Origin of the sequence: Candidatus Pantoea communis (assembly GCF_011752685.1) — a bacterium.
Taxonomy (GTDB): Bacteria; Pseudomonadota; Gammaproteobacteria; order Enterobacterales; family Enterobacteriaceae; genus Pantoea; species Pantoea communis.
In genome coordinates this window covers 56,485-110,756 of record NZ_VWXC01000012.1, presented here as the reverse complement: position 1 = coordinate 110,756, position 54,272 = coordinate 56,485, and the positions used below count along the sequence as shown (strand labels likewise).

64 protein-coding genes and 2 pseudogenes (2 of these 66 only partly in view) are annotated in these 54,272 nt (G+C 51.6%); 34 read left to right on the top strand and 32 right to left on the bottom strand.

Annotated features, from left to right (window positions below; all coding sequences use genetic code 11):
• Positions 1-834, bottom strand: partial view of an amidase gene (locus F3J37_RS16795; RefSeq protein ID WP_166934603.1) — the 5' portion only. Its footprint begins 615 nt before the window's first position; only the first 834 of its 1,449 coding nucleotides appear in the window; it begins with the start codon at positions 832-834; the stop codon falls past the left edge of the window.
• A gap of 438 nt (positions 835-1,272) precedes the next feature.
• Between F3J37_RS16795 and F3J37_RS16790 the strand changes: the two genes are divergently transcribed.
• Positions 1,273-2,109, top strand: a complete 837-nt coding sequence (locus F3J37_RS16790; RefSeq protein WP_166934601.1) for an undecaprenyl-diphosphate phosphatase — start codon at positions 1,273-1,275, stop codon at positions 2,107-2,109.
• 85 nt (positions 2,110-2,194) lie between these two features.
• Here the strand turns inward: F3J37_RS16790 and leuE are convergent, their stop codons facing one another.
• On the bottom strand, positions 2,195-2,833 hold the full coding sequence (leuE, locus tag F3J37_RS16785; protein ID WP_166934599.1) for a leucine efflux protein LeuE: 639 nt from the start codon (positions 2,831-2,833) through the stop codon (positions 2,195-2,197).
• 221 nt (positions 2,834-3,054) lie between these two features.
• On the opposite strand from leuE, the gene F3J37_RS16780 reads away from it, so the two are divergent.
• On the top strand, positions 3,055-4,125 hold the full coding sequence (locus tag F3J37_RS16780) for an ABC transporter substrate-binding protein (protein ID WP_166934597.1): 1,071 nt from the start codon (positions 3,055-3,057) through the stop codon (positions 4,123-4,125).
• Positions 4,094-4,807, top strand: coding sequence for a molybdate ABC transporter substrate-binding protein (modA, locus tag F3J37_RS16775; protein ID WP_166934595.1), 714 nt, complete (start codon positions 4,094-4,096; stop codon positions 4,805-4,807). Before F3J37_RS16780 ends, modA begins: the two co-directional genes overlap by 32 nt.
• Positions 4,808-4,824: 17 nt before the next feature.
• On the opposite strand, the gene F3J37_RS16770 is transcribed toward modA, so the two are convergent.
• A complete protein-coding gene (locus F3J37_RS16770) occupies positions 4,825-6,162 on the bottom strand; it encodes a DUF4105 domain-containing protein (RefSeq protein WP_166934593.1) in 1,338 nt (445 codons plus the stop codon).
• A gap of 314 nt (positions 6,163-6,476) precedes the next feature.
• Entirely contained in the window at positions 6,477-7,364 is an 888-nt protein-coding gene (locus F3J37_RS16765) for a LysR substrate-binding domain-containing protein (protein WP_166934591.1), read from the bottom strand.
• Positions 7,365-7,455: 91 nt separating this feature from the next.
• Between F3J37_RS16765 and F3J37_RS16760 the strand changes: the two genes are divergently transcribed.
• Entirely contained in the window at positions 7,456-8,430 is a 975-nt protein-coding gene (locus tag F3J37_RS16760) for an AEC family transporter (protein WP_166934589.1), read from the top strand.
• A gap of 192 nt (positions 8,431-8,622) precedes the next feature.
• Here the strand turns inward: F3J37_RS16760 and F3J37_RS16755 are convergent, their stop codons facing one another.
• Positions 8,623-9,306, bottom strand: coding sequence for an O-methyltransferase (locus F3J37_RS16755; RefSeq protein WP_166934588.1), 684 nt, complete (start codon positions 9,304-9,306; stop codon positions 8,623-8,625).
• Positions 9,307-9,374: 68 nt separating this feature from the next.
• Positions 9,375-10,253: a LysR family transcriptional regulator gene (locus F3J37_RS16750; RefSeq protein WP_166934586.1), complete on the bottom strand. Its 879-nt coding sequence runs from the start codon at positions 10,251-10,253 to the stop codon at positions 9,375-9,377.
• A 120-nt stretch (positions 10,254-10,373) separates the two neighbouring features.
• Here F3J37_RS16750 and F3J37_RS16745 point away from each other — a divergent pair, with 120 nt between their 5' ends.
• Positions 10,374-11,225, top strand: a complete 852-nt coding sequence (locus F3J37_RS16745; RefSeq protein ID WP_166934584.1) for a Vmh family MBL fold metallo-hydrolase — start codon at positions 10,374-10,376, stop codon at positions 11,223-11,225.
• Positions 11,226-11,272: 47 nt separating this feature from the next.
• Here the strand turns inward: F3J37_RS16745 and F3J37_RS16740 are convergent, their stop codons facing one another.
• Positions 11,273-12,592 carry an NAD(P)/FAD-dependent oxidoreductase gene (locus F3J37_RS16740; protein ID WP_166934582.1) on the bottom strand — a complete coding sequence of 440 codons (1,320 nt, stop codon included), beginning with the start codon at positions 12,590-12,592 and terminating at the stop codon, positions 11,273-11,275.
• Between the two features lie 356 nt (positions 12,593-12,948).
• Positions 12,949-13,470: a MarR family winged helix-turn-helix transcriptional regulator gene (locus F3J37_RS16735; RefSeq protein WP_166934580.1), complete on the bottom strand. Its 522-nt coding sequence runs from the start codon at positions 13,468-13,470 to the stop codon at positions 12,949-12,951.
• Positions 13,471-13,538: 68 nt separating this feature from the next.
• Between F3J37_RS16735 and F3J37_RS16730 the strand changes: the two genes are divergently transcribed.
• Positions 13,539-14,411: an EamA family transporter gene (locus F3J37_RS16730; RefSeq protein WP_166934578.1), complete on the top strand. Its 873-nt coding sequence runs from the start codon at positions 13,539-13,541 to the stop codon at positions 14,409-14,411.
• A gap of 100 nt (positions 14,412-14,511) precedes the next feature.
• Positions 14,512-15,132 carry a TetR/AcrR family transcriptional regulator gene (locus F3J37_RS16725; RefSeq protein ID WP_166934576.1) on the top strand — a complete coding sequence of 207 codons (621 nt, stop codon included), beginning with the start codon at positions 14,512-14,514 and terminating at the stop codon, positions 15,130-15,132.
• Here the strand turns inward: F3J37_RS16725 and F3J37_RS16720 are convergent.
• Positions 15,120-15,341, bottom strand: coding sequence for a hypothetical protein (locus F3J37_RS16720; RefSeq protein WP_166934574.1), 222 nt, complete (start codon positions 15,339-15,341; stop codon positions 15,120-15,122). The genes F3J37_RS16725 and F3J37_RS16720 overlap by 13 nt on opposite strands.
• 172 nt (positions 15,342-15,513) lie before the next feature.
• Here F3J37_RS16720 and F3J37_RS16715 point away from each other — a divergent pair, with 172 nt between their 5' ends.
• Positions 15,514-16,185 carry a DUF3313 domain-containing protein gene (locus tag F3J37_RS16715; RefSeq protein WP_166934572.1) on the top strand — a complete coding sequence of 224 codons (672 nt, stop codon included), beginning with the start codon at positions 15,514-15,516 and terminating at the stop codon, positions 16,183-16,185.
• 63 nt (positions 16,186-16,248) lie between these two features.
• Here the strand turns inward: F3J37_RS16715 and yajD are convergent, their stop codons facing one another.
• Entirely contained in the window at positions 16,249-16,596 is a 348-nt protein-coding gene (gene yajD, locus F3J37_RS16710) for an HNH nuclease YajD (RefSeq protein ID WP_034824111.1), read from the bottom strand.
• 381 nt (positions 16,597-16,977) lie between these two features.
• Here yajD and F3J37_RS16705 point away from each other — a divergent pair, with 381 nt between their 5' ends.
• The 4 genes from F3J37_RS16705 (at position 16,978) to F3J37_RS16690 (ending at position 18,782) form a co-directional block, all read left to right on the top strand.
• Positions 16,978-17,403 (top strand): GNAT family N-acetyltransferase, encoded by a 426-nt coding sequence (locus F3J37_RS16705; protein WP_166934570.1) that lies wholly within the window; start codon positions 16,978-16,980, stop codon positions 17,401-17,403.
• A gap of 64 nt (positions 17,404-17,467) precedes the next feature.
• Entirely contained in the window at positions 17,468-17,737 is a 270-nt protein-coding gene (locus F3J37_RS16700; RefSeq protein WP_166934568.1) for a hypothetical protein, read from the top strand.
• Between the two features lie 60 nt (positions 17,738-17,797).
• Entirely contained in the window at positions 17,798-18,148 is a 351-nt protein-coding gene (locus tag F3J37_RS16695; protein WP_166934566.1) for a DUF1304 family protein, read from the top strand.
• Between the two features lie 94 nt (positions 18,149-18,242).
• Entirely contained in the window at positions 18,243-18,782 is a 540-nt protein-coding gene (locus F3J37_RS16690; RefSeq protein WP_166934565.1) for a DUF2058 domain-containing protein, read from the top strand.
• A gap of 15 nt (positions 18,783-18,797) precedes the next feature.
• On the opposite strand, the gene F3J37_RS16685 is transcribed toward F3J37_RS16690, so the two are convergent.
• A complete protein-coding gene (locus tag F3J37_RS16685; RefSeq protein ID WP_166934563.1) occupies positions 18,798-19,496 on the bottom strand; it encodes an RluA family pseudouridine synthase in 699 nt (232 codons plus the stop codon).
• 202 nt (positions 19,497-19,698) lie between these two features.
• Between F3J37_RS16685 and F3J37_RS16680 the strand changes: the two genes are divergently transcribed.
• Together F3J37_RS16680 and F3J37_RS16675 are read left to right on the top strand one after the other, a co-directional pair.
• Positions 19,699-20,181: a cold-shock protein gene (locus F3J37_RS16680; RefSeq protein WP_166934561.1), complete on the top strand. Its 483-nt coding sequence runs from the start codon at positions 19,699-19,701 to the stop codon at positions 20,179-20,181.
• A gap of 13 nt (positions 20,182-20,194) precedes the next feature.
• Positions 20,195-20,440, top strand: a complete 246-nt coding sequence (locus tag F3J37_RS16675) for a DUF2543 family protein (RefSeq protein ID WP_058960931.1) — start codon at positions 20,195-20,197, stop codon at positions 20,438-20,440.
• Between the two features lie 81 nt (positions 20,441-20,521).
• On the opposite strand, the gene F3J37_RS16670 is transcribed toward F3J37_RS16675, so the two are convergent.
• The 3 genes from F3J37_RS16670 to F3J37_RS16660 all read right to left on the bottom strand — a co-directional run bounded on the left by F3J37_RS16670 (position 20,522) and on the right by F3J37_RS16660 (position 23,853).
• A complete protein-coding gene (locus F3J37_RS16670) occupies positions 20,522-21,244 on the bottom strand; it encodes a GntR family transcriptional regulator (RefSeq protein ID WP_255464784.1) in 723 nt (240 codons plus the stop codon).
• Between the two features lie 203 nt (positions 21,245-21,447).
• Complete coding sequence (locus tag F3J37_RS16665; RefSeq protein ID WP_166934557.1) at positions 21,448-22,944, bottom strand: aldehyde dehydrogenase; 1,497 nt, start codon at positions 22,942-22,944, stop codon at positions 21,448-21,450.
• Between the two features lie 9 nt (positions 22,945-22,953).
• On the bottom strand, positions 22,954-23,853 hold the full coding sequence (locus F3J37_RS16660; RefSeq protein WP_097119095.1) for a dihydrodipicolinate synthase family protein: 900 nt from the start codon (positions 23,851-23,853) through the stop codon (positions 22,954-22,956).
• Between the two features lie 383 nt (positions 23,854-24,236).
• On the opposite strand from F3J37_RS16660, the gene yddG reads away from it, so the two are divergent.
• Positions 24,237-25,151, top strand: coding sequence for an aromatic amino acid DMT transporter YddG (gene yddG / locus F3J37_RS16655; protein WP_166934555.1), 915 nt, complete (start codon positions 24,237-24,239; stop codon positions 25,149-25,151).
• Positions 25,152-25,445: 294 nt separating this feature from the next.
• Complete coding sequence (locus tag F3J37_RS16650) at positions 25,446-26,822, top strand: MFS transporter (protein WP_166934553.1); 1,377 nt, start codon at positions 25,446-25,448, stop codon at positions 26,820-26,822.
• A 23-nt stretch (positions 26,823-26,845) separates the two neighbouring features.
• On the opposite strand, the gene F3J37_RS16645 is transcribed toward F3J37_RS16650, so the two are convergent.
• Both F3J37_RS16645 and F3J37_RS16640 read right to left on the bottom strand, forming a co-directional pair.
• A complete protein-coding gene (locus F3J37_RS16645; RefSeq protein WP_166934551.1) occupies positions 26,846-27,874 on the bottom strand; it encodes a GlxA family transcriptional regulator in 1,029 nt (342 codons plus the stop codon).
• A gap of 1 nt (position 27,875) precedes the next feature.
• Positions 27,876-28,223: a MarR family winged helix-turn-helix transcriptional regulator gene (locus F3J37_RS16640; RefSeq protein WP_255478943.1), complete on the bottom strand. Its 348-nt coding sequence runs from the start codon at positions 28,221-28,223 to the stop codon at positions 27,876-27,878.
• Positions 28,224-28,426: 203 nt separating this feature from the next.
• Here F3J37_RS16640 and F3J37_RS16635 point away from each other — a divergent pair, with 203 nt between their 5' ends.
• Positions 28,427-28,999, top strand: coding sequence for a non-oxidative hydroxyarylic acid decarboxylases subunit B (locus tag F3J37_RS16635; RefSeq protein WP_166934549.1), 573 nt, complete (start codon positions 28,427-28,429; stop codon positions 28,997-28,999).
• 10 nt (positions 29,000-29,009) lie between these two features.
• On the top strand, positions 29,010-30,470 hold the full coding sequence (locus F3J37_RS16630; RefSeq protein ID WP_166934547.1) for a UbiD family decarboxylase: 1,461 nt from the start codon (positions 29,010-29,012) through the stop codon (positions 30,468-30,470).
• Positions 30,471-30,649: 179 nt separating this feature from the next.
• Here F3J37_RS16630 and F3J37_RS16625 read toward each other — a convergent pair whose 3' ends face one another.
• Entirely contained in the window at positions 30,650-31,603 is a 954-nt protein-coding gene (locus F3J37_RS16625) for a GlxA family transcriptional regulator (protein WP_166934545.1), read from the bottom strand.
• Positions 31,604-31,717: 114 nt separating this feature from the next.
• On the opposite strand from F3J37_RS16625, the gene F3J37_RS16620 reads away from it, so the two are divergent.
• The 4 genes and pseudogenes from F3J37_RS16620 (at position 31,718) to F3J37_RS16605 (ending at position 33,861) form a co-directional block, all read left to right on the top strand.
• Entirely contained in the window at positions 31,718-32,359 is a 642-nt protein-coding gene (locus F3J37_RS16620) for an HD domain-containing protein (protein ID WP_160867518.1), read from the top strand.
• A gap of 107 nt (positions 32,360-32,466) precedes the next feature.
• Positions 32,467-32,784, top strand: coding sequence for an antibiotic biosynthesis monooxygenase family protein (locus F3J37_RS16615; RefSeq protein ID WP_166934543.1), 318 nt, complete (start codon positions 32,467-32,469; stop codon positions 32,782-32,784).
• Positions 32,777-33,154 (top strand): annotated as a pseudogene (locus tag F3J37_RS16610) (amino acid-binding protein); the annotation flags it as partial. The gene F3J37_RS16615 and the pseudogene F3J37_RS16610, both read left to right, overlap by 8 nt.
• A pseudogene (locus F3J37_RS16605) lies at positions 33,148-33,861 on the top strand (ArsR/SmtB family transcription factor). The pseudogenes F3J37_RS16610 and F3J37_RS16605, both read left to right, overlap by 7 nt.
• A gap of 225 nt (positions 33,862-34,086) precedes the next feature.
• Here F3J37_RS16605 and F3J37_RS16600 read toward each other — a convergent pair.
• Complete coding sequence (locus tag F3J37_RS16600) at positions 34,087-34,629, bottom strand: DUF924 family protein (RefSeq protein WP_166934541.1); 543 nt, start codon at positions 34,627-34,629, stop codon at positions 34,087-34,089.
• 116 nt (positions 34,630-34,745) lie between these two features.
• Here F3J37_RS16600 and F3J37_RS16595 point away from each other — a divergent pair, with 116 nt between their 5' ends.
• Positions 34,746-35,207: a YlaC family protein gene (locus F3J37_RS16595; protein ID WP_160834236.1), complete on the top strand. Its 462-nt coding sequence runs from the start codon at positions 34,746-34,748 to the stop codon at positions 35,205-35,207.
• 39 nt (positions 35,208-35,246) lie between these two features.
• On the opposite strand, the gene F3J37_RS16590 is transcribed toward F3J37_RS16595, so the two are convergent.
• The 3 genes from F3J37_RS16590 to F3J37_RS16580 all read right to left on the bottom strand — a co-directional run bounded on the left by F3J37_RS16590 (position 35,247) and on the right by F3J37_RS16580 (position 39,132).
• Positions 35,247-36,443 (bottom strand): cupin domain-containing protein, encoded by a 1,197-nt coding sequence (locus F3J37_RS16590; RefSeq protein ID WP_166934709.1) that lies wholly within the window; start codon positions 36,441-36,443, stop codon positions 35,247-35,249.
• Between the two features lie 460 nt (positions 36,444-36,903).
• Entirely contained in the window at positions 36,904-38,100 is a 1,197-nt protein-coding gene (locus tag F3J37_RS16585) for an FAD-dependent oxidoreductase (RefSeq protein ID WP_166934539.1), read from the bottom strand.
• A gap of 123 nt (positions 38,101-38,223) precedes the next feature.
• A complete protein-coding gene (locus F3J37_RS16580) occupies positions 38,224-39,132 on the bottom strand; it encodes an NAD-dependent epimerase/dehydratase family protein (protein WP_369410676.1) in 909 nt (302 codons plus the stop codon).
• Between the two features lie 223 nt (positions 39,133-39,355).
• On the opposite strand from F3J37_RS16580, the gene F3J37_RS28025 reads away from it, so the two are divergent.
• Both F3J37_RS28025 and F3J37_RS28020 read left to right on the top strand, forming a co-directional pair.
• A complete protein-coding gene (locus F3J37_RS28025) occupies positions 39,356-39,895 on the top strand; it encodes a cupin domain-containing protein (protein ID WP_205298975.1) in 540 nt (179 codons plus the stop codon).
• Positions 39,896-39,982: 87 nt separating this feature from the next.
• On the top strand, positions 39,983-40,279 hold the full coding sequence (locus F3J37_RS28020; protein ID WP_205298974.1) for a helix-turn-helix transcriptional regulator: 297 nt from the start codon (positions 39,983-39,985) through the stop codon (positions 40,277-40,279).
• Positions 40,280-40,381: 102 nt separating this feature from the next.
• On the opposite strand, the gene F3J37_RS16570 is transcribed toward F3J37_RS28020, so the two are convergent.
• Positions 40,382-40,888 (bottom strand): GNAT family N-acetyltransferase, encoded by a 507-nt coding sequence (locus F3J37_RS16570; RefSeq protein ID WP_166934537.1) that lies wholly within the window; start codon positions 40,886-40,888, stop codon positions 40,382-40,384.
• Between the two features lie 55 nt (positions 40,889-40,943).
• On the opposite strand from F3J37_RS16570, the gene F3J37_RS16565 reads away from it, so the two are divergent.
• Complete coding sequence (locus F3J37_RS16565) at positions 40,944-41,525, top strand: XRE family transcriptional regulator (RefSeq protein ID WP_166934532.1); 582 nt, start codon at positions 40,944-40,946, stop codon at positions 41,523-41,525.
• A 3-nt stretch (positions 41,526-41,528) separates the two neighbouring features.
• On the opposite strand, the gene F3J37_RS16560 is transcribed toward F3J37_RS16565, so the two are convergent.
• On the bottom strand, positions 41,529-42,467 hold the full coding sequence (locus F3J37_RS16560) for an AraC family transcriptional regulator (RefSeq protein WP_369410675.1): 939 nt from the start codon (positions 42,465-42,467) through the stop codon (positions 41,529-41,531).
• 108 nt (positions 42,468-42,575) lie between these two features.
• Between F3J37_RS16560 and F3J37_RS16555 the strand changes: the two genes are divergently transcribed.
• A complete protein-coding gene (locus tag F3J37_RS16555; RefSeq protein WP_166934529.1) occupies positions 42,576-43,412 on the top strand; it encodes an oxidoreductase in 837 nt (278 codons plus the stop codon).
• Positions 43,413-43,522: 110 nt separating this feature from the next.
• Here F3J37_RS16555 and F3J37_RS16550 read toward each other — a convergent pair.
• From F3J37_RS16550 to F3J37_RS16540, 3 genes are all read right to left on the bottom strand, one after another.
• Positions 43,523-44,886 (bottom strand): IS3 family transposase gene (locus F3J37_RS16550; protein WP_166934527.1). Its coding sequence is split into 2 segments (ribosomal slippage): positions 43,523-44,409 and positions 44,409-44,886, totalling 1,365 coding nucleotides; the frame shifts between segments, so codons are not numbered across the junction.
• A 67-nt stretch (positions 44,887-44,953) separates the two neighbouring features.
• A complete protein-coding gene (locus tag F3J37_RS16545; protein ID WP_166934526.1) occupies positions 44,954-45,280 on the bottom strand; it encodes a helix-turn-helix domain-containing protein in 327 nt (108 codons plus the stop codon).
• Positions 45,273-45,656: a type II toxin-antitoxin system RelE/ParE family toxin gene (locus F3J37_RS16540; protein ID WP_166934524.1), complete on the bottom strand. Its 384-nt coding sequence runs from the start codon at positions 45,654-45,656 to the stop codon at positions 45,273-45,275. The genes F3J37_RS16545 and F3J37_RS16540 overlap by 8 nt, the downstream gene beginning before the upstream one ends.
• Before the next feature lie 282 nt (positions 45,657-45,938).
• Between F3J37_RS16540 and ycgZ the strand changes: the two genes are divergently transcribed.
• Both ycgZ and F3J37_RS16530 read left to right on the top strand, forming a co-directional pair.
• Positions 45,939-46,184 (top strand): regulatory protein YcgZ, encoded by a 246-nt coding sequence (gene ycgZ, locus F3J37_RS16535; RefSeq protein ID WP_058960954.1) that lies wholly within the window; start codon positions 45,939-45,941, stop codon positions 46,182-46,184.
• Positions 46,185-46,308: 124 nt separating this feature from the next.
• On the top strand, positions 46,309-46,599 hold the full coding sequence (locus F3J37_RS16530; RefSeq protein WP_166934522.1) for a hypothetical protein: 291 nt from the start codon (positions 46,309-46,311) through the stop codon (positions 46,597-46,599).
• Between the two features lie 96 nt (positions 46,600-46,695).
• On the opposite strand, the gene F3J37_RS16525 is transcribed toward F3J37_RS16530, so the two are convergent.
• From F3J37_RS16525 to F3J37_RS16515, 3 genes are all read right to left on the bottom strand, one after another.
• A complete protein-coding gene (locus F3J37_RS16525) occupies positions 46,696-46,983 on the bottom strand; it encodes a chorismate mutase (protein ID WP_166934707.1) in 288 nt (95 codons plus the stop codon).
• A gap of 24 nt (positions 46,984-47,007) precedes the next feature.
• Positions 47,008-47,622, bottom strand: a complete 615-nt coding sequence (locus tag F3J37_RS16520) for a LysE family translocator (protein ID WP_166934520.1) — start codon at positions 47,620-47,622, stop codon at positions 47,008-47,010.
• A gap of 77 nt (positions 47,623-47,699) precedes the next feature.
• Positions 47,700-48,446 carry a helix-turn-helix transcriptional regulator gene (locus tag F3J37_RS16515; RefSeq protein WP_240154117.1) on the bottom strand — a complete coding sequence of 249 codons (747 nt, stop codon included), beginning with the start codon at positions 48,444-48,446 and terminating at the stop codon, positions 47,700-47,702.
• A 352-nt stretch (positions 48,447-48,798) separates the two neighbouring features.
• Between F3J37_RS16515 and F3J37_RS16510 the strand changes: the two genes are divergently transcribed.
• Complete coding sequence (locus F3J37_RS16510; RefSeq protein WP_166934517.1) at positions 48,799-49,335, top strand: cysteine hydrolase family protein; 537 nt, start codon at positions 48,799-48,801, stop codon at positions 49,333-49,335.
• A gap of 172 nt (positions 49,336-49,507) precedes the next feature.
• On the opposite strand, the gene F3J37_RS16505 is transcribed toward F3J37_RS16510, so the two are convergent.
• Both F3J37_RS16505 and F3J37_RS16500 read right to left on the bottom strand, forming a co-directional pair.
• Positions 49,508-49,858 carry a DUF3147 family protein gene (locus F3J37_RS16505; protein ID WP_034824206.1) on the bottom strand — a complete coding sequence of 117 codons (351 nt, stop codon included), beginning with the start codon at positions 49,856-49,858 and terminating at the stop codon, positions 49,508-49,510.
• A 9-nt stretch (positions 49,859-49,867) separates the two neighbouring features.
• Positions 49,868-50,143: a metal/formaldehyde-sensitive transcriptional repressor gene (locus F3J37_RS16500; RefSeq protein WP_166934515.1), complete on the bottom strand. Its 276-nt coding sequence runs from the start codon at positions 50,141-50,143 to the stop codon at positions 49,868-49,870.
• 115 nt (positions 50,144-50,258) lie between these two features.
• Between F3J37_RS16500 and F3J37_RS16495 the strand changes: the two genes are divergently transcribed.
• Positions 50,259-51,272, top strand: coding sequence for a nickel/cobalt efflux protein RcnA (locus F3J37_RS16495; protein ID WP_166934513.1), 1,014 nt, complete (start codon positions 50,259-50,261; stop codon positions 51,270-51,272).
• Between the two features lie 12 nt (positions 51,273-51,284).
• Entirely contained in the window at positions 51,285-51,461 is a 177-nt protein-coding gene (locus F3J37_RS16490; protein WP_034829866.1) for a DUF1289 domain-containing protein, read from the top strand.
• Here the strand turns inward: F3J37_RS16490 and F3J37_RS16485 are convergent, their stop codons facing one another.
• Positions 51,462-52,334 carry a LysR substrate-binding domain-containing protein gene (locus F3J37_RS16485; RefSeq protein ID WP_166934511.1) on the bottom strand — a complete coding sequence of 291 codons (873 nt, stop codon included), beginning with the start codon at positions 52,332-52,334 and terminating at the stop codon, positions 51,462-51,464. It abuts the gene before it with no gap.
• A gap of 178 nt (positions 52,335-52,512) precedes the next feature.
• Here F3J37_RS16485 and F3J37_RS16480 point away from each other — a divergent pair, with 178 nt between their 5' ends.
• Together F3J37_RS16480 and F3J37_RS16475 are read left to right on the top strand one after the other, a co-directional pair.
• Positions 52,513-54,054 carry an MFS transporter gene (locus F3J37_RS16480; RefSeq protein WP_166934509.1) on the top strand — a complete coding sequence of 514 codons (1,542 nt, stop codon included), beginning with the start codon at positions 52,513-52,515 and terminating at the stop codon, positions 54,052-54,054.
• Positions 54,055-54,111: 57 nt separating this feature from the next.
• Positions 54,112-54,272, top strand: partial view of a YbhB/YbcL family Raf kinase inhibitor-like protein gene (locus F3J37_RS16475; protein ID WP_166934507.1) — the beginning only. The gene runs 382 nt beyond the window's last position; the window shows 161 of its 543 coding nt (coding positions 1-161); the start codon lies at positions 54,112-54,114; the stop codon falls past the right edge of the window.

The window sequence follows — 54,272 nt, the reverse complement described above, 5'->3', positions numbered from 1 at the left end:
GCCAAAATCGGCACTAAACGCAATGCGCAGCCCGTTTAAGGGTTTTTCCAGAGAGGAAATCCAGTTAACGTCGCTGCAGGGAATGGAGTGACGATCGCGCATATCCGGGCCTGCCATCACTGACATCATCAGTGCGCTGTCTCGCACCGTGCGTGTCATGGGGCCAATATGCTCCAGTGATTCCCAGCTAGAGACGCCGGGAAGGCGTTCATCGCGGCAGCCGGGCCATAACGGCACCCGCCCCATCGAGGCCTTGAATCCATAAACGCCGCAGTGCGCCGCTGGAATACGTACCGATCCGCCGCCGTCACTGCCCAATGCCATCGGGCAAAGGCGAGCGGCGAGCGCCGCGCCGGATCCGGCACTGGAACCGCCGGGCGTTTTGCTCAAATCCCAGGGATTGCGCGGTGAAGGAAACAGCGGATTGTGCCCAACGCCGCTATAACCAAACTCGGGCGCAGTGGTTTTCCCCAGCAGCACAGCATCAGCAGCCAGCAGGCGCTCGACGGTGATGTCGTCATCTTCAGGAATGAAATCGGCATAGGCTGCCGAACCGGAGGTGGTTTTCACACCCGCCGTGCAAATGAGATCCTTTACCGCCAATGGCACACCCGCAAAAGCCCCCAGCGCTTCACCGCGTGCACGCTTCGCATCCACCACTGATGCCTGCTGTAACGCCAATTCGGGTGATGCCGTACAAAAAGCCCGAATCAGTGGTTCGCGTTTTTCCATACGATCCAACGCGGCTTGCGTCAATTCGCGGGCAGACACCTCGCCATTGCGGATCAGCGCTGCCAATGCAGTAGCATCCTCATCCAGTAAAGCCTCAAACATGATTCATCTCCCGATTTGGTCACTTACCGGGATTAATGCAGTTTGCGTGCCAGAAGGTGCTAACAATCAGCGGCGAGGAGATAACGCCTGATGGGATACGGACTTGGATACAAGATCGAATACTTATGTTTCGTTTTAATGCATTCGGTTTAACAGGAAGCACAAAAATAGCGCAGCGATGCGCCATTTTGGTCATCACCGATGCAGGCTGCTTTCAGCGATGCTAAATGTCACTGGCTGGATAAACATCATCGGGAAAATACAGCGCCACGTCATGCAGTTGTAACCTGCGTATTATTCGATTTTTAATTCAGTAAACATTTCATAAACGACATCACGAATAGGATAATACTTATCACAGATAAAATGAGAAATGTGTCAGGGTGAGCGAGGTTAAACAAAGTCTCATTTTCCATTCTTTTATCTGAGGGCGAACGGGTGAATTATTTCGACGTATCCATTCTGGCCGTAATTCAGGGGCTGGCGGAATTGCTGCCGGTTTCCAGCTCTGCACACGTCATTATGACGGAGAAACTCCTGGGGCTGGACCCTGCGGCCCCCGATATGACACTGTTGCTGGTGATGCTACATACCGGCACGATGTTCGCGGTGATTGTTTACTTCTGGAATAACTGGCGGGAGACCTATTTCAGTTCGGGCCGTGCATTTAAGAAGAATGTATTTTTAATTATTCTCGCCACCGCAGTGACCGGCGTAGTGGGTTTGGCGCTGATGAAGCTGATTAAATATTTCTTCGCCGCGAACGCCGACACGTTTGAAATAGAATCCTTATTCAGTAACAGTAAAATAATCGCCAGTGGTCTCGCTGCAGCAGGCTTATTAATTATCCTCTCATCACGCCTGAAAGAAAAAGATCGCGGAGAACTTTCGCCCTTAAGCGCTGCAGGTATTGGTTTCGTTCAGGGTTTATGCCTGCCATTTCGCGGTTTTTCTCGTTCAGGCGCCACGATTTCTACCGGTCTTTCCCTGGGTGTGGCCCGTAAACGCGCGGAAGAATTTAGCTTTGCGTTAGCCGTGGTGCTGACACCGGCGGTGATCGTTAAAGAGGGTCTGCGCGCATTCAGTTCAGGTTCTGCTTGCACGGTTGCGGTGAGCAGCGGCGTGTTGCTGCCCAGCCTGGTGGGCATGCTACTGAGTTTTGTCGCTGGTCTTCTGGCGCTGCGCTGGCTCTCCCGCTGGCTGGAACATGATCGCTGGCATCTGTTCGGTGGCTATTGCCTGTGTGCTGCGGCACTGATTGGCTGGTTGGGTTGAGACATCATGGCTGTCTAAATGCTACCCGAAAACGGAAACAGCAGGTTTTCCTGCTGTTTCCTGGATATTAGCGCTGGGGATAAAATTAACTTTGTGCACTCACTAAGCGCACAGCAAAACCAAAGAACAACATGCCGGTGAGCATATTCCCCACTTTTACCAGACGAGTGCGGTTTTTCAGAAAGCGAACCATCACGTTGCCCGCCATCAGCAAAATCAGATAATAGCTCAGGCTAATCAGTTGAATCATCGAGCCCAGCACTGCAAAGGCAGGCGCAGTGTGAGTGACTGCTGGATCAATAAACTGGATGAAAAAGGAGACGTAGAACAGAATGGCTTTCGGGTTGGTCACGCCCAAGAGCAGTGCGCGCAGGAAATAATTTTCTATTTTAACGGCTTCAGCGGGCTGGTTACCTTCGCGCTTGCGCAATGCACCCAGAATGATTTTTACGCCTAAGTAGAGCAGGAACATCGCGCCCAGATACTTCACCACCATAAAAATGTGCGGACTGGTGCGAATCAGCGTCGCGACACCGGCCCAGGCAAGGAAGATCAGGATCAGATCGCCCATCATCACCCCTGCAATCGCTTTAGAAGCCGCTTTTGCGCCACGGCCCATCCCGGTACGCAACACGTACAAACTGTTTGGACCGGGCAGCAGAATAATTACCAGCGCACCCGCCAGAAACGTCCAGACATTAATAATTCCTACATCGTGCAACATAACAACCATTACTCCAGCGCCATGCAGGTTGATTCGCCCGATGACGTTTGTTTTTAAAATTGACAGGTGAATATGTGCAGCGGATCGCGCTGCAATTCGGCCGATATAGTAGCAGATGACGCTGTGCCATGTCGTCCGACGACTGCGTATCACTGAAAGAGTCATAGGCGCCTGCCAATTAGCGCTATATAATCCATTGCATTACGCTGCAGGGATAACTCATGAACACAACGCTTAACCGCCTGATTCTGGCGGGCTTACTCACCTTCACCTCTTTGAACACCTTCGCCAGCCGTGTGGTGACCGACCAAATTGGTCGTCAGGTGACGATCCCCGATCAGGTCGATCGCGTGGTGGTGCTACAGCACCAAACGCTGAACCTGCTGGTGCAACTCAACGCGACCGATAAGATCGTCGGCATCCTCGCGAACTGGAAGCAACAGTTGGGTGATGGCTACGCGCAGCTGGTGCCTGAACTGACACAGAAAGCCATGCTGGGCGATCTGACCCATGTGGATTTAGAAAAATTGGTGGCGCTGCATCCGCAGGTGGTTTTTGTCACTAACTACGCGCCAAAAGAGATGATTGACCAGATTTCGGCGCTGGGCATTCCGGTATTGGCTATTTCCTTACGCCATGACGATGCAGGGGAACAAGGCAAGATTAACCCCAGCATGCAGAATGAGAATCAAGCTTACGATCTCGGCATCAAAGAAGGGATTACCTTGATTGGTGAGGTGGTGAATAAGCAGCAACAGGCCAAAGAGCTGATTGCCGCGGCGTTTGCCGGACGTAAACTGGTGAGCGATCGTCTGCAAGGTTTAACTGAGCAACAGCGTGTTCGTGCTTACATGGCCAATCCGGACCTCACCACTTATGGTTCTGGCAAATACACCGGTTTGATGATGTTGCACGCGGGCGCCTACAACGTTGCGGCATCGACCGTTCAGGGTTTCAAGCAAGTCAGCATGGAGCAAGTTGTGGCGTGGAATCCTCAGGTGATTTTTGTCCAGGATCGCTATCCTCAAGTGGTGGATGAGATCCAACAAGATCCACGCTGGCGCACGATTGACGCGGTGAAGCATCATCGGGTCTGGCTGATGCCGGAATATGCCAAAGCCTGGGGATATCCAATGCCAGAAGCTATCGGCTTAGGTGAGCTCTGGATGGCGAAGAAACTCTATCCGGAAAAATTCCGCGATATTGATATGCAACAGCAGGCTGATCGCTGGTATCAGCATTTTTATCGGACCGCCTATCATGACAACGCTGCACATTCTGGCAGCCGGTAGTCTGCGCGGTGTCTGGCCGGATCTGATGACAGCCTTTCATCATCAGTCTGGCCTGACGACCGACACCCACTTTGGCCCTGCAGGCTTACTTCGGCAGAGGATTGAACAAGGTGCACGCTGCGATCTGTTTGCCTCCGCCAATCTTAAGCACCCGGCCACGCTGTTACAGCGCGGTCTGGCAATGCACACCGGCAAATTTGCCGCTAACAGCTTATGCTTGACCGCCAGACGTGACGTTGTCACTGAGGACGATACCTGGCTTTCACTTTTACAACGTGACGACCTGCGGCTGGCAACATCGACGCCGTTAAGCGACCCTTCCGGCGATTACACCTGGCAGCTGTTTGACAATATCGGACAGGTTTATCCAGGCTGCGGTGAAAGGTTGAAACAGCGCGCGCATCAGCTGGTGGGTGGCATCGATAGCCTGGCTGTCCCCACGGGCGAACTGGCAGCACAATGGTTAATCGACCAACAGCACGCAGATCTCTTCATTGGCTACGCCAGCTATGCTCCACGTGTAATCAATCATCCGCATTTGCAGGTATTGAGCATCCCGGAACCGTTCAACATTCAGGCGGAATATGGATGGGCGACTTTCACCCACTCTGCTAATCCCCTTGCCGCCTTTCTCAGTACAACAGCGGCCAGAGCCATTCTGCAACAGTATGGTTTTGCCTGAATGCTGTTCAAAAACGGTCAACGTAACAAACTGCGCACGACCATCCGTGCGCCGAGCAGTTCGACTCTTAAACGATGAATGATTTTGCGATAGCGGCTGGTTCGCTGTTGAGTTTCCAGCACACGGCGCAGCAAAATGCAGTAATCCATCACCAGTCCTGGCGTCCAGGTCATACCTTCAGCCCGGCTGCGTACCAGACTCAACAACCAAAAATCGGGATTGAGGAGAACCCAAAGACCTTTTAAACCCTTTTCACCTAACAAGCCTTCAGTGGCAACGTCCAGCGCCTGCATTACGCTGGTCGAACAGTTACGTGATGTGAGGTTATAGCGGGTATCGGTTGCATTCGCGCGCCAGTAATTGCGCAGGGCTGCCTGATTGTAATGAGTGAGAACCAGACGTTTATCGGGGCGGCACCATCTTTTGATTTCACTTTCCAGTGATGGCAGCAAACAACCCTCAACGTCGAACTCCTCTTTTGCACACAGCGTTTGCAGGAAACCGCGCAAGCTGCGCGAGACGTCATCAACCGGGTAAAGACTGATATAGAGTTCTTCACCCATCTCTAGAGATGTATGCCCGGTTGACACTTCACCGCGATGGTCAATCGCCGCTACCCAACGGTCAAACCATGGACGACGTCCGGCGACATCGCCCGAACCCAGCGGCGTCCAGATGTAGACATTGAGCGGCACACTGGCATGCCCGGCCTGCAGCGGCGGATGTTCATAATTCAATCCATGCGGCGCACGCAGCCCTTTGCGGGTAAAGAGAGGCAGTGCGGTGACACTGGTGTTCTCTGGCAGCGCATGAATTTGCGCTCCCATAAACAAGAGATTGATGCCCCATCCCGCCAGCAAAAGTGCAAAACACAGCGGCACGATCACATGCGGAGCCAGCGGCCAATGGATGGCAATCAGGAGGCTGAACAGGATTTCCGCGCATCCGAGGCTGAATTTCCGCGTCCATCGCCGACAGCGCATCAGACTGCATGAAATGACACGGAACCCGCCATCCAGTAGAAAAATCAAGGCAAAAACCAGTGAGAAGCAGAGGCTGCTATCATGCGGTGCAATGAATACCAATAGGCCAAACAGCATCAGCCCTGCAGATTTCATCAAAGGTGGCCAGGCAATGCCGGCAGGCGAATAGATTGCACTCATCGCTTCCGCCAGCCCTTCGACCGCAAGGAATACCCCTAACACATGCAAGGGGAACGATAAACTTCCATGTTGCAACAGATCCATCAGGATCCCGGCACTCGCACCAGCACACAGCAGGCCCAGCCCGGTCAGATAAGGCCAACCCGCTCTTAGCGCCGGTCCACCCATCAACAGAAATAATAGTCGCAGCAAAGGTACTCTCCAGCGGATAACACAGCTCAGCACGGTCTATAGACGCGGGCAACTAACAGGAGTTCTGTTACGCCTCGGCAATTCTGACTTCGTTTACTGATGGTTGTGACTGTGAGGGCACTCTACGTGGCGAAGATTAAAATTGGCTTAACGATAAAGTAAATATTGGCTTATTTTTTGAACAACACAATGCTGAATTTGTGGCGATTTCAGGCTGAAACCGCCACTGACTCGCGCTGCTTATCCATCTTAACTGTCTGATTTAATTCAATGTAGTTATCGCACCGCAGATGATTATGCGGCTGGCGTAGGTTTCACACTGCTGCGTGTCGTTGAATCAGCAGTTTTATAAAACTGTTGAGGCAGGGATTGCGGTTATCGCTGCTCCAGGCAACGGCAAGATTGACCTGCGGCGCATCCGCCAGCGGTTTGAAGACAATGCCGTCCATTTTGAGTTGTTGAACCGAAGAAGGCACCAGCGCCACATAGCTGGCATCATTCACCAGGCTGAGCATGGTGTGTTGCAGACGAACCTGCAGACTGACCATCGGTTCAAACCCATGCGCACGACAATAATCCATAATTACCGCGGTTAACCGGCTCCCGGCGCTGGCGGAGGTCATCACAAAAGGATCGTCGCGCAGGTCTTCGATCTGTAATTTACGACTTTTCGCTTTGGGGTGCGTGCGCGACATCGCCACACACAAAGGCTCGGTTAACACGGTTAAGGTTTGCATGCCCACGCGCGCACTCCCCTCCACAAGCACCGCTAAATCGACTTCACCGGCCAGCACTTTATCCGGCAAATCTTCGGTGACCGCCTCTTCCAACTCCAGAGCAATATTGGGGAAGTGATGGCGAATCAATCGCACATACTCCGGGATCACGCTGTGTGCAGAATACATGGTGAACCCCACGCGCAATGAACCCGATTTGCCCGCGGCGGTGTCACGCGCCAGCTGCTGTGCTTGCTGGAGCGATTCAAGTATCTTGCGCGCGTCCTGGTAAAAGCTCTCACCGGCGGGCGTCAGCATTAGCTGGCGCGTATTGCGCTCCACCAACTGTGTTCCCACTGCTTTCTCCAATGCCGCAATATGACGACTCAAGGAAGGCTGTGACAGATGCAGGCGCTCAGCGGCGCGGTGGAAATTTTTCACTTCTGCCAGCGCGATAAAATAACGCAGTGGTTTAACATCGAGCATGATTCATTTTCCGTATCAAACGCGGCCAAATTTGCTATTGGATCTGCATCAATAAAGTCACTAGAGTCCTCCAGCTTACTGGGAGGACTCTATGATAGCGACGTTTCTGATTCTTTTGCCGGTTTTCGGCTTAATTGTGGCGGGTTACGCTTGCCGCATGCTGGGCGTGTTGGGGCCGACCTCGGCGACGGAACTGAATAAATTTGTGGTATGGCTGGCGCTGCCCGCCCTGCTGTTTGACATCATGGCACACACGCCGTGGCACACCATTTATCAACCGGGATTCTTCTGGGCATTTGCCCTATCCTGTGCCGCCTCATTTGTTATTGTGTTTGCCTGTCAAAAATTCAAAGGCAAATCCACTGCCGATGCCAGCGTCGATGGCGTTGCCGCCGCCTATCCCAACACCGGTTATCTGGGTTTCCCGTTGTTGTTACTGATTTTTGGTAAAAGCAGCCTGATCCCCACCACCACGGCGACCATTGTGGTGGCGTGTATCCTGTTCGCGATTGCCATCGCGATGATCGAAATTGGTTTGCAGAGTGAACGTGAATTTCATCGACTGGCGATTAAAGTACTGCGCGCCATTTTAAAGAACCCGCTGATTATCTCACCGCTGTTGGGCGCAGCCTGTTCCAGCGCAGGTTTAACCATGCCAGGTAGCGTTGAAACCTTCCTGAAACTGCTCGGCGGTGCGGCCAGCCCTTGCGCGCTGGTGTGTTTGGGGGTGTTTCTTGCCAGTCGGCAAAAAGCCAAAGCCAGCGAATTGCCCACTGCGGCGAAAATGAGTTTCACCACGGTTGGCCTGGTCGTGGTGGCCAAGTTGGTGATGCAGCCGCTGCTGACCTGGATTTTAGCCGTCTGGCTGTTTCACCTGCCACAGGATCTCACCAACATGGCGATTCTGCTGGCGGCGCTGCCCACCGGTACCGGGCCCTTTATGCTGGCTGAGTATTATCGGCGCGATGCGCAAATCACTTCTGGCGCGATCCTCATCTCCACGGTGCTGTCGATTATCACATTGGTGGCAATCATGCACTTTATGCAGGTCACGCCTGTCACTTAGCGCGTTAGTTCGCCGCTGAGCGTTGATTTCCAGCGGCGTAAACTGTGCACGCCGCCTCTCCCTTCTCACGATACTGTTCGCAATTTGTCAGAGCTTCATGGTTCGCATCCTGCTGGGTGCGAGCCCAGTGGGCAGTGCCGACCATTTACGTTCGATGGTATTGGTTGAAAGACGTGATGAGCATTCAAACGCTTACAAACTTTTCACCACCGCCATGATCAGTCCATCCCAGCCTTTTTCGCCAACCGTCTGCAGTGCCGTGGCTTCCAATCGATTATCCTGGTTGATCATATCGACGAACTCACGCAGGCCGCTGACATTCCGATCCTCACTGTCAGCAACGACTACCGCCCCTCCACGTACCACGTTGTCTGCAATGATCACCGTCCCAACACGAGCAAGTTTCAATGCCCAGTGAAGATAGTGAGGATTATTGACTTTATCGGCATCAATGAAGATCAGGTCAAACGGCGCAGTCAGCATCGGCAAGCTATCCAATGCAGCGCCAACGATCACTTCTGCACGATCGTGTACACGTGCCAATGCCAGGTTGTGACGGGCCACTTCAGCGTGATGGGGATTGAATTCGAGCGTGATAATTTGGCCGTTTTCCGGCAGCGCCCGAGCCATCCAGATTGTGCTGTATCCACCTAATGTGCCAATTTCCAGTACGCGCTTTGCACCCGTTATCGTCACCATCAATGCCAGCCATTTGCCCTGTAATGCCGAAACATCGTGCACCGGTAAGCCCTGAGCAGCGTTATGCGCTAATGCAGCTTTCAGCGCCACATCCTCGGCTGCCAATGCGTTTGCAAAGTAATTATCGACTTGTGCCCACTGTTCGTTATGTTGCGAAGGGTAGTCGGGAATGCGCATCTTGAGTTCTCCTTGCGTGTCAGATTCTCAAGACATAGCACAACTGTATGACGTTATGCGTAATGTAATTATGAAGCCAGCTGTTGCTGCACCGCATCAAGAAACAGCCGCAGTGCGGCGGGTTGGCGTTCGCGCGACATATACAAACCATAAATGCCGAGAGTTTTTGGCGTAAAGTCCGGCAGTACACATTGCAACTGACCGTTTGCTATCCCGGCGCGCGCCTCCATTTCTGGCACCATGGCCAAACCACATCCGGCGATGGCGGCATCGCATAACACCGATGAGATGCCAGCGCTGAAATTGCCGCTTACGGCTGTGGTCAGCGCATCGCCATTGGCATCGTTAAACTGCCAACTCTGCCCGGCAAAGCGGCTGTAGTGCAGGCAGTTATGCTGGCTTAAATCCTGCGGCGTTTCAGGAATGCCATGTTTGCGCAGATAATCGGGGGCTGCACACACCACCGAAACGCATTCGCCAAGACGACGGGCAATCGCGCCCGGTTCCGGATTGTCAGTGATCCTTACCGCTACATCGATACGCTCACCTACCAGGCTAACCGGCTGATTGTTGATTTCTAATTCAATTCGCAACAATGGATAGCGTGCCAGAAATGCCGGGATCATCGGCCCCAGAATATGGGTCGCGGTGGAGTGCGCACAGGCGACACGTAATATGCCCTGCGGTTCTCCCGGTTCGCCCTGTCCGGCGATCTCATCAGCCAGACGAGCCAGCGTGCGGGTTTTCTCCAGCACTTTTTCGCCGGCCGGGGTGATGGTCAGACGACGGGATGAACGGTGCAGTAAACGTGCACCTGCCCATTTCTCCATTTCATCCAGATAACGGCTGACCATCGGCCGGGAGATATCCAGCGCCCGCGCTGCGGCGCTCAGGCTGCCTAATTCGCAAATGCGATTTAATACTGAAGCGGCTGTGACTCTGTCCATCTGCTCTCCATCTGATCGTTTTATGAAACTGATCATCTCTATTTGCGGGAATTCTAGCAGACAGCAAAATCCTTACAATGATGTACTTACCAGCCATGTTGGCACTGAAAGGAAAATGAGATGAAGATGAAGTCACTGACATTGGTGCTCGCACTGGCAGCCGGCCCGGCGTTTGCTGCCCCATTGCAATTGGCAGTTTACAATCCACAGGAACAAGGTGTGTTTCCGGTATCGTCAACGCTGATTACCGGGCCACACGAAGCGCTGCTGGTCGATGCACAGTTCAGCCCGAAAGACGGCGAGAAACTGGTGGAGATGATCAAAGCCAGCGGCAAAAAACTCACGCAAATCCTGATTACCTCAGGCGATCCTGATTTCTATTTTGGCCTCGAGCCCATCGTCAAAGCCTTCCCTCAGGTGAAAATTGTCGCAGCACCGACGGTGGTTGAGCATATCGAAGCTACCAAAGCCGACAAGTTAGCGTACTGGGGCCCGAAAATGCCGGGTGGTGCGCCTACCCAACTTTATGTACCGCAGATCACCCATCAGACTTCGTTTAGCGTGGATGGTGAACGTATTGAACTGCGCCATGCGGGGGATAAATCCGCTTATCTGTGGATCCCAGCTAATAAGGCCGTGCTGGGTGGCACCGCCGTGGCAGCGGGCATCCACGTCTGGACCGCAGATACGCAAACGCCAGCCAGCCGTGAGCAGTGGCGCAGCGTGCTCAAAGAAATTCAGCAGCTTAAGCCTAAAGTCGTGATTCCAGGACACTACATTGGCTCACGTCCGGCGGGCGATGGCGCGGTGACATTTACCCTTAACTATCTGCAGACTTTTGAAAAAGCACTCCAGCAGCACAAGGGGTCAGCAGACGTGATTGAGGCGATGAAAAAAGCCTATCCGAAGCTGCCGGATGAAAGTTCACTGGAACTGAGTGCGAAAGTGAATACTGGCGAGATGAAGTGGTAGGCAGCCAAGGGTAAAAGCCGCCATTAGTGATGGCGGCGATATCCTTCTTAAACTTCCATGCCCGCGCGGTATTGGCCCCACTTTAACACCGAGTTCACGCCAATCGAGAGGAAAGGCTCAGCTGGCGTGAGGTTTGGACCCGGTGATTGGGTGAGGAAATCGATCAGTTCGTTTTCCTCACCTGCGATCATATCGGCAATCAATTTGCCGGTTGCCGTGCCGCGCGTTATGCCCAATCCGTTACAGCACAGCGCACCATAAACATTCGGTGCCAGTTTGCCAAAGAAGCCTTCGTGGTTTTCTGACAGGCAGATCGCTCCGCTCCAGGTGTATTCAAAATCCACCTGCGGCAGCATTGGGAAACGGCGTTCAAACGATTTGCGATGGTTTTCCAGATACTGCTTAAGGTATTTCTCGCGTGGTCGTCCATCCGGATGGAAACTAAAACTGTTGCGCACCAGAATACGATTATCCACTGTGCGACGAATGGTGCTGCCAAACGGATGCGCCGGAATCACCCCCCACACCGCTTTGCCTCCTAAACGCGCTTGTTCTTCTTCAGTCAACTGACGTGACAGGCTGCCGTAAAGGAAAGTCGGTAGCAAACGGCGCTGCAGGAAACCAAAGTGCGACGCAAAACCGTTATTAGCCAGGATCAACGTATCAGCGGTGATGCTCCCTTTGTCATGCACCAATGTCACTTTGTCACCGTAGTCAATCGACGTGATGGGTGTGTACTCGTACAGCGTGACGTTCGCGGGCAGATTATCCGCCAGACCTTTTACCAATGCTGAAGGCTGCAATAAGATGGTGCCGGGAATAAACAGCGCCTGCTTGTAATAAGAAGTGCCAATGTGATCCGGCAGATCTTTACCCGAGATCATTTCGGATTCGCGCCCGATCTTTGCCAATCCGCTACGATAGGCTTCGAGAATCGCCGTGCCCTGCTCACCGACTGATGCCTGATATTTACCGGATTCGGTCATCTGACATTCGATGCCGTGTTCCTGCACAATCTGACGCAGATAGCTTTGCCCTAATGTATTCAGCTTGAGGACTTTATTCGCAATGGTGACGTCGCCAATATAATCCTTCGCGCCGATATCATGCGGTACATCGATGGCAAAACCGGCGTTACGTCCTGCCGATCCATATCCCACTTCCTGCGCTTCAATCAGCACCACTTCATCATTGGGGAAATTCAGCGCTAATTGTCGCGCAGCTGCCAGACCTGTTAAGCCTGCCCCCACAATCGCGAAGCGTACTTTTTTCTGACCAATATGCGCCGGGCGTGGCGTACGAGCGGCACTGGTATGAAACCAACCCGGCATCGAATCATCGGCAGGCAGTGAGGTGATCTTTTGCAATTCCGTTACTCCAATACACGTTTTCATTGTTTGTACTGGCGGATTGCCCGTACAACGTAGGGTTTTTTAGCGGTGTAAAGCGTAAGTATTTAATGCATTTCACGGGTATTTATCATGTATACCTGATGTATAAAGTTTTACTGAATCTCATGAAATGTTGTCAATATGATCACGATACGATTGTGTTATGGATCGCAAAAAATCGGGGGGTCAGGCGCGGGGATTAGCAAGAATGTGTTAGAGGGATCCGGCGTGCTCAACTTACGCCACAGCACCGGACCTGAATTAAATTTCGGTGGACTGAAAGGGGAATCTCCAATACACCGTCACAACGCTGACGCGTGAGAATGGGGCAATTAGCGCTGATGGGATCCTTCAAGCGATCGCAATAAACCCGACAGGTGGCTATCCAGTGCCATCAGCACTTCAGGAGAGAGCCCAGACAGAATCTTTCTTTCGTTATCCACGTGTTTTTCTACCGCACGGTCGATTAACGCCAGTCCGTCCTGACTTAATTGCACCAGCATGCTTCGCGCATCCTCTGCATTTACCTGTCGGGTAATCAGCCCTCTGGATTCAAGGCGTTTTAAGCGATGCGTCATGGTGCCCGAGGTGACCATTAGCGTCGAAAACAACTCGGTAGGACTTAAACTGTAAGGTGCTCCGGCACGGCGCAGTGTTGCCAGCATATCAAACTCCCACATGCTCAATTCAAACTCGGCAAAGGCCTCTTCAAGTCGCTGTTCAATCAGCGCCGTGCAACGCTTGAGACGTCCAATCGGCCCCATCGGGCTGCAGTCTAAATCTGGCCGCTCGCGCTGCCACTGCTGAAGGATGAGATCGACGGCATCAGATCGGGTTTCAGATGGATCATTCATTTATCTTGACTTCAAGGTAATTGGTGGACACACTTATTTTATCTTGAATTGAAGATAAAGGCAAAATGATGCAATCCTCTTTCTCTCTTTCGTACTGGCGTGACGTGATATTGACTGCCCTGGCCCCGGCTATCTGGGGATCGACCTACATCGTCACCACGCAATTTCTGCCACCCGACCGTCCTTTTACGGCGGCGCTGATTCGGGTACTTCCGGCAGGGGTATTGTTGTTGCTGTTCACTCGTCGCCTGCCCGCCAGCCGCGATATTGGACGGCTCATTATTCTTAGTGCGCTGAATATCGGTGTTTTCCAGGCACTGTTGTTTGTCGCTGCCTATCGACTGCCCGGCGGGCTTGCTGCCGTATTGGGCGCGATACAACCGCTGCTGGTGATGTTACTGGCATGGGGAGTTGAACATCGGGCGCCAGCAAGAATCACTTTATGGGCCGCGCTGGCCGGGGTTGTCGGTATGGCCTTGCTATTACTCTCTCCGCAAACAGTGTTCGAACCCGTCGGCATTGTGGCAGCGTTGTTGGGCGCGACCTGTATGGCCACAGGCGTATGGCTGACTCGCCGCTGGAAAATGGATTTGCCGGTGATGGCCCTCACCGGCTGGCAGCTGATACTGGGTGGAATATTGTTGCTACCCGCAGCCTGGCTGATTGACGCCCCACTGCCCACACTGACGCTGCCGCAGTGGGCCGCTTATGCCTATCTCTCCCTGGCCGGTGCATTTGTGGCATACGGGTTGTGGTTCAGGGGAATTGGCCGCCTGCCCAGCGTTGCGGTGGCATCGCTTGGATTACTCAGCCCGATCACCGCCGTGCTGCTCGGCTGGTTAGTGCTATCTCAGGTGATGAGCGGTACGGCTTTTGTCGGACTGGTCATCGTTTTAATCAGCGTGTTGCTCGTGCAGCGTACATCCCTTCGTGGCAATTAAGGTTTCACTCGACATTTTCCAGACGTCGAATCCACCATCCTCTCTCCTTTAATGAACCAGCCGGTTTTGTTAATATTTATCGCCGACAAAGGAGAGAGTGATGCGCACGCTAACCGAACAAAAGAGAACTGACATTATCAACGCCGCTTCAGCCGTGTTCCTGGAACAAGGATATGAGCGAGCCTCAATGGATGGCGTAGCAAAGCAGGCCGGTTGCTCGAAGGCGACACTCTATAATTACTTCGCTTCTAAAGAGAGCCTGTTTGAAGCCGTTGTCAGATGTTTTAGTACAAATTTTCTGATGCGTGCGGCTGATGAACTTAACCACCCGGAGACTCAACCCCTGTTGTTAAGTGAGAAGTTGCAGCGTTTTGGTGAAGGTATGCTGGGCGCGCTGACATCAGACTGGAAGGCTCTGCAGTTGTACAGAATGGTGGTCGGTGAAGCGGGCCATTCCGATATCGGCGCGCTTTTTCATGAGTCCGGGGTACGTGAGAGTATGAACGCCCTGACGGCGGTAATGGAGCATCACATCGCCAGCGGGGAATTGATCGGCGGCAGCCCGGCATTACGCGCCAAACAATTTTCAGCTTTAGTAAAAGCTGAAGTCGATGAACTATTCCTTCAGCGAACGTTGCCGAATTATACCAAAAGTGAGGTGACGACTATGGTGCAAAACGCCGTTTCGTTGTTCCTCAGAGGTGCCGCTCACCACATCTGAATTCTGGCTGACAGAATGAAAATAAGCGCCACCACCACAATGGTGTCGATAATCAGCAGCATCAATAAGGGTTTGCGGCGCGCCCCCCAAACCCTGACCGCATAAAAACGGCTTAGTTTTATGCCTGATTGCCATAGATAAATTAACTCCACGAGATTGCGGATGGCGCGGATGAGCAAAAATACAATTGCCGCAAATCCGGCCATCATTCCACCAGGTCTCCGGTAAACCTTTCACTCGACACTAACGTACGTCTTTCATTCACCTCTCTGCCCCCGCATCACGATGTCACACCCTGAAACCTCTTCTTGACAGATTTATGCTAACTGATATTAACTAAACCGTACAGTTCATTTATGTCTTCTATCGGAGAGTATCAAGATGAGTCGTTTGTTCAGCCCGTTGTGTCATAGCCTTGTATTAGCGGCCGCTTTTACCGCTGTCGGTTGTTCCTCCACCAGCCCGGTGAAATATGCTGGTATCGCGTCAGCATCACGCATGTCGCCGAATACGTCTGACGATAGCGATCGCATTCCCTTTCGTTATGCCGCTCCCGTAGACTGGAGCAAATATCGCAGTATCAGCATTGAACCGGTCGACATTTACAGCGGCAATGATGCGCAATTCAATGACTTGTCTGTGGATGATCGTCGTCAACTCGCTGAATATATGCGTAAGAAGTTTGAAGACGTGCTAGCGGAGAAATTCATCACCAATCCCCCTGCCGGGGCGGCTCCTGCGCTCAAATTGAAACTGACGCTGACCGGCGCCGATACCACGCCGCAAGTGATTGGTACACTCACAAAGTTTGATTTAGCCGGCGGCCCATACAATATCGTTCAGTCGGTACGTGGAGGACGTGGCTTGATGAGTGGCTACGTGAATTTCGCCGTGGAGGTGAAAGATGCGGCATCAAACGAACTCTTACTGGCGTACGTTGCGGAACAATATCCAAATGCGATGAACGTGGGTGCGACTTTTGGTTCACTTAGTGCAGCAGAGACAGGAATTGATAAAGGGGCTGAGCAACTTTTAGAGAAGTTACGCCAGTAAATCAAACGGTAAAGGCTGCCAGCCTCTGTTCGGCATGCTGGCAGCATCAATGATCAGTGCCGATTATTTCTTCTTATTTAACATCGATTTTAAATCAGCAAAGGGATTATAGGTTGCTGCTTCTACATCGTTCTGCGCATCTTCCCCGGCCACCACTCGGGTGCCGTACATGTCAGCTTCGGTGTACTTAGAGTGCTCATGGTCGTGACAAAAGAGACACAACAACTCCCAGTTACTGCCATCTTCCGGGTTGTTAGTATGATCGTGATCGATATGATGCACGGTGAGTTCACGCAGGTTGGAGTAAACAAATTCACGTGAGCAGCGTCCACAAACCCAAGGATAGATTTTTAATGCTTTCTCACGGTAGCCGCTTTCCAGCCGTGCATAGTTTTTCGGGATCAGAGCCATTGCCAATGTTACCTGTTTAGCAGAGATATTCGGGTGTTAGTGCTGCCAATATAGCGCAAAACCCTCAGCAAGAAGAGTGCGCTGTTTCCGCTGTGTTGAATCAGTGAATCCTGGCGAACCTCGAACAAGCATGACTACAATTGCCGCTGGTGTACTGTAATCCGCTGCGGGCCTGGGAAAGAGGGTTGGGGCCGCATCAGGTATCATCATGGCAAGCGTTGTTCTGGTCCTGGGGTAAAAGGGTTTGGTAAGATAACTGCATTGTGAATAGCTGTGATTTATGACGAAAACGCTAATGCAATGTCCTGGCGATGTTCGTTATTCTAGCCCGGACCTAATCATGAAATTAAAAGGCATTTAAACTGACCTACCAGGTGATTTATGGACAATTTATCTGTTGAAGTATCTGCCGTTATTGAGCCCGAACATTTACAACCCATAGATGCTGGTCTGTCGGCCTTTAATATGGAGATAGCAGGTTACAATGACCATTCCCCTCTGTCTGTGGTTATCAGGTGCAATGACTCACAAAAAGTCCTGGGTGGAATACTTGGTCGCACCTATCTTGGGATGCTGTTCATCGATCTGGTGTATTTGCCCTCAGAACTGAGATCGAAAAGTTTAGGAGAAAAACTTCTTACACATGCTGAAGAAGAAGGCAGAAATCGAGGCTGTATTTCCGCTTTTCTCTATACCATTAGTTTTCAGGCTCCTGAGTTTTATAAAAAACACGGCTGGGAGGAGTTTGGCCGCATTGCCTGTCTACCGGAAGGCTCAAGTCGCATATTCATGAAAAAAACGCTTTAGAAGCTTGGTACACATTCGCGACTGCTGATAAGTTGCTGTTACCTCTTTTGATAAGGAATATCGAATGCCTGAATACTGTTTTTATAAAAAAAGAAACCAGATCGCGGCGCTGCAAAAGTCAGATAATGTGAGGGCAACTCTGTTAACCCGTCAGGGATTCGAAAAACAGTTTGAAGAAGTCAGCGCGGCCGATGAAAAGGCAGCACTTTCTCGCTTTGATGACATCCGTAAAGAAAAACGCATAGACCAGCACAATTTTCGGGCGGGGGCTATAACGATGCCGTTCATTGGGGTTTTAACCGCCATCACTAGCCTTTTTTTCCGCAAAAAATAACCGGCGCTAATCTGGCTTAAACTTTCTATACATCTAAAGAACACTCAATTAAGGAATTCCGTGTTAGCCAATATCCTTGTTGCTCTCGTCGCCGTGATTCATATCTACATTCTGGTGCTGGAGATGTTTCTGTGGGAGACGAAAACCGGCCGGAAAGCCTTCAAACTCAGCGTCGACTTTGCGCGCGAAACCCGAGTGCTGGCGGCCAATCAGGGCCTTTATAACGGTTTTCTGGCGGCGGGTTTACTCTGGGGGTTATGGCTGGGAGAAAACGGTGTGTCTGTCACTCTGTTTTTCCTCATCTGTGTGTTGATTGCCGGAATCTTCGGCGCGATGACCGCCAGTCGAAAAATTCTCTATGTGCAGGCCCTTCCCGCTCTGATTGCCTTGCTGGCATTACTCCTGCGCTGATACGACGATTTATCAGGATCTCGAACCTCGCCGTGATCAGCCTTCGTATTACAGGTATAATCCGGCCAGGTTTTAACGGATTTTAGAGACGAAGATGACAAAACTCACTTTACAAGAGCAGATGCTCAAAGCTGGATTAGTTTCCACCAAGAAAATGGCCAAAGTGCAGCGCACTGCCAAGAAGTCTCGTGTGCAGGCACGTGAAGCTCGCGAAGCGGTGGAAGAGAATAAAAAAGCGCAAATTGAGCGTGATAAGCAGCTAAGTGAGCAGCAGAAGCAAGCCACTTTGTCCAAAGAGTACAAAGCACAGGTTAAGCAACTGATCGAAATGAACGCGATCACCGTTGCCAAAGGGACGATTGATTTCAACTTCACCGATAGCAACTTAATTAAAAAGATCAGTGTGGATAAGACCACGCAAACACAGTTGATCAATGGCCGTCTGGCGATTGCGCGCCTGGCTGCGGATAGCAGTGGCGAAAGCAAATACGCGATTATTCCCGCCAGCGTGGCTGATAAAATTGCCCAGCGTGACGCAGATAGCATTGTGTTGAACAGTGCATTGAGTCAGGAAGAGCAGGATGAAGACGATCCGTACGCGGACTTCAAAGTGCCGGATGATTTGATGTGGTAATGAATGCCGCCCGTGTCAAAACGGGCTGGCATGACGCGCAGTGATGTTCTCCCCGCTAATGGGATGGACAAAATGCAATTCACTGGCGTGCAGCATCAGCCGGGGTGTTTTTTCCGTACCCGGCTGCAGCAATCCTCCATACAGATCACAGCCAAGAATCGGATGGCCCAATTGCTGGCAATGGATACGCAATTGATGGGTGCGGCCCGTCTCTGGCAATAGCTGCACCCGCGTAACCGGCAATAACACGCCATTATCCCCTTCACGAGTTAAGCGTTCTATTACCTGATAGCACGAACGCGCAGGTTTCCCCGTCTCGGCACAAATCGACATCAACGGAAACAGCGCCGGGTCTTTTGCTATCGCGGCGTCAATCAACCCTTCATTATGGTTGAGATGTCCGCACAATAGCGCCGTGTAAATTTTAGTCACGCTGCGCTGGCTAAACTGCTGGCACAACAAGGCGTTGATCGCTTTGTTGCGCGCCACCACCATTAATCCGGATGTCCCGAAATCGAGGCGATGCACTAAGGTGCAGCCGGGGAATAACTTCACCAACCGGTGATGCACGGAATCCAGATTTTGCGGATTTTTACCTGAAAGGCTGAGCAGCCCCGTGGGTTTATCGATCAATACCAGATGCTCATCCTGATAGAGAATCGAGATCTCTTCAGAACACGGCGGAGCTATAAAGGTATCGTTAATGGTGGACATCGGACTGCCAGGCTGGGAAGTGGGAGCGGATGATAACCAATTTTCAGCGGGCTGACGAATTTTGCCCTCTTCTCACAGGCTCGCGCTCGCACAGCAGAAATTTATCGTCCAGACTTACAGCAAAGGCGTAGTCTGCGCAGGCAATGTGCTTTACACTGCGCGCTGCAAAAAACTGATTAGATTAACGATTAAGTAGGCGGTAATGGCGATGAACGGAACGATCACAACCTGGTTTGAAGACAAAGGTTTTGGATTTATCAAAGATGAAAACGGAGACAACCGTTATTTCCATGTGATTAAGGTCGCCAACCCTGATCTGATTAAAAAAGACGCGGCAGTGACGTTCGAACCGACCACCAATAACAAAGGTTTATCGGCCTTTTCGGTGAAAGTAATACCGGAAAGCAAATACATCTTTATCGCCGGTGAGCGTCTGAAGCTCACATCGATTAAATCCTTCGTGGTTTACAGTGAAGAAGAGCCGGTTGATACCCGCATTGATAAAGAAAACACCGTACTGTCGGTGGGCCTTCTGATGAACAACATCAAACCTAAGACTGACGTTAAACCTGATGAAATGCGCTCAGTAAAAAAACTGGCGGTGACCACTTTCCAGGGGACGACGCTGATCTTTACTGAAGATGAGATCGACATTGATGCCGCAGTGAAAATGCTCAAAGTTTAAAGGGGAGCTGATAATGAATAACAATATTCCACTGAAGTATTATGACATTGCCGAAGAATACGCGTCGGAATCTGAACACGATGTGAGCGAAGCAGAACTCGATGCACTGGCGCACTACTTCCAGCTGTTACTGACTCGTCTTAGCAATAACGAAGAGATTAGCGAAGAGTCGCAGCAAGAGATGGCCCGTGAAGCGGGTATTCAAGCGGTGCGAATCGATGAGATTGCCAATTTTTTGAATGAATGGGGCAACGAGTAAGCCCTGTTGTTTAAAAATACTCTGCGCATTTCAAGGCGGCCATAAGGCCGCCTTATCGTATCAAAATCGACAACCCTGAAACTACAGCTTATCCCCTTCCTGTGACTGCACCAGATCGTCCGCTTTTAACCCCTGCGGCGCGATAAAGATTTCCATATTTTCGCGTGACAGTTCCCAATGTTCGAACACCAGATCCACCACCTTCTGCTCATCACGCGCTTCAATCGCGCTGATAAAGGCATCATGATGTTCGGCAGCTAACTGCAGGCGCCGTTCCATGTCTTCATTTTGCGGGCGGAAGAAGGTGTGGCCGATGCGGCAATGGTCTATAAGTAAGCGCCCCAGGCTAGGCTGTAAATAGGGATTGGCAGCCATCTCGCCCATGATCTCATGGAAACGATTGTTCTCCAGTGCCAGCGCTTCGGCATCACGCGTCTGCACCGCTTTACGGAAGCGCTTTTGCGTCTCTTTCAGCGATTTCAGCTGGGAAGGTTTAAAATTCTGTACCGCCAGGCGACCGGTAGCGGCGTAGATCATCGGTGCGACGAGGAAGAAATTGCGCAATGTGGAATGGCTCATCGGGATGACGCGCACGCCGCGTTTTTCGACGATTTCTAAGTAGCCCTCTCCTGCCAGTCGCTGGAAAACTTCACGCACAGGCGTGCGAGATAAACCGTATTGTCCCGTCAGGCTGGCTTCATCCAGCAACTCGTCTGGGTCCAGTTCCATGGTCAAAATTAGGCGTTTTAAATCTTCGTATAACGCTGCTTTTCCCGATCTCAAAGTGACCTCCTGTGATGACATTCCGCATGCGATTCCTGCTTAACCTACAGAAAAAGTGTGTATACAGCAAAAATAATTATGGGATATTTTTTGCATTCTGCGGTGGATCACAGAAAAGGGAATGATGATATTACAAGGAGTTACAGAAGAAAAAAACGAGTCGTCATCTGCAGAGAATTATCCTATTTCCAGGGCATACCCGCCATCCGTGGCGGGCATTAAGCTTACTCAGCAGGCACATCAATCCAGATGGTTTTCAGCTCGGTGTACTGATCAAGTGCGTATACAGATTTATCACGTCCACCAAAACCAGACTGTTTATAACCACCAAATGGCGTGGTTGCATCACCTTCACCGAAACAGTTAACCGTCACCGTTCCCGCACGCACTGCACGTGATACGCGAATAGCACGGCTTAGTTTGCCAGTGTAAACCGATGCCGCCAGACCGTAATCAGTGTCATTTGCCAGTGCAATGGCTTCGGCTTCCGTTTTAAAGGTGGTGACACACAGCACCGGCCCGAAGATCTCCTCGCGGAACAGTGCGCTTTTCGGCGTCACGCCATCCACAATGGTCGGCTGCACGTAAATACCGCGATCGGTGAATCCGCCCTGAATGATGCGTAATCCTTCTTTGCGCGCGGTTTTCAGATAGTCACTGACTTTGCAGAAATGATCGGTGGTGATCATGGTGCCCAGACGATTCTCTGGATCCAGCGGATTGCCCATGCGCCATTCACCGATCTGCTCCGCGATCTGAGCGAGCAGTTTATCCTTAACCCCTTCCTGCACCAGCAGTCGGGAAGTTGCAGAACAGTTTTCACCCATATTCCAGAATGCGCCGTTTAACACATTGGCGGCAACGCTGGCCAGATCTTCGGCATCATCGAACACCAGCGCCGGGTTTTTCCCGCCGCATTCCAGCACAATCTTCTTCAGATTCGATTCCGCGGAATAGTGCAGGAAACGGCGTCCAGTCGCCGTTGAACCGGTGAAGCTCACCATATCAATATCAGGATGCAGGCCGATGGGTTCCCCCACCTCTTTCCCGGTACCGGTGACGATGTTGAGCACGCCGGCTGGAATACCCGCTTCATGCGCCAGTTCAGCCACGCGCAATGCCGTTAGCGAAGTTTGCTCCGCCGGCTTCACAATCACCGAGCAGCCAGCAGCCAGCGCTGGGCCGATTTTCCACGCCAGCATCAGCAGCGGGAAATTCCATGGCAGCACGCAGCCCACCACACCCATCGGCTCACGAACGATCATCGCCATCGCCCCGTTGCCGGTCGGCGCGGTCTGGTCGTACAGCTTGTCGATGGCTTCCGCATGCCAGCGAATCACGTGAATCGTCTCTGGCACGTCCACTGCCAGGCATTCGCTAACCGGTTTGCCGCTGTCGAGACTTTCCATTACCGCCAGTTGCGTGACTTCGTTCTCCAGCAAGTCAGCCAGCTTGAGTAATACGGCTTTGCGCTCGCCGGGATAAAGCTGGCTCCAGCTGCCTGACTCAAACGCGCTACGTGCGCCCTGTACCGCCAGGTTCACATCCGCGCTTTCACAAGCAGCGATGTGCGTCAGAATCTCACCCGTCGCAGGATTGGTGGTCTCCAGTGTTTTGCCGGAGACCGCCGCAGTAAAACGTCCGTTAATGAACGCCTGATCCGGGAACCGCAGTTCTCGCGCCACGTTCACCACATCGCTCAGCGTTTGTACCTGTTTCATGCGCACTCCTTAAAGCACTGCAACGGCTGCCACATTGCGTTTCACACCGTCGATCACGGCCTGCAACTGCGCTTTCTCTTCTTCTTCCAGTGCCTGCAGCGGTGCGCGCACCGGGCCTGCTTTCAGGCCTGCCAGTTCAGAACCGTATTTAATCGACTGCACAAACTTGCCACCATCAAGGAAGTTCATCAGTGGCATCATCGCAGCCATGATCTTACGTCCTTTATCGAAATCTTTTTCCACGACGCAGGCGTTGTATAACGCGACGTGCTCACGTGGAATGAAGTTAGAGCCCGCACACACCCAGCTACGCGCGCCCCAGGCGAAGAATTCCAGCGCCTGATCATCCCAACCACAAGAAAGCGCGATGTTCGGGAATTGACAGGCCAGCAGATGCAGATTGTTGAAGTCGCCTGAACTCTCTTTAATCGCCACCACATTTTTCGAACGGCTCACTTCGCGGAAGTAAGTTTCTCCCATGGAGATGCCCATACGGCCCGGATAGTTGTACAGCATGATCGGCAGCTGAGCGGCCTTGTCAACGGTCAGCGCATGGTGGGCGTTTTCCAGTTCGGTTGGCAGCGCATACGGCGGTGACGTCACCAGAATGGCATCGGCTTTATGCTCACGAGCGTGGGTTGCAAAAGCCACCGCGTCTTCAGTGCGAATCGCGCCAGTACCCACAATCAGTGGCAGACGGTTGCCAATCACTTTACGTGCATGTTCAACCAAAGACAGACGCTCTTCCGCGCTTTGTGCATAATACTCACCGGTTGATCCACCGATGATAATGCCGTGCACGCGCGCTTCGATCAGCGATTCGAGGACGTTGGCGAACGCCGCGAAATCAATGCTGCCATCTGCTGCGTAAGGGGTAATTGCCGGGGTGTAGATACCTTCAAATGTCATCACGAAATCTCCAGGTGAATTCAGGACCAAATGCAACGCCGTATGGTTGCGTTTGTTAACAATTTGCATATCGCATGGAGAGAGGTCAATCGGGATAAGTTTTTTGTATACGTGAAAAATACAAAGGAAATACTGTTAGATGGAACATTCCTACCAGGAATTAATTTATATTCATTATTAATCAACAATTTAAATTATTTTTAGTGACGTAATAATTTTCTAAATGAATTCAGATAACGATCACATTCCATAACTATCGTCCCCTTTGAAGTATTTACACTGTGCGTCAGGCGGCATAGTTTTATGCTGGTTTTAACCTGAATTTAACAGGTAAGCTTGCACCGGCATTTCAGGTGAACATTGTGTAGAAGAGGTAGCGGGTGATGCCCCAAAAGAAAGCGACGCTCATAGGTTTGATTGCCATCCTGTTATGGAGCGCGATTGTTGGATTGATCAAAAGTGTTAGCGAAGGCTTCGGTCCGATCGCTGGGGCGGCATTGATCTACAGCTGTAGTGCCATATTGCTGCTGTTCAGCGTGGGATTTCCCAACCTGAAAAAATTTCCCCGCCGCTATGTGATTATCGGCAGCGTGCTGTTTGTCTGCTACGAACTTTGCCTGTCGCTCTCACTCGGGTTTACCCATAGCGGACGGCAAGCGATTGAAGTGGGCATGGTGAATTATCTATGGCCAAGTATGACGATTGTGCTGGCGGTGATTGTTAACCGGCAAAAAGTCAGCCCGCTGATTATTCCTGGTGTGATTTTAGCCGTGGCAGGAATATGTCGCGTACTGGGTGGCGATCAAGGATTTTCGCTCAGTGAAATGACGAACAATATAATGGAAAACCCGCTGAGCTATGGCCTGGCATTTACCGGCGCCATCATTTGGGCCATTTATTGCGTGGTCACCAAAAGAATTGCCAACGGTAATAACGGTATTACGCTGTTCTTTGTTTTAACAGCATTAACATTATGGGTTAAATACCTCATTTCGCCGCAACCCGAATTTGCACCCTCTTTTAATACGTGGATTTCACTGGCGCTGGCGGCGATGGCAATGGGATTCGGTTACGCGGCGTGGAACGTCGGCATTTTGCATGGCAATGTGACGGTATTAGCCGCCGCCTCTTACTTTATCCCGATCATTTCATCGATTTTAGCGGCCTTTATTCTCAGTTCGCACCTTACCCTGTCGTTTTGGCAAGGCACGGCGATGGTCAGTCTTGGGTCGTTAGTCTGCTGGTGGTCAACACGTACCGTGGTTACCAAAAGTGTCAGCAGTAAGATTTCTGAATAACGCTTCGGGAGGCATGGTCGCCTCCCGCAAAAAAGCCACATCAAAATGATAAAGCTCTCAGTTGTATTTATCCGACTATCCTGCACCGGAGGAAATGATATATGAAACAATCCCGTTAGCGTTATCGATGCACTTCTTTTTTAATTTCTGTTCTGAATAACATTTTAATCACCGCTACAGGTTTAAATTTATCTGGCGTCCTGATGATGTTAAGCACCCATCGCAGATTGTGCTTAATTCAGTCGCATTGGCGTAGTGAAGTTCCCTCACGCCGAAAAGAAACAGGAGTAAAACATGTCCAATAACATGTCTGTTGAAGATGTTCCTATCAGCCGTTTCCACCGCTTATTAACGGTGCGCTCAGGCGGCGGCTCTTTCGTCGATGGCTATGTGCTCAGTATTATTGGTATAGCCATGACGAAAGTGTCGCCGGCCTTGGGTCTCAGCCCATTATGGGAAGGTCTGATTGCGGCTTCCGCCCTGATCGGGATTTTCTTTGGTGGCTTCATGGGTGGCGTACTGACCGATCGCCTGGGTCGCCGCATGATCTACTTCGTCGGCCCCACCCTCTTTATTGTCTGTTCGCTGGCGCAGTTCTGGGTACAAAGCGGAGAAACGCTCTTTGCCTTACGCTTTATGACGGGCGTCGCCGTGGGCATTGAATACCCGGTTGCTACCGCTTTTCTGGTTGAGTTTATGCCGAAGAAGTCGCGCGGCCCCTGCCTCGCCACGCTCACCATTCTGTGGTTTGCCGGGGCGGCCACCGCGTATCTGGTGGGTGAAGCTTTGCTGAATTTTGGCGGTGTAGAAGCATGGCGTTATACGTTGGCGAGCACCGCAGTCATCGGCGCGCTGCTCTTCATTGTCAGAATGGGCACACCTGAATCACCGCGCTGGCTGATTAGCAAAGGACGACATCAGGAAGCAGAAGCCGTTATCCGCCGCGTCTATGGCGACCGCTTTAGTCTAAAGAACCTGCCCCCACAACCTGAAAACAATCACCTGTCATTCGGTAGCTTGCTGCATTCCGGTTATGGCAAACGCATGGCGTTTGTGACCATTTTCTGGACCTGCTCGGTTATTCCGGTGTTCGCCGTATATGCCTTTGCACCCAAAGTTTTGCAGGCGCTACATCTCAGTGGTGATTGGGCATCTTACGGTTCCATCGCCATTACCTTGCTGTTCGTGGTGGGCTGCATGATCGGCACGCGCCTGGTGAACTCACTGGGACGCCGTAAGTTGCTGTTGCACAGTTTCTTGTGGTCAGGTCTGGCACTGCTGTTACTCGGTGCCTTGCGTGATGGCCCTTCAATGATCATCCTGCTGATGTTTGGTGCTTACGCCCTGTTTATCGGCGGCGCGCAGGTGCTGCAGCTGGTCTATCCAAATGAGATCTTCCCGACTGAAATTCGCGCCGGAGCCGTCGGCATTGGCACCTCAATGTCGCGCATTGGCGCGGCGGTGGGAACATATCTGGTGCCGATTTCACTGCAAACCATCGGCATTGGTTCCACGATGTACATTGCTGCAGGCATTACATTTATCGGTCTGATCGTGTCGTGGTTCCTGGCACCGGAAACCGCATCGCGCAATCTGGATGATGCGGCCTCACTGGAGGAAGAAAGACCAGCGCCATCCGTTTCTGGCAAACTCTCTAAGCATTCGCACTAAGTAAAAAGGGGCCATTTCGGCCCCTACTCCTTAACCAATCTCTCCACCACACGCCGCCGTTTACGAAAGGAGCTGGGCGTTTCGCCATACTGCTTACGGAACCAGGCAATCAAATGTGAAGCATCGGCAAATCCTGTCGCAGTGGCAATCGCATTGATGCTGTTGCTGGAGTCCGCCATCAACTTGCGCGCCAGCTCCAGCCGCATACGTCGCCAGTAGACAGCCGCCGAGTAACCGGTGCATTTGGTGAAAATCAAATTGAGCTGGCGGAAAGAGACGCCTGCGAATTCGGCTACATCGGCCAGCGGAACCGGCGAATCGAGGTGATGTTTCATAAATTCGATGACCTTATTCACCAGCTCGTTTTCATACACATCCGGCTCGTTAAGCGTGTTCTTTTGCTGTGTCTTTTTGACCGGTGCAGCGGGCTCTTCCACCAGCAAATACTTTAAGACCTTCTGTGAACGCACTAGCCCACAATGCTGGCGGATCAGATCGGCAGCGAGATCGATCGCCGTGCCGCCGGGGCAGGAAATAATGCCACCATCCTTGATGTAGGTCTTGTCGATGACCGGGATCGCTTTCGGAAATCGCAGGCGAAATTCATCACGCGTGGTGAAATGAATGGCGCAATGCCGCCCATCCAGCAGGCCTGCGTTGCCAGCGACAAAGGCGCCGCTACACAGCGTGATGATGGGAATATTACGCGCATGTAAGTCGCGAAGTGCCTGTAACAGCCACGGTGGCGACTGGCGTGTTTCTTCCAGTAAGCCTCCCGCCAGCACAAAGTAATCCCAGTTCTTGCTGAAATCGAGGTCAGCCGTAGGCGAAACCGGTAGTCCGCAGCTGGCTGTGATCGGCTGGTTATCACAAGTCATCCATTCCCAGCGACAAAAGATCTGGCGACTGGTAAACGATTCGTCTGCCGCAAAACGCAGTGACTCTACCAGCCCTGCGACGGAGGCCAGGGTAAAACTTTTCATCAGCAAAAAGCCGATGGTGAGATCCGGTTTCGGTTCGCCAGGTTGCTCGGCGAAAGCTGTTTGCGGCATGTTATTCAGGTTCCTGCAATCCACCCAGTTTGCTTAATAAGCGCTTCAGATCGGCGATATCCTGGCTGTTGAGGCCGGTGGTGATCATCTTCTCCGCGCTTTTTGCCTGCTCAATCATACGATTCAGCATCACTTCCCCTTCTGCGGTCATCGACACCAGTTTACGACGACGGTTGTTCACATCTGTCACTACATTCAGCAAACCGCTTTTATTCATGCGATCAATAACATAGGTGCCGGTGGCTTTATCAAACCCGGCACGCTGACCCAGCGTTTGCTGATCACAGGCTGACTCCTCAGCCAGTACCACCAGAATCGCGTATTGCACGGCTGACAGGCCGGTATCCACACATTGAGACCAGCAAAAAGTCGAGTGTTGTCCGGCACGCCTTACAAGGTGCATTAACGAACAATCGCCGTGCGGCCACAAGGGGGCGGCAAGAATTAAGTCAGGATTTTGTGACATCGGTGCACTTGACTCCTTAAATCGTCAAACTTATAGTTCGAACACAAACAGTTTGAGCTTAAACTATATAATAATTCGGGATACATATGAAGCTAGTTATCGGGATGACTGGCGCAACGGGTGCAGCAATCGGCGTCCGCGTGCTGTCTGCGTTGCGTGAACTTGAAGTCGAAACCCATTTAGTCATCTCCAAATGGGCGCGCGCCACCATCCAAAGGGAAACACCTTACAGTGTACAGGAGGTCGCTGCCCTCGCGACCAGGACTTACAGCGAACACGATCAGGCTGCGGCCATCTCCAGCGGATCATTTCGCGTGGATGGCATGATCGTGGTGCCGTGCAGCATGAAAACCCTGGCGGGTATCCGCAGCGGTTATGGCGATGGACTGATTACGCGCGCTGCTGACGTGACGCTCAAGGAGCAACGCAAGCTGGTGCTGGTGCCTCGCGAAGCGCCGCTCAACGCCATTCATCTGGAAAACATGCTGGCGCTCACCCGCGCGGGCGCGTTGATGCTGCCGCCAATGCCTGCTTTCTACAACAACCCGCAGTCCGTTGACGACATCATTAACCACACCGTTTCTCGCATTCTTGATCAGTTCGGCCTGGATAATGACATTACCCACCGCTGGACGGGTCCACGTTCTACCCTGGCTTAAGGAGAGCCTGATGAAATATTACGGCGATTTACGCAGCTTTATCACTGCCCTCGATGAAATGGGCGACATCATGCACGTGCAGCGTGAAGTGGATGGTGATTTCGAACCCAGCGCCATCACGCGCCGCAGCTATGAAATCCAGTCACCTGCGCCGCTGTTTCACAAGGTCGCCGGTGTCGCGCCGGGCTTTCGTCTGTTTGGTGCGCCTGGGGCATTATCGTCGCGCAGCGATATGCCCTACGCACGCGTCGCGATGTCACTGGGCTTAGCCCCTGAGTCCAGCGGCCCGGAGATTATCGAAGCTCTGTCCGCTGCCCGCTTTAAACCCGGTATTCCGCCTGTGCGCGTTGAGTCTGCTCAGGCAGAATGCCAGCAGAATATTTTACGTGGCGATGCGGCGAATCTTGACCGCTTCCCTATCCCGTTCGCTCATGACAAAGACGGTGGTCGTTACGCCAACACCTGGGGCACGCTGATTGTGAAAACCCCGGATGGAAAATGGGTCAACTGGTCTATTGCCCGCGTGATGAAGGTGGATGGCAAGCGCATGGTTGGTCTGATTGTACCAAGTCAGCATATTGGTCAGATCTGGACACAGTGGGTAGCACGCGGTGAGCCGATGCCTTATGCCCTGGTGCAAGGTCCGGCGCCGGCGATCTCATGTGTGTCCGGGATTCCGATCCCAGCCCACGCGGATGAAGCCGATTACATTGGTACACTTGCGGGAGAGCCGGTGCCGGTAGTGAAAGCCATTAGCCTCGATCTTGATGTGCCCGCAACAGCCGAAATTGTAATTGAAGGCCATGTCTCGATTGAGCGCGATTGTCAGGAAGGCCCCTACGGCGAGTACGGCGGCTATCTGGGCGAAGGCTCTTCGGCTCAGCCCACTTTCCACGTGGAAACCATTACCCATCGCGACGATCCGATCTGGCCGATGTCGATCACCGGCCGCCCCACCGATGAATCGCACACCTTGTGGGCAATGGGCTTAGCGGCGGATGCACTGACTTATCTGCGTGAAGCGGAATTGCCGATCAAAACCACCTGGATTCCGGAAGATTCCACCGTGCACTGGTTGCTGGTGGTGATGCCAGAAAACTGGCGCGAACTGCTGCCGGGTGTCAGCAGTGAAGAGTTGGCCCAACGCATTGGTGAAGTGCTGTTCAAAACCGATGCGATGGTATTTATCCCGAAAGTATATGTCGTGGATGATGACTTTGATCCCACCAACCTGCGTGAAGTGGTTTGGGCATTGTCAACGCGCGTGCATCCAGTCGGTCGTCGTGCCGTATTTGATGATCAACGTGTCATTCGCCTGCCGCAGTGCTATGACGAGGCCGAGTACGTTGCCGGTAAAGGCGCCAAAGTCGTGTTTGACACCTTACAGACTAAGCGCCATTTGCATGCTTCGTTCGCGCAAGGCTATCCGGAAGAAGTACGTCAGCGCATTCTGGATAACTGGCCGGAATAAATAATACACACCAACCGTAGCGGCCACATTTATTGCGCATCTTCCAGTGCCACCCTGGCTTTGAATACGCGTGATAAATCACGCCGCTAAGGTGCTCAACGCCTCTTCTACTCATGAAACGTAGCGACGCAATATATTGCCAGTATTGACGTCTCATGCATGCGCTAAGAGCCGCGCCGCTAGCGCATAAACATCTTACGATACATCGATGGCGTCATGCCCGTCACCTTAACAAAAGCCCGTCGTAGAACATCGTTACTGCGGTAACCACAGGCGGCCGGAATGGCTTTCAGCGGCATTGATCCTGCTTCCAGCAACTTACGCGCTTGCTCAATTCGCGCATTCTCCAGCCAATTGCCCGCCTGTACATCCATATGCTGACGGAAAAGCCTCGCTAAATGCCGTGTGCTAATTTGCATATGTGCGGCAAGATCATCGAGTGAACTCACCTGTGCCAGATTGGCCAAAGCCCATCTCTGCATCTCCTGAAACGCACTGCGCCCACCCAGCGAAAGTGGTTGTTTGCGAACAAAATGCCCTTGATTCACTGGCCGTTGAAAGAACATCACCAAATTGGCAGCGATATCCTGAGCCAATTCGCGCCCCAAATCTTCTTCCACCAACCTCAGGGCAAGATCGAGCCCCGACGTGACGCCAGCGGCGGTACGCAATCGTCCATCTGCGATATAAAGCGCATCGGCCTCCACCTGCGCATCCGGTACCTGTTCCATCAGTGCGTCAGCGCAGGCCCAATGGGTCGTCACTTTTTTACCACTCAGCAACCCGGTTTGTGCCAGCAGCAGCGCACCGGTACAAATCGAGCCAAAGCGCTGGCTGTGATGGCATAGCTCAATCAGACGAGCGGTTTGCTGCGCAGTTAGCTGCATATCCCGCGCCTCAGGTGCCCCCGCGATCAGAAACGTGTCAGTTTGCTGGATATCGTGCAGTGTGATATCCGCCATCAGGCGCACGCCCGAGGAACAACAAATATGTTCCCCTTCCAGTGACATGACTTGCAGCTGGTAAACGGCACGATTGAGCAGTCGGTTAGCTTCGGCAAACACATCCAACGGTCCAGAGACATCGAGCAATTGCGCCCCCGGCACCGCTAAAATCGCAAGATGGTGATTCATGCGCTATTCCCGTCTGTAAAAGTCTTAATGTCTTAAAAGGTCGCAAAAAGCTTATTTAAGACATTCTGCCTCGGCATTAAGCTGGTTGCAACTTAACCGAGCGGAGAACCTCCCATGAAATTTTCCATTAACGGCATCACTATTCCCGATACTGCAATGACCCGTGACGCGACGACGTTCGTCCGTGATACCGAATCCGATTTGCTGTTTCACCACTCCAGCCGCGTCTATTACTGGGGCGCACTCGCAGGACGCCGCTTAGATCTTAAGGTGGATGCTGAGCTGCTTTATGTCGGCTGTATGTTCCATGATGTTGGCCTGACGCACGAACACTGCAGCTGCGACAAACGCTTTGAGGTGGATGGCGCCAATGCGGCGCGCGATTTCTTGCAACAGTATGGTGTAGAGCAGGCCGATATCGATAAAGTCTGGACCGCGATTGCGCTGCATACCACCCCGGGCATTCCGCAATTTATGGCCCCGGAAATTGCGTTAGTCACCGCTGGCGTGGAAATGGATGTATTGGGCATCAACTATGATCACTTCAGCGATGCGGAGCGTGAAGCCGTGGTAGAACAGCATCCACGCCCAGCCCAATTTAAGGAGGAGATTATTCAGGCTTTCTACGATGGGATTAAAAACAAGCCTGATACCACCTTCGGCAATGTCAAAGCCGATGTCATTGCCGATAAGCAGCCTGGTTTTTCACCAATGAACTTTTGTCGCGTCATCCGTCAGTCAAGCTGGGTGGGATGAGTGGGCTGGCGCAGCGAACTCGCGCTGCGCCATACTTCGTTGTTCGCCGAAGCATCTTCATCTCCACTCGCTACACTGCTGCCATCACTGACTGATGGAGCTGAACCATGATTGCTGTCCTGTTTGAAGCACGCACCCAACCTGAGCACCAAGCCCGCTATCTTGAACTCGCCGCACAACTGAAATCTCAACTTACCCGTTTGCCTGGATTTATTTCAGTAGAGCGATTTTCAAGCCTCAACGATCCTGGAAAGATCCTGTCCCTCTCTTACTGGGAAAACGAAGAGGCCGTGCTGGCATGGAAGAGAAATATCTCGCACCTAAAAGCTCAACAGGAAGGTCGAAACTGCTTGTTTTCTTTCTACCACATCCGTATCGCTGCTGTACTGCGGGAATATGCGCACGAGGCAAGCCAACATGTTTGATATTCACGTGATGCTCAATAATGTCCCAGGCGAGTTAGCCGCATTAGGTTTGACCCTTGGCAAGCATGGTGTAGGACTTGAAGGAGGCGGCGTGTTCACGGTGGGTGAACAAAGTCACGCGCATTTTTTAGTTGTGCAAGGGGAGCAAGCCAGACAAGTGCTCATGGCGGCCGGTTTTCAGGTGGTTTCAGTACAACAGCCGCTGATCCGCAAGCTGAAACAGGATCGACCAGGACAGCTTGGCGAAATTGCTGACGTGCTAGCACGAAATGGCGTTAACATTCAGCTTCAATACAGTGACCACAACAACCAGTTGATCCTGATTACCGATAATCCTGAACGTGCAGCAGAGGTAACCACCGCATGGCAAGCCGTAGCAGCCCCAAAATCACCAATGAGACGGCGGAACAAGGCTTGCAGCAGGCGATGTCTGCTGTGGCTGCCGCTCTGGCCGACCCTTCGCGTGTCAGCATTTTGTGCGCGCTGATGGATGGCCGTGCCTGGACAGCCACAGAATTAAGCGGCGTCGCCGATATCGCCGCTTCCACCACCAGCGGACATCTGGGCAAACTACTGGATGCCCGCCTTGTCACGTGTTTATCTCAGGGCCGCCATCGCTATTTCCGTTTGGCGGGCAGCGATATTGCGCACCTGCTTGAAACCCTTATGGGGGTATCGATGCAGCCACAGCGAGCACTGGTTTCCGCTACACCCAGCCATCTGCGCCATGCCCGCACCTGTTATGATCATTTGGCAGGTGAACTGGCGGTTGAGATATACAGTTTTATGCAATAAAACGAATGGGTTGTTGCCGACGGTAGTGCTCTTACCCCCTTAGGCCGGCAGCAGTTAGAGAGCATCGGCATGCAGCGAAATCTTCGTAGTAAACGTAAACCTTGTTGTGCCTGCCTCGACTGGAGTGAACGCCGCATGCATCTCGGTGGCGCAGCGGGAGCCGCGCTTCTTAGTCTGCTAATTGATAAACAATGGCTAAGCCGCACGGCAGGCTATCGAGAGATAAATGTCACACCAGCCGGGAAAAAGGCGCTTCAACGCCTATTTTGCGTGCAGTTGTAAACATCAAAATAACACGCTCGTCACAAATATAACCTTTATCAAATCAGCAAAATTTAATCATCGATCATTTTATGTACTGGTCACTTATCGTTGCTAATATAGTGACGCAACACACAGCAATGCGTTGCCTACGAGAATTTTTCCTTGGTTTAATTACCCCGCCCGCTTAGCGGGCTTTTTTTTGTCCATGTATGCCCCATCCCAATAGCAGAGGCAGATGGTGAGTCAATAAAATGAGCGTTTCCTCTCATTAAGAAACGCTTGCTCTGCCGGCGTTGATGGGCGATTTAGGCGCTGATTCCGATGTGGATAGCGACCAAACACTTCAATAATCTGCCGATGCTCTAACTCACTCTGATAGTAAGACGATCCTTTCAGCGCATCGAACAACACTTCGGCTTGTTGATGGATAACACGAGACTCGGCATGCATCCAGGGCATCAAGAGAAAGCCTTTTTCATCCAGGTTCAGTGACGCATAGCCCGGAATTTTCACCGCTTCCTGCGCGAGCAATAGCGCCATGCCATCCTGCTGCCAGGCGAGAGCACTGTCCCGGTGAAGATTGCGGGAGAATTGATCCAGCACGATGACTTCTGCCAATCGTCCCCGAATGTCTTTCCGCCAGGCCGATAGCTCACCGCGACGAGCCGCTTCCCAGCTATTATAAAAACCATCTCGTATCGCTTCATCAAACCCGTCATTCTGTTTGAACCAATAGCTTTCATGGTGCGCGTTAAACCAGAATGCCAATACGGTTTCATACTCCATTCTCTTCCCCACAGATAATTCCCCTAATCACCATCAAGGTTAGGCTAAAATCGTGGTGGTTATCTGTTAGACTCGCGCGGGCGCAGTATGGATAAGGAAACCACTGAGGTGAATGCATGAGTAATCAACTGGATGAGCGACTACAAACCGAGCTGGATAGAATCAACGTAGAAGAGCAGCGTAATGACCGCCCCTACTTTGATATCTCCTTTATCAAAAATTATCCCGGTTTATTCAGCCTGATGTGGATACTGTTTGTTCTTACCATGGCGCTGCTGTTGTACTCCGACTCTTTCGGCACCATCGAATATGTGGTTTGCATTCTGATTTTTGCGGTGTGTAATTTCTTCTTCTTCTTCCATGTCAATCCGTCGTACAAAGCGAAGGATATCGATAAAGGTGCCTGGAAGAATTGCTACACCGGTGACTGGTATATGGAAGTCCATGTCCGGGACGCTTTTGTCGATGAACTGCTGGGCAGCGCCATTCTGACCGAGAGTGAAAAAACACGGCTAAACGAGATGCGCGCCAGGAAAGGTTATCTGTACTTTGCTGATATCTATCGTTTAAGGCATTAAACCCTCACAGCGCGCCGCTCCCGCGACGCGCTTTCCATGCTATTTCACCACCGGATGCTTAGTAAACTGCAGCGCCTGCATAAATTTGTCATCCAGATGCAGATGCTGCCGCACCAAATCTGCTGGCGTACTGGCCAACCATTGATTCAATGAAATATCCGCGTAGTAATCGCTTTTAAATAATTCTAAAAACCGCAGCGGCTTATCACCGATATTTTCAATGTAATGCCCCATGGCGAAAGGAACATAACCAACATCACCCGCGCGGAAATCGAAGGTCCGAGCCTGCCCCGATGAGGCAAACACGCCCATGCGACCTTCACCTTCCAGATAGTATTGCCACTCATCGTTGTTTGGATGCCAATGCAATTCCCGCATAGCGCCGGGCTCAAGTTCCACCAATGCAGCGGCGACGGTTTTTGATATGGGGAAATTACTGGTGTCGGTAATGCGTACAGTGCCACCCGGCAGGGTAATCGGTTTTTGCGCCAGCATTTTATGCGAGAAATTCAGCACAGATTTCACGCCACCTTTCACAGCTGCAGAATCCCCGCCCTCCGGCGCTTTCCCGGCAAAAATATACTCGTCGGCCGGTGATGGCAGCGTGTTGAAAACGTCCGCTGATACGCCAAAATTTTTGGCGAGCACTTCAGGCGGAATGTGTTTAAACCAGTCGCTAAGCAGGAAAGTGCTGTCCTCATCAAAGTTACCGTTATCAAAGGCCAGTAAAAACTCGCAGCCGTCGGGACCGAGCCCCTGGATAGAGTGCGGCACACCAGGCGGGAAATACCACAGGTCACCCACGCCAACATCATCCACAAACCATCCACCTTGGGTGTCCAGTGCAGTGATACGTGCATTGCCATAGAGCATGTACGCCCACTCGCCCTCTTTATGCCAGTGCAGTTCACGAATGCCGCCATTATCAAGCCGCATATCTACACCAGCGATGGTAGTGGAAATCCCTAATTCGCGTTGTGTCACCTGCCGCGTCCAACCTCCGCTCCCTTTTCGTACATGCGCATCGCTAAAAGAGAAGCGCAGATTCGGTAATGTACCGCTGTCTGTTGCGGGTGGATCGACAATATCGGGGTTGAGCCCCTCACGGATAGGATCGTGTGGACCGGGGTCGCGGGGATGGCGGGGATCGTTTGCTGGGTAAGTGGCCACTGTTGCCTCGTGGGCATGAACTTTACCCGCTGCCAGCGCCACGGTGCCACCCGCTGCAAATGCCATGAAGGTTCTACGAGATAAGTTTTCTAATTTCATACCTGCTGTTTCCTCAGTTTCTTATGGTCTTAAAAGAGCTCCTTAACCATAGTGAAACTGTGGTATTGCGATGTAACAGCGTGCTGGTCGTTTCAAATCAAGGATTTAATCGAGGACAGAAACTAATCTCATCAACAGGTTGAAATAAACAAATTGTTGATTAAACATTGAGGTTCTGGCGCGCATCCAAATGAATAAAAGGCACGAAGAGGTTAATTCAGCCAAAAAACCATTAGAAAAAATTATCAAAAACCCATCATATAGTTAATGAAATGTTACAAATGACAAGCAAATCGCTTATACCCACCTGCAATTTGATGAGGGTTAGCAGACAAACCACTGTTGTCTGCTCTGTGAATCTATTGTTGCCGCTGGAGGCATCGGGATAAATGGAAGCAGGGTTTTAGGATTGGAAAGCCAAACTTACTCATTGAGTATATTCTGGTTTTTCAGTTCTAAAACCTAAACCAATTAAACGACCGAACAGATGGCGCAAGAACGGAAAACGGCTGATCATCTGCGGCACTTTACTCGGCGTAGTGCGCTTACGTTTATTACTGCTCATTTTAATTTGCAGGAATTGCGTGGCAACGGTGGGAAACTGTCGGCGCTGTTGCACTTTCTGCAGGTCACGTAGTGTGACATGGCCTTTTTTCAGTGGAAGAGTCAGGCAATTGGCCGCTGCCACCGCATCCTGAATCGCCAGATTGACGCCAACGCCGCCAATCGGCGACATCGCATGGGCAGCATCACCAATGCACAACACGCCGGGCTTCATCCACTGATCCAGCCGGTCTATGCGAATCGACAACAGTTTCAATTGGTCCCAACCGTCGAGCTCCGCCATGCGCTCAGCGCTGAAGGGTGCCACTTCAGCGATAGCCTGTTTTAGCGTCTCCAGACCGGCGAGCTTTAACGCGTCAAACTCTCCTTTTTGGATGGTGTAGCCGCACTGCCAGTAGTCACCGCGATCAATCACAATGAAATTCTGCTTTGGCCCTTTATGACCCATACCCCATTCGGGATCGGTTACCTGTTTGCCCAGCCGGAACCACAGCACATCACGGGATGAGCCAAAGCTTTTACTTTGTAATCCGGCTTTGGTACGTACCTGCGAGTTACGCCCATCCGCGCCAATCACCAACGAGGTATGAATGATGTGCGTATCGTTACCCTGTAACGTTTTAACACCTGACACCATACCCTCTGCATAGATCAAATCATCGAAAGCGGTGGATTGTAAGAGCATGAAGCCGGGAAAAGCGGCAGCTTTGCTCGCGAGAAAATTGAGGAAATCCCATTGCGGCATAAAGGCAATAAAGCGGCACTGCACCGGCAAGCGCGAGAAGTCCGCCATCGTGATCTCCTGACCGGCTACTTCTGCCTGTAATTTTTCGGCTCTCTGATGCGGTAAGGTCAGTAGCTCATCCAGCAACCCGAGATGGCGCATGATCTCCAGCGTCGAGGGATGGATGGTATCGCCACGAAAATCGCGCAGGAAGTCGGGATGTTTTTCAATCACCACGACGCTTAATCCTGATCTCGCCAGTAAATAACCCAGCATTAATCCTGCTGGTCCGCCGCCGACGATACAGCAGTCGGCGGTGAGTTCTGTTGGTTGCATCCTGACCTCAGCACAAAGCAATTGATGATAATCGTTATCATTTATATAGCATCGTGTTGAGGTTTAAGTGGGAATAAATGCCGCAGTATCTGTCAGTACATAGCTACATGCTGCCCGCAGGCGCTAGCTGTGAGAGATTAAACCCAGCCCAATCAAGCTCTGCGCCGTCGCGATAATCGCCTGTTGGGGTGTGCGCGGCTGCCAGCCCAATACAGACATCGCTTTCTCTGCTGTGACGTTCATATCTACCCCCAACAATTTCACCATCCCAATCATCACTGGATTCTTATCTGCAGCAGCCCGCACACTCTCATCCGTGAGTTCTACCGTCGATACGCAGCGGGCGGCGTCACCCAGTGACGTTTTCAAGGTATGGGCAACCTCCACCAGACGCAAACTATGGCCCGAACTGGCAAGGAATCGCTCCCCCCTGGCTGCTGGGTGCTTCATAGCGATGACGTGTAAATCGGCGACATCCCGCACATCCACAAAACAGCTGTTGATATCAGGACAACCCGGCTGCCCTTCTAACATCTCTTTGATAATCCGGGTTGAGTGTGAGTAGTCTGCGCCCAGCACAGGTCCGAGTACAGCCACGGGATTGATAGCTGACAGCTCTAAACCCCGCCCCTCCTTCTCAATAAATGCCCAGGCTGCCCGTTCCGATAAGGTTTTGGAACGTTGATACGGCCATAAATCGCTGTCCAGGTTCGTCCAGTCCGTCTCCTTAAATGGGCGCGGGTAGTCCGCCGCGTGACCGACTCCGACTGCACCAAATGCCGACGTTAACACCACGCGTTTAACGCCTGCATCCCTCGCCGCCCGCAGAACGCGTAAATTTCCCTCAATCGCGGGGTTGATCCAATCGGCCTCGGTGGCCTGCTCACCGGATGGTGTAGGTGATGCGCCGTGCAACACATAAGTACAGCCTTGAGTGGCCGCATCCCAACCCTGATCGGCCATTAAATCTGCCACGACAAATGTCAGGTTTTCGCCTGGCTCTACACCTCCTTGCTGCAGATGTTGTCGCACTTCGTTCTCCCGCTGGGCTGAACGCACCGTCGTGCGCACTCTTTATCCCTGTTTAAGCAGGGAAATAATGCAATGTTGCGCGATAAAACCGGTACCACCCGTCACCAAAACGGTTTCTTTAGTCATGAAAAATGCCTCGCTGTTGTGATACTGAGCAGAGTAAACAGCCATGACCGGATTTTGAATGCTTGATAGTGCGTGTAAGTTGCGTGATAGTACGGAAATGCAAAACGACCCTTTTTCCGACATCCTGAAATTCGTCCACGCGGAATCCCTGGTGACGGGAGGCTTTAGCGCGGGCGGTCGCTGGGCGTTACGTTTCCCTGCGCCCGAGAAGATTAAGTTTTTCGCCGTCCTGAAAGGACAATGCTGGGTTCAGTTTGACGACGACACCAGGCCAATTCTGTTCTCAACCGGCGATGTTGGTTTACTGAGTGCAAAACGCGCCTTTGTGCTGTCCAGCGAGCCCGGCGTAGAGCCGGTTGATGCCATGAGTGTGTTTTTCGGTGCCGGAAAACCTCATGCACCCATTGGTGAAGGGGATGATTTTGCGCATATCGGTGGGCATGTCCTGCTGAATCCCACCAGTGGCCGTTTATTGACGCACATTTTGCCGCCATGGATTCATGTCCCTGCCGCCTCTCCGCAAGCGGCCTCGTTCCGTTGGTTATTAGACCAGTTAGTACAAGAGCGTCGTACCACACAGCCGGGTTCGCAACTGGCCTCCTCACAGTTGGCGCAACTGCTGTTTATTCAGATTTAGCGTGCTCATCTGCAAACCTGTGATGCACTCCCCGCCAGTTGGCTGCGAGCCCTTGGCGATGCACGTCTTGCGCCTGCGCTGCAACTGATGCATGGCGATCCGGCAAGAAATTGGCATCTGGAAGAGTTGGCAAAAGCCTGCGCCATGTCACGCACCACCTTTGCTCAGCAGTTTCGAACTGTTGCGGGTGTGACACCGGTTGCCTATCTGACACAATGGCGCATTCGATTAGCCGAACGCGCCTTACGTGAGGAGTCCGATCAGGTGGCCGTGGTGGCGCAGTCGCTGGGTTACACTTCAGAAAGTGCCTTCAGCCATGCGTTTAAACGCGAGACGGGGATGTCGCCAAAAGCGTGGCGACTGGCTGAACGTTCGATGGGATAAAAGGCGCCGCCGTAGCACGTAATCGCATGCGCAAGCATGTATCGCGGATCATGCAGGATATCGACAGCTTACCCAGTGAATACGTTTTGCAGAAACACTAAGTTAAGGCTGCGGCCTTGCATCAAGCTGAAGCTGCAAAAAGGTCAGGTCGAGCCATCGGCCAAATTTGCAGCCTACCTGATTTAATCTGCCGCCATCACTGAAACCCAGCTTCTTGTGCAACGCGATTGAAGCGCTGTTCTCTGACTCAATCCCGGCAATCATCATATGTTTGCCCTGCTCGCGCGCCCGCTCAATCAAGGCGGTCATCAGCATGCCGCCCACCCCTTGGCCGCGCCCGTTTTTATGGACATAGACTGAATGTTCAACGGTATGTCGGTAGCCGTCCCAGGGACGCCAGTCACCATAGGAGGCATAACCGATCACGCCATGTTCATTAACCGCTACCAGTACCGGAAACCCCGCGGCCTGCCGTGTGGCCATCCACTGGATGCGGTTAGCAATATCCACGGTATTCTCATTCCAAATCGCGGTGGTGTTGAGTACAGCGTCGTTGTAGATGTCCGCGATCGCCCCGGCATCGCTCTCTTCTGCTGCTCGTATTTGCATGATTTCCGCCTCGTCACTATAGTGGATGTTTCGTTTACTATTGTAGTTATCCATTATGTTAGATGAATTGTCCAGTAAAGAAGATGACATCAATGCGCGCATTGGTCAGAACATTAAAATCGAACGAGAGAAGCGCGGTTGGTCTTTAACCGACCTGGCAGAACAGTCCGGTGTTTCACGGGCGATGATCCATAAAATAGAACGGGGTGAGAGCAGCCCAACTGCGACGTCTCTCGCTCGCCTCGCCGGCTCGTTTGCTATGAGCATGTCACAGCTCATCGCGCTAACCGAGGTGCAACCAGGTACGTTGCTGCGTCATGCACAGCAACCGGTGTGGCAAGACCCAGAAACCGGCTACATTCGCCGCCATATTTCACCTGGCGATATCCCGTTGGATGTCGTGAGTGTAGAGCTCCCTCCGCACACTGACGTGCCAATGCCAGCGATTTCCTACCTTTCACGTCGTCAGTTGATCTGGGTGCTGGAAGGCACTTTGCGCTTTCAGGAGGGCGACAATCTGTTTGAAATGAACGTCGGTGATTGCCTGGAATTGGGCGATCCCACGGATTGCGTGTTTACCAATGCGACTGATGACATTTGTTGTTATGCGGTAATGGTGCTTAAAACCACTCTGTGAGCCCTAATGCGAAGAGACAAATGCAGAAGCCTGCTGTGCAGGTGGCACCGCGAAATTGCGCTGCATGCGTTTGATCTCCTCCGCCGGTGGCAGCCCGAACAGACGTTTGAATTCCCGGTTAAATTGGGATGCGCTTTCATAACCCACCGCAAGGCTCGCCGAGGCCGCAGTCATCTCCTGACGCACCATCAGCATTCGCGCCTGATGTAAGCGTACCGATTTCACGTATTGCATCGGTGACTGCTGGGTGATGGTTTTAAAATGCGCGCTGAAGGTTGGCACGCTCATGCCTGCTTCACCCGCCAACTGCGCCAGATTGAGCGTCTGGGCATAGCAGGCATGAATATGGCGCAGCGCTTTACCCACCTTGCCGAATTGCCCCTGCAACGTCAGCGCGGCACGCAGTGCCTGACCTTGTGCACCCGTTAACACACGATAATAGAGCTCACGCACCAGTGCGGGGCCGAGGATCTGTGCATCCAAAGGATGACTCAGGGCCGCCAGGAAACGTAGCACTGAATCACGGAGCGGCTGATCCATGGGACTCGACATCATGCTCTGCGCTGCTTTCGCCATGAAAGGCACCTGCTGTTGCTCTAGTTCCAGCAACAATGCTGTCGCCACACTGAAATCAAGATGCATGTAGATCGCCAGCAACGGGTGTTCTGCGCTCGCCGCGGTTTCCATGGTAAAGGGAACCGGCACAGAAACCGCCAGATAATGTTGCTCATCGTAGAGGTAGATTTGATCGCCAAAGAAACCACGCTTAGTGCCCTGGCAAACAATCACAATACCGGGATCGTAAAGCACCGGCGTGCGCGCTAATGGGCGATCTGAACGCAAAATACGTACATCAGAAAGTGCCGTCAGGTTGTAGCCCTCATGCGGCGCGAGCGATTTAAGCAATTCCACCGTACGTTGTTGTACCTCTGAATCTACCACCACTCCTCCTCACTCATAAGATTAGGCAATAAAAGCAGAAGATACGGCCTTATAGCGCTGACCTCCAGAGAATATTATGCATGCATCATTCATGTAGGGAGAAAAACGATGTCTACCTCTAAAACACTTTTGATTACTGGTGTAAGCAGCGGTTTCGGTCGTGCGCTGGCGCTGGAGGCCATAGCCAAAGGTTATCGCGTGATCGGGACGGTGCGAAATGTAGAAGCTAAATTGGCATTTGAACAACTCCATCCGCAAAATGCGCTGGCGTTTGAACTCGATGTCACTCATTTCGCTGTTATTGATGACCTTATAGCCGACATTGAAGCTGATCAGGGTCCAATTGATGTTTTGGTCAATAACGCGGGTTATGGACACGAAGGGATTATGGAGGAGTCCTCGCTGGAGGAGATGCGCCAACAATTTGACGTTAATGTATTTGGTGCCGTGGCGATGATCAAAGCCGTATTGCCCTTCATGCGCCAACGGCGTCGCGGACATATTCTTAACATTACGTCGATGGGCGGATTTATCACCATGCCGGGCATTAGTTATTACTGTGGGAGTAAGTTTGCGCTGGAAGGAATCTCAGAAACTCTTAGCAAAGAACTCGCCGCATTTAATATTCATGTAACGGCCGTTGCCCCCGGTTCATTCCGTACTGACTGGGCAGGCCGCTCAATGGTGCGAAGCGCGCGCAGCATCAGTGATTATGACGCGCTCTTCGATCCTATTCGACAGGCACGAGAGGAGAAAAGTGGTAAGCAGCTTGGTGACCCACAGAAAGCAGCGCGCGCGATGCTGGCTATCATTGAGAGCGATAACCCGCCTGCACATTTGCTGCTCGGCAGCGATGCATTAAAGCTGGTGAAGGATAAACTTGTGGCGTTGAATGCAGAGATCGAGGCGTGGGAAACGCTGACACATTCAACAGATGGTGATTAGTGACCTTTACAGGAATGTAATAGTAATTAGAATATTGGCGGGTTCAAATGATTAACAATGAATTTAAAGCCCCAATTTTGGACTGACCCCATAAAGTTGGATAGTTCATGTTAAGCGGCTTTCAGGGCCTGGGTTCGGTATTCTACCGGACTCAGGCCTTTTAATTTCAGGCTTATTCTTTCGTTGTTGTAGTAATGGATATATTCCTCTATCGCCTTCCTCAGTTCGCTCAGACTGCTGAACTGGTTCAGGTAAAAACACTCCGACTTCAGTGTACCGAAGAAGTTCTCCATCACCGCATTGTCCAGGCAGTTTCCTTTGTGCGACATACTTTGTGTCATGCCCTGTGCCTTTAATTTTTCCTGATAACCTGTCATTCGATACTGCCAGCCCTGATCTGAGTGTAACAAGGGAGCATCTTCCGGACTGAGTTTAGAGAACGCATCACTCAACATGGTATTAACCATCTCCATCACTGGCCTCTCCGACAGGCTGTATGAGATGATCTCCCGGTTAAAAAGATCGAGAACCGGCGACAGGTAGAGCTTTTTACCCTGTAGCGAGAACTCTGTAACATCTGTCACCCACTTTTCGTTGGCTTTTGATGCACCAAAGTCCCGACTCAGGATATTCGGTGCGGTCTTGCCAGTTTCCCCTTTCCAGGAGCGATATTTCTTTACCCTTATCAAAGATCGGAGCGACAACTCTGCCATCAGCCGCTGTACTGTTTTATGGTTCACCAGCAGACCCTGCTTTCTCAGTGAGAGTGTGATCCTGCGGTAACCATAACGCCCTTTGTGATAGTGGTATATCTCACTGATTTTGTCTTTCAGCTCGGCATGCCTGTCCACTCGTTTCAGCGCATTCATATTGTGATACCACGTACTCCGGGGCATCCCCGCTGCACGCAGAAGGTCACTGAGAGCATATTCACGCCTTAGCTCACTGATTATTGCGGCTTTTTCCCGTTTTTCTCGCTTTGAACTAAGGCCTTCAGCTTTTTTAGGTAGGCATTCTCTGCACGCAGATAACGAAGCTCAGCCCGCAACTCTTCGGGAGATAACTTTTCCAGCGCCGCAGCGGTGAGTTGAGATGCTTTTGGGGGGGTTGACATGTCTCTGCTCCGGCCGGATTTTATGCTCAGAAGTCCTTTCTGGCCTGAGTCTTTGTAAACATTAACCCAACGCCGGACGACAGTTTCATTTGAGATATTAAACCGTGCAGCCGCTTCACGCATCGAAAGTTCTTCGTCGAGAACAGTCCGGACAACAGCAATCCGGAACGCCGGGGAATGGCGGTCATTTTTCCAGGTAATGCCATCAATACCGTGTAACTGCCAGGCTCTGACCCAGCGACGAACGGAGGTTCTTTCGACACCAAAACGTTCTGCGGTCCGTTGTGTCCCGTCATTACCAGAGAGGTAATGGCTGACCACTGCCAGTCTGGTTTCGAGAGAATACTTTGGCTTTGCCATAAAAAACTGCACCTTACTCAGTTGGGTATCCAACTTTTGGGGTGCAGTCCATTTAGGGGCTTTAGTATTACTGAAGAACACTCAAACCTTTACGATCAATAATATTGAGCAAACGCAGCGCCGCGCCGTTAGGTTTTTTCTCTTCACGTTCCCATTTGATTACCGTTGCGACTGACATTCCAACGCAAGCCGCCAGCATTGCTTGACTTAAGCCCAAGCGCTCACGCAATTCTCTAATAGCCTGGCCCGACATCATAGGCAGAACAGGCAGTGTCGCTCGCAACTCGCGCAATCTTACCCTGGAGTCAATTTTTTCTTTAAGATCATCTGAGATAACGCCAATTTCATTGAAATCATGTGCGATTTCCTGAAGATCTTTAAGGTGATTAACCATCACACTGCACCTCTCGCATTTTCCCCGCCCTAATCGCTCGTCTTGCTTGTTCAGTGGTGAGGTTGAATAACTCTTTGGCAACTTGCTTATAAAGTAGCAGTTCAGTTTCGGTCATTTCTCGTATTGTGCTTTTGACTGCTGACTTAGCATACCCATTTACAAAGAAGAGGTGCTTATCAATTTTGAAAGCAATGACAGCTCTGGCACCACTACTTTTACCTTTGGTTAAGGGAATGCGTTTCTTATATACCCCACCGCCTAAATTAGCTTCATATCGACCCGCGATAACTTCTAACGCTGCAATGCATAGCTTGCCGTCGTCAATCCCATCAGCTTTGGTATTTCTGTCGAATGGTTTTAAAACATAAATTGCCATGGTGTCTCCTGACTGTGATTCGATAAGGACGCTCCTTGTCCACACATGCAATATCTATAGTACTAAGTACCATAGGTTAACTCAATCTCTATCTTATTGGCCCAGACATCAAGTTTAAATGCCCTGAAAAGAGTGCTTTTACATAAGCATCTGTAATTAATAGACTAGCACTTTTTGCAAAAACAGCTCCCCTGATGGTTAACCTTATTCCTGTACAACAGGCTTTTCTTTGTATAACTTTAGTGGGCCTAGTGCTCATTAGTTAACCTGGAGGATGGAACCATGCGTCAGGGTAGAAACCTGCTATCAACGTCGGATGCGATTACGCGTTATTTTAATGAGGCTTCCCTGCCTTCTCAGCAGGAAATCCTGGGTAAAATCGTTGGAGAAATACTGCGTTCAGGCCGTTCACTGAGTCGCAAAACGATCTGCACCAAGCTGATTTGCCGACTGGAACAGGCCAACAGCCCGGAAGAAGAGTTGCACTACCAACAGTTAATTGGCCTGATGTTTACCTCCGAGCGATGATCCTGAGAACTTGCGCACCGACCTGACATCGGACAAAGTGGCTTCCGCCTCATAGGTTATTTCACGTTAGACTGAATCCACTTTGTTACCTGTCGCAGGTCTTTGCGGTAACCAGAGAACGTGTATGAACAGAAGTAAAGATGAACGATTAACTGATATCGTCATGGGCGATGCCGTACTGCAGCTGCTGAAAAAAAAGGGGCCGGTGACGAACAGCGCCCTGCTCGACAAGCTTCGTTTGATGGCGTCCGTTGAGCCCGATTCTGGCCGCCAAAAAGCACTTAGCCTAGCGATGGCAGAAGTCCTGAACAACATGCAACCCGCTACTCAGCAAAGCATGGCACTCAAAGATACCAATAACGTCACACACATTTTTCGCAATCGCGATAATACGGGCAAAGACACACAGCATTAAAATCGGGGCCTCAAGGCCCCGTACTGTTAATGAGATTTTCTTAACTTAAGGCTGCAATTCTAACCCATCGCAGCCTTATTTTTTTCGTGCGCCCCACTACGCTTTCAATTCACTATGTTGTTGCAGCTCATAATCGATAAAGGCTGTAATCATCGCACGGTAAACCTGCTCAATAATTTCCTCAGGTAAACCCTGCACTTTGGCCTGACCTTTCACCTTATCAATCACCTGTTGCACACGATCGGGAGCGCGTACCGCAGTGCTGTCTTTTTTAAATCCCGCCGCGGCTTTAACACACTCCCCACGCCGGGCAATTAATGCCACCAGTTGTTGATCCAATTGATCAATTTCTTCCCTGACTGCATCAATAGAATCAAATTCCATCATGATTTCTCCTTTTTAAATGGGTTATCGCGAACTGATGAGCAATTTGATGCCCAGGCAAACAAAGCTCAACGCAAAGATTCGGTTCATAAAGCACAACACGCGCGGTTTTTCGAGCACCCGACGCCTCATCAGCGCGGCAAAAGCGCCATACAACATAAAGATGAAAAGCGTGAGCAACATAAAAATTGCACTAAGTACTAACATATCTTGTGTCGGCGTCGAACTCTCTGAAGCGATAAATTGCGGTAAAAAAGCCAGAAAAAACAGCGATAACTTAGGGTTAAAGAGATTGAGTAACAGAGCATGGTTAATAATACGCAATGCGGATTTTTTAATCTCCACCTCCGTGGTCAGTGACGTCCGCTCACGTAGCGCCATCCACGCCATGTAGAGCAAGTAGCCAACGCCGATTAGCTTCAACATGTTGAATGCGTAGTCACTGGTATAAAAAATAACGGCTAATCCCAGCAATGCAGCGAGAAGATGCGGCACAATACCGAGCGTACCCCCTAAAGCCGTAATAAAACTGACACGCATTCCTCGATTCAGACCGCTGGTGATAGTTAACATAGCCCCAGGGCCCGGTGACATCACCACCACCAAAGTAGTGACATAAAACTCTATTCCAGCGTGCATTTTTAATCCCTCAGTCGAATGTATCGCCTGAGTATCAATTCACGAAATGCCAGCGTCTTGAACAAAATTGCAGAGGATTACAGCAGAATGGCTTTTTGATAGCGTGCCGGCGTGATACCCATTTGGCGCGAGAATGCACGCGTGAGGTGGCTTTGATCGGCAAAACCACTCATAACAGCGGCATCAGCCACACTATTCCCTTTTGCCAGCCATTGTCTTGCATTACGGACGCGCAACTGCATGAGATAGGCATGGGGCGTCATTCCAACTTCACGAGCAAAACTGCGCAAAAGTTGGAATCGACTTAGCCCACACAACGTTGCCAATTCACTCAGGCTCGTCTGACGTGATGGAGCATCATCTAAATATTGCTTTGCCCTTTGTATCGTGGGTGTCATGTTGGGCGGGAAAGCCAGGGTCAGAAGGTGGTGATGACAGAGGTGCATTAAGCATTGTAATAACGTCTCTTCCAGAAAACCCGGTTCAACCTTGGTCTGATGTAGGGCGAAAAATAGCTGAAACAGACGATGGCTCAGAGAGTTGTCTCTGACTAACGGCTTGAGCACTGCATCGGCATCACTCCTCTCCATCCGTAACTCCTGCCACAACAGTTCAGGTTCCAGATAGACCATCTGCCAGCTACGCGCGCCCTTCAGCGGCATACCATCGTGCACTTCTCCCGGATTGACAATAATCACATCCTCAGGACCGGCCTCTATCTGCCCCAGCAGGCTCCATGAGCGCTGTGCACCTTGCGAGATGACACCAATCCCGAAGTGATCATGGGAATGGCGCGGAAAGGTATGTTCGCTCTGCAGCGCCATGGCCTCTGTACCCGCCATGGGGCTATGCAGAACGCGTGACAAGTGGACGGGCTTAACCAACGTCGTTTCTCCGCAGATACACACTGACTGCTACTTTAGCGCCTTTTCCTCTCAGCAGAAAAAAAACCGCAGGGATTTTGTACGATGTTGTGCTAACGTCAGATTTATTCCCCAATCTGCCGCGAGCCGATGATGTCTTGGTTCATTACGTTGACCACAGTGACAACCACCACCGCATTCGTCGGCGGCGTGAGTGTATCTGTAGCAAAAACGTAAGCGTACAGAATCCTCACCCCGTCAGCCAATGGACGGGGATTGTCTCCGTTCATCACCCAGTGAAAGGAGACACACCATGCCATCCTCAAGTAAAAAAGCGCTATTGATTGTCGATATGCAGCACGGCTTGTTTTTTGCGCCGCAGCAGCCATTTGCCGCAGAAACTCTGCTGAACAATATCAACACGTTGATTGCCCGTGCACGCGACGCAAAAGCTCCGATCTTTGCTGCTCGCCATACCGGGCCTGAGGGAACACCGCTTGCCGAGAGCAGTCCGCTCACGCAGCTTATTCCACAGTTGGCGATAGATACCGAGTTGGATGGTGTGTTTGTGAAACGCTACCCCAACTGTTTCCGTGGCACGACGCTCCTGGCTTCGCTACAACTCGCCGGAATTGAAGAGTTGGTGATTTGTGGTATGAAAACAGAATATTGCGTGGATACGACTTGCCGGGCAGCGGCAGACTTAGGCTTTCGCGTGGTATTAATCAGCGATGCACATAGCACGACAGACAACGGGCAGATGAGTGCATCCCAGATCATTGCCCATCATAACCAAACGCTATCGGGTCCGTTTGCCCAACTGGCGGCTACGGCTGACGCGCTCATTTGAATGTTTGGGCGCGGTCAATATCGCGCCCTGACCTCAGTACCGCGCGCGCCCGCTGAATCCCGCACCCAGTAAAATACTTTGATAAACCTGTGTGCTGGATTCTCCCTCCTCATTCATCAAGCGCGAGATAAAAAAGGGGTAAAGAAAACGGGTCCAAGCATAAAATATCAGACTACATCAATTGTATGCCAAAGCGCTTTAGCAACGTTGCCCACAGGACAAAAAGCACGATAGTTAACAGGCAACTCGCCACCAGCGTGGGCCAAAATCCCCAGCGCTGATAGAGAAATGGAAAGGCGACAAACATCGGCAGGGTTGGCACCACGTACCAGAAGGTATACCAGGCGTGGCTGGCGATCTTTGCCTGGCTCTGACCTTCCAGCTTCATCCAGATCAGCACCAATATCGTCACTAATGGCAGCGCCGCAATCAACCCTCCGAGACGGTCACTGCGTTTCGCCACTTCAGAAATCAGCACCACCATGCCCGCCGTGATGGCGTATTTTACGATGAGCCACAGCATGGTTTGCTCCTACTTCAGATATGAACGAATAACGCTGACAATCTCTTCCAAATCCTGAGTGCGCTCCGCTTCGGTGGCAGATTCATTCATCAGGTGCTCTCTGATATGCCCCTCCAGCAGTTCTGCCATTAGACCATTAACTGCCCCGCGTACCGCTGCTACCTGCTGCAACACTTTTAGGCACTCCTCACCCGATTCCAATGCGGTCTCGAGCGAAGCTGCCTGCCCTTTAATACGACGTACGCGGGTTAACAGGCTTTTCTGATGCTTGAGTGTATGGCCCATTCTCGGCTCCTGTTGATCTTAATGTATACTGGGGTATAGTATATTTTCTTTGAATTTTTTGATTTTACGGCACTGCAATGCCGCTTTCAACTTATCACGACACGAGATGCACACCATGAATGATTTCGCTGCCCTGCTGAGTCAGGGCACGTCTAGCGCGTTGCTGTTTATCCCCAGCGCCATCTTGCTTGGGGCGTTGCACGGCCTGGAGCCGGGTCACTCTAAGACGATGATGGCGGCATTTATCGTCGCCATCCGTGGCAGTGTTCGCCAGGCGGTGATGCTGGGTCTGGCAGCCACTTTTTCCCACACTGCGGTGGTATGGCTGATTGCGATGGGCGGAATGTATATCAGTCGGCAGTTTACTGCCGAAGCTGCCGAACCCTGGCTGCAGCTGATTTCAGGCCTCATTATCATTGCAACAGCTGCCTGGATGTTCTGGCGTACCTGGTCTGAAGCACAAGCGTGGCGCCAGCACCACGATCATGACCATAAGCAGGATCATCATCATGAGCATGGGCATCATCATGAACATGAGCATCATCATGAACATGAGCATCATCATGAGCATGGGCATGAGCATGGACATCATCATGAGTATCGTCATGAGCATGAGCATCATCATGAGCATGGGCATCATCATGAGCATGGGCATCATCATGAGCATCATCATGGGCACGGGCACGGGCATCATCATGAACACGGGCATCATGGCGAATTGGCCCGGTTCGCGGAAGGTTCTCAGGAATATCAGGATGCACACGAGCGCGCGCACGCGGAAGACATACGCCGACGCTTTGATGGCCGTGAAATCAGCAATCTGCAAATTCTTCTCTTCGGCCTGACGGGGGGATTAATTCCCTGCCCTGCAGCGATCACGGTCCTCCTTCTTTGCCTGCAGGTGAAGCAGTTTAGTCTTGGTGCGGCGCTGGTGGTCTGCTTCAGCATCGGCCTGGCGCTTACGCTGGTGACCGTCGGCGTAGGTGCGGCGCTAAGTGTTCGGCATGTATCCCGTCGATGGAAAGGTTTCGCCGATATTGCACGCCGCGCACCTTACTTCTCTAGTGCCCTGATTGCCATCGTGGGCGTCTATATGATGTTCCAAGGCTACAGTGGCCTCACCCAATAAGGAATTATTTCCATGTCTGTAAAATCGCCTTGTACTGATGTCTGTATTTTTGAGGGAAAAAATGGCTGGTGTCGTGCCTGTGGCCGTACGCGTAAAGAGGCACAGGAGTGGCGCAAAATGTCACCCTATCACCGCAAGGCGATTGAACGCGCATTGAAAGATCGCGTTGCGACGTTGCAAATAAAATAGTCAGGTGCTTCGTTCAATCATGCGCACCAGCTTATTCACTGCGGGAGTACGTTCACGTTTACGATATAAGAACCAAATGGATGAAGGAATAACGGCTCCGGGTATTTCACGATAAGTGATGCCGGTTAATTTTAATTGAGTCACCAGAATAGCCGGTATTACCGCAACACCATTACCTAATGCGACATTGGCCAGCACTTCATTTAAACTGCCCGCCGACCAGCTACGACTCAGAATAAACCCACCACGCTGTGCAAAGGTCACGGTGCCAGACACTTGTTCGGGCAAAATAAAGGTTTCCCCTTTAAGTTGCGCAGGTTCGATGGGTTGTTCCTGCGCAACCAGCGGGTGGTTATCCGGCAGTGCCAATGCGAAGTGATCTTGCTCGACTTCAATGTATCCGACATCGGCAGGCAACGGCACAGGACCGCGCACAAAGGCAACATCAATAGTACGTTCACTAACCTGAGTGGCCAGTGTATCCATGACTGATTCACGTGCATTGATTGAGATATCAGGTGCACCGGCGCTAAAGCTCGTCAATAACCGGGTTAAAATGCCTGATAATAGTGCGGATGCCACATAGCCCACGCGGATATAACCGCGTTCGCCGCGAGCGGCACTACGTACTCGGGATTTGGCCTGCTCGGCATGTTGTAGAGTCTCGCGCGCCTCCTGTTGGAAAATTTCTCCAATCTGCGTCAACTCGACTTTACGTTGAGTACGATAAAATAATGGCGCACCTAATTCTTCTTCCAATTGATTAATCTGCACCGACAGCGTCGGCGTGGATATATTAAGATTCTCAGCCGCCACGCCATAATGCAGCGTTTTTGCCAGTTCCAGAAAATAGCGTAGATGGCGTAATTCCACGTTTTACCTCCTACTTATCTTGTGTGATGAAAATGTCGATCATTACCTGAAACGAAAACGCCAGCAATATAAATGTTGTTAGTTTTTGCCTAACAATAACTCCAGTACTGTTTATTGAATGACTTCCGTGATGGATTCAAGCTGTAAAGCATTCACTACCTTGCTCGCGGGAGAAAAGATGTCCACTGCTACCATCGCGCTCGACCATCGCCATCTGAATCGTGTTTTACTCGTCGCCTCAACCGGGTGCGCATTGACGGTAATCGACACCAATATCGTCGGCGTTATGTTGCCAACCATCGCTAAAGGTCTGCATGCTTCTTTTGCAGACATGGAATGGGTCATTGGCGCTTACGTGCTGAGCTTTTCCTCACTCCTTTTGCCGGCAGGGTCGCTGGCAGACAAATTTGGCCGACGCCGACTCTTTCTCGGCGGCATTTTACTGTTTGCACTGGCCTCACTCGCCTGTGGCATGGCGACCAGCGTTTTAGCACTCAATATTGCCCGTACGGTTCAGGGTATTGGCTCCGCATTTCTGCTGGCGCCAGCACTGGCAATTATCGCGCACAGCTTTCGCGATAGTCAGGCACGTAACCGGGCATGGGCGATTTGGGGCGGTGTGATGGGATTAACCATGGTGCTGGCACCGTTGGCCGGTGGCATGATCAGTACGTTGCTTGGCTGGCGCTGGACATTTTTAGTCAATATTCCTATTTGTGCCCTGCTGATGCTGGCCGTCACTCGCCACATTGAGGAATCCAGGCATGAACACGCGGGTAAACTCGATTTACCTGGGATCGCGCTGTTTATCGCAGGCATGTTCTGTTTGACCTGGGCATTAATATTAGCGCCGCAACATGGCTGGTTGAGCCGTGAAGTGGTGGGCAGATTGTGTCTCGGCGCGTTGTGGTTTGGCCTGTTTATCCGTGTGGAAAGTGGCAAAAGCAGGCCGATGTTGAATCTGCAACTTTTCCGCTCGTTCCCCTTTATTGGCGCAGTATTAGCGATGTTTGCTTACGCTGCCACCGCTCAAGTTATGACCTCATTACTGCCGCTGTTATTACAGAATGTTGAGGGAATGACGCCGTTAATGGCCGGAGCGGGTATGCTGCCTTTCGCTCTGGCAATGCTGCTGTTTCCTGTTGTGGCGCGCTGGCTCGGCAAACGCCTGCATGCCGCCACTTTACTGGCTCTTGGCCTGGTCACCGTCTCCTTTGGCAACATGGTGATTGCGACTGCCGTGTACCAACACCATTTGCTGCTGACCCTGGCGGGTATGGCCCTACTCGGCAGTGGCGGTGGGCTGCTCAATGGCGAAACCCAAAAGGCGATTATGGCAACCGTACCGCCGCAGCAGGCAGGAATGGCATCGGGTATCAGCACAACAGCCCGTTTTTCCGGCATTTTGTTAGGATTTGCCACGCTGGGCGCGATTCTGGCGGCCAGCACACAGTGGCAATTACAATCAGCGATGCTACACGCGCAGTTGCCCCTTCAACCCGGTTTTAGCGCGCAGGTTATCGCCGGCGATTTCCGCCATGCACTGGCAATGTATGACGCCGTTCATCAGGTCTCGTTACAACCACTCATCATTACCAGCTACGCCGATGGATTTGCCAGCATGTTGTTCTGTGCTGCCGCATTTGCCCTGTTTTCCGCCATCGTCGTGCTCTATTCGGCGCGCAGTTCGCGTCAGTCAACGCCGCTAGCCCAGCGCTAATTTTCACGCGTGGGATCAACTGTCGCACGCACAACCCGTCCTTGTTGAGGAGCAATAATGAAGAAGTTACTGACCCTACTCTGCTTTAGCAGCCTGCCACTGTTTGCCCATGCGGCGGCGTTTTCGCTTAAGTCAGCAGACTTCGCCGATAACGGCGTGATGAAGAAAGCATTGGGTGGCAACGATAAGAACAATCTCTCCTGCAGCGGCAAAAACCT

Bases quoted from the DNA above. Each gene is read 5' to 3' on its own strand.
- F3J37_RS16585 (WP_166934539.1), bottom strand. From the start codon at position 38,100: ATGCAACCAACAGAACTCACCGCCGACTGCTGTATCGTCGGCGGCGGA.
- F3J37_RS28025 (WP_205298975.1), top strand. From the start codon at position 39,356: ATGCAAAACGACCCTTTTTCCGACATCCTGAAATTCGTCCACGCGGAA.
- yajD (WP_034824111.1), bottom strand. From the start codon at position 16,596: ATGGCTCTGATCCCGAAAAACTATGCACGGCTGGAAAGCGGCTACCGT.
- yddG (WP_166934555.1), top strand. From the start codon at position 24,237: ATGCCCCAAAAGAAAGCGACGCTCATAGGTTTGATTGCCATCCTGTTA.
- F3J37_RS16625 (WP_166934545.1), bottom strand. From the start codon at position 31,603: ATGAATCACCATCTTGCGATTTTAGCGGTGCCGGGGGCGCAATTGCTC.
- F3J37_RS16675 (WP_058960931.1), top strand. From the start codon at position 20,195: ATGAATAACAATATTCCACTGAAGTATTATGACATTGCCGAAGAATAC.
- F3J37_RS16745 (WP_166934584.1), top strand. From the start codon at position 10,374: ATGAAGATGAAGTCACTGACATTGGTGCTCGCACTGGCAGCCGGCCCG.
- F3J37_RS16755 (WP_166934588.1), bottom strand. From the start codon at position 9,306: ATGCGCATTCCCGACTACCCTTCGCAACATAACGAACAGTGGGCACAA.
- F3J37_RS16480 (WP_166934509.1), top strand. From the start codon at position 52,513: ATGTCCACTGCTACCATCGCGCTCGACCATCGCCATCTGAATCGTGTT.
- F3J37_RS16780 (WP_166934597.1), top strand. From the start codon at position 3,055: ATGAACACAACGCTTAACCGCCTGATTCTGGCGGGCTTACTCACCTTC.
- F3J37_RS16720 (WP_166934574.1), bottom strand. From the start codon at position 15,341: ATGATGGCCGGATTTGCGGCAATTGTATTTTTGCTCATCCGCGCCATC.
- ycgZ (WP_058960954.1), top strand. From the start codon at position 45,939: ATGCGTCAGGGTAGAAACCTGCTATCAACGTCGGATGCGATTACGCGT.
- F3J37_RS16760 (WP_166934589.1), top strand. From the start codon at position 7,456: ATGATAGCGACGTTTCTGATTCTTTTGCCGGTTTTCGGCTTAATTGTG.
- F3J37_RS16645 (WP_166934551.1), bottom strand. From the start codon at position 27,874: ATGCCGCAAACAGCTTTCGCCGAGCAACCTGGCGAACCGAAACCGGAT.
- F3J37_RS16630 (WP_166934547.1), top strand. From the start codon at position 29,010: ATGAAATATTACGGCGATTTACGCAGCTTTATCACTGCCCTCGATGAA.
- F3J37_RS16540 (WP_166934524.1), bottom strand. From the start codon at position 45,656: ATGGCAATTTATGTTTTAAAACCATTCGACAGAAATACCAAAGCTGAT.
- F3J37_RS16635 (WP_166934549.1), top strand. From the start codon at position 28,427: ATGAAGCTAGTTATCGGGATGACTGGCGCAACGGGTGCAGCAATCGGC.
- F3J37_RS16505 (WP_034824206.1), bottom strand. From the start codon at position 49,858: ATGCTGTGGCTCATCGTAAAATACGCCATCACGGCGGGCATGGTGGTG.
- F3J37_RS16490 (WP_034829866.1), top strand. From the start codon at position 51,285: ATGTCTGTAAAATCGCCTTGTACTGATGTCTGTATTTTTGAGGGAAAA.
- F3J37_RS16600 (WP_166934541.1), bottom strand. From the start codon at position 34,629: ATGGAGTATGAAACCGTATTGGCATTCTGGTTTAACGCGCACCATGAA.
- F3J37_RS16615 (WP_166934543.1), top strand. From the start codon at position 32,467: ATGATTGCTGTCCTGTTTGAAGCACGCACCCAACCTGAGCACCAAGCC.
- F3J37_RS16650 (WP_166934553.1), top strand. From the start codon at position 25,446: ATGTCCAATAACATGTCTGTTGAAGATGTTCCTATCAGCCGTTTCCAC.
- leuE (WP_166934599.1), bottom strand. From the start codon at position 2,833: ATGTTGCACGATGTAGGAATTATTAATGTCTGGACGTTTCTGGCGGGT.
- F3J37_RS16500 (WP_166934515.1), bottom strand. From the start codon at position 50,143: ATGGGCCATACACTCAAGCATCAGAAAAGCCTGTTAACCCGCGTACGT.
- F3J37_RS16705 (WP_166934570.1), top strand. From the start codon at position 16,978: ATGGACAATTTATCTGTTGAAGTATCTGCCGTTATTGAGCCCGAACAT.
- F3J37_RS16495 (WP_166934513.1), top strand. From the start codon at position 50,259: ATGAATGATTTCGCTGCCCTGCTGAGTCAGGGCACGTCTAGCGCGTTG.
- F3J37_RS16590 (WP_166934709.1), bottom strand. From the start codon at position 36,443: ATGGCATTTGCAGCGGGTGGCACCGTGGCGCTGGCAGCGGGTAAAGTT.
- modA (WP_166934595.1), top strand. From the start codon at position 4,094: ATGACAACGCTGCACATTCTGGCAGCCGGTAGTCTGCGCGGTGTCTGG.
- F3J37_RS16555 (WP_166934529.1), top strand. From the start codon at position 42,576: ATGTCTACCTCTAAAACACTTTTGATTACTGGTGTAAGCAGCGGTTTC.
- F3J37_RS16750 (WP_166934586.1), bottom strand. From the start codon at position 10,253: ATGGACAGAGTCACAGCCGCTTCAGTATTAAATCGCATTTGCGAATTA.
- F3J37_RS16595 (WP_160834236.1), top strand. From the start codon at position 34,746: ATGAGTAATCAACTGGATGAGCGACTACAAACCGAGCTGGATAGAATC.
- F3J37_RS16680 (WP_166934561.1), top strand. From the start codon at position 19,699: ATGGCGATGAACGGAACGATCACAACCTGGTTTGAAGACAAAGGTTTT.
- F3J37_RS16660 (WP_097119095.1), bottom strand. From the start codon at position 23,853: ATGACATTTGAAGGTATCTACACCCCGGCAATTACCCCTTACGCAGCA.
- F3J37_RS16730 (WP_166934578.1), top strand. From the start codon at position 13,539: ATGCAATCCTCTTTCTCTCTTTCGTACTGGCGTGACGTGATATTGACT.
- F3J37_RS16525 (WP_166934707.1), bottom strand. From the start codon at position 46,983: ATGGAATTTGATTCTATTGATGCAGTCAGGGAAGAAATTGATCAATTG.
- F3J37_RS16685 (WP_166934563.1), bottom strand. From the start codon at position 19,496: ATGTCCACCATTAACGATACCTTTATAGCTCCGCCGTGTTCTGAAGAG.
- F3J37_RS16570 (WP_166934537.1), bottom strand. From the start codon at position 40,888: ATGCAAATACGAGCAGCAGAAGAGAGCGATGCCGGGGCGATCGCGGAC.
- F3J37_RS16620 (WP_160867518.1), top strand. From the start codon at position 31,718: ATGAAATTTTCCATTAACGGCATCACTATTCCCGATACTGCAATGACC.
- F3J37_RS16690 (WP_166934565.1), top strand. From the start codon at position 18,243: ATGACAAAACTCACTTTACAAGAGCAGATGCTCAAAGCTGGATTAGTT.
- F3J37_RS16515 (WP_240154117.1), bottom strand. From the start codon at position 48,446: ATGGCGCTGCAGAGCGAACATACCTTTCCGCGCCATTCCCATGATCAC.
- F3J37_RS16715 (WP_166934572.1), top strand. From the start codon at position 15,514: ATGAGTCGTTTGTTCAGCCCGTTGTGTCATAGCCTTGTATTAGCGGCC.
- F3J37_RS16545 (WP_166934526.1), bottom strand. From the start codon at position 45,280: ATGGTTAATCACCTTAAAGATCTTCAGGAAATCGCACATGATTTCAAT.
- F3J37_RS16670 (WP_255464784.1), bottom strand. From the start codon at position 21,244: ATGTCATCACAGGAGGTCACTTTGAGATCGGGAAAAGCAGCGTTATAC.
- F3J37_RS16700 (WP_166934568.1), top strand. From the start codon at position 17,468: ATGCCTGAATACTGTTTTTATAAAAAAAGAAACCAGATCGCGGCGCTG.
- F3J37_RS16765 (WP_166934591.1), bottom strand. From the start codon at position 7,364: ATGCTCGATGTTAAACCACTGCGTTATTTTATCGCGCTGGCAGAAGTG.
- F3J37_RS16735 (WP_166934580.1), bottom strand. From the start codon at position 13,470: ATGAATGATCCATCTGAAACCCGATCTGATGCCGTCGATCTCATCCTT.
- F3J37_RS28020 (WP_205298974.1), top strand. From the start codon at position 39,983: ATGCATGGCGATCCGGCAAGAAATTGGCATCTGGAAGAGTTGGCAAAA.
- F3J37_RS16510 (WP_166934517.1), top strand. From the start codon at position 48,799: ATGCCATCCTCAAGTAAAAAAGCGCTATTGATTGTCGATATGCAGCAC.
- F3J37_RS16665 (WP_166934557.1), bottom strand. From the start codon at position 22,944: ATGAAACAGGTACAAACGCTGAGCGATGTGGTGAACGTGGCGCGAGAA.
- F3J37_RS16725 (WP_166934576.1), top strand. From the start codon at position 14,512: ATGCGCACGCTAACCGAACAAAAGAGAACTGACATTATCAACGCCGCT.
- F3J37_RS16530 (WP_166934522.1), top strand. From the start codon at position 46,309: ATGAACAGAAGTAAAGATGAACGATTAACTGATATCGTCATGGGCGAT.
- F3J37_RS16520 (WP_166934520.1), bottom strand. From the start codon at position 47,622: ATGCACGCTGGAATAGAGTTTTATGTCACTACTTTGGTGGTGGTGATG.
- F3J37_RS16565 (WP_166934532.1), top strand. From the start codon at position 40,944: ATGTTAGATGAATTGTCCAGTAAAGAAGATGACATCAATGCGCGCATT.